Here is a 56747-nt window from a genome sequence, read left to right as displayed (position 1 = left end):
TCAGCCAGCCCCCCGCGCCGCTCTGGCACCGCCGCGCGGTGCTCACCGCCATGGCCGCGCTGTCGGCGGCGCCGGCCGTTGCGGTCGATCGCGGCGCGCGGACGCTGGCCGACCCGTTTGCGCTGGGCGTCGCCAGCGGCGACCCTGGCCTGGACGGCTTCGTGCTATGGACCCGGTTGGTCGGACCCGGCGCCGCGCCGCTGTTGGCCGGTGCGATCGTCGTGCGCTGCGAGATCGCGGCGGACGCGGGCTTTCGGCGCATCGTCCGGTCGCTGCGCGGCCTCGCCCGGCCCGAGGCCGCCCACGCCGTCCATATCGAAGTCGCCGGGCTGCAGCCGGGGCGGCCGTATTGGTATCGTTTCCACGCCATGAACGCGACGAGTCCGGCGGGGCGTGCCGCGACCGTGCCGCAGCGTGCCGACCGGCTGCGGCTGGCGGTGACCTCGTGCCAGCACTGGGAGCAGGCGCAGTTCGGCGTCTACCGCGACATCGTCGCCGCCGATCCCGACCTGATCATCCAGCTCGGCGATTATATCTACGAACAATCCTATGCCGGACAGGCCAAGGTACGGCACTTCGGAGCAGCGGACCCGGTCGATCTCGCCGGCTATCGCCAACGCCGCGCCCTGTACAAGACCGATCCCGAGTTGCAGGCCGCCCATCGCGCCGCGCCGTGGCTGGTCACCTGGGACGATCACGAAGTCCTCAACGATTACGCCAATCTCGCCAATCGCGAAGGGTTGGCGCCGGCCCTGTTCGCCCCGCGCCGGACCGCCGCCTACCAGGCCTATTTCGAGCACATGCCGATCCGGCCGAGCTTGTGGCGCAACCCCGGGTCGCCGCAACTGTACCGCGCTATCGATTGGGGAGATCTTGCCTCGCTTTCGGTGCTCGATACCCGGCAGTATCGCAGCGAGCCCCCGTGCGCAGCGCCCATGGTGGCCCGCAACACCCGGCTCGAGCATTGTGCCGAAGCGGCGGCGCCCGGCCGTTCGATCCTGGGTGCCGCCCAGGAAAACTGGCTCGCGGCACGGCTCGCGGCCGAGACGCGGCCGTGGACGCTGGTGGCGCAGCAGGTGTGCCTCGCGCCGCTATACCTCGATGGCAGGCACCGGGCGGTTTTCAGCGACCAATGGGACGGTTACGCCGCCAATCGAGCGCGGCTGCTCGCGCAACTGGGTGCGGTGCGCAATGCGGTCGTGCTCAGCGGCGATGTCCATTCATTCTGGCAGAACGACCTCAACGACGCGGCCGGCAAGCGCATCGGCACCGAGATCGTCACCTCCGCCCTCGGCGCGGCCTCACCGCCGGCAGGGCGTTTCGGCGATGTCGCCGCCAACAACCCGCACATCCGCTACAGCAACGTCGTCGACGCGGGCTATGTCCTGCTCGACATCGGCAAAACGCGGGCAGAGGTCGATTTTCGCGCGATCGCCGACCGGACCCTCGTTGCCAGTCTGGTCGCGTCGATCCGCAGGTCCGTCATCGAGGCAAGGCCCGCGCCGCTGCGGGGTTGAGGCCGGTCAGAAATCCTTGCGCGCCGTGACGAACCATTGCCGCGGCGCCGCGGCCAGCAGCGTCTGGTTGTCGCCGGCAAAGCCATAGCCGTTCGACCCGATGGTGGCGACGTAGCGCTTGTCGGTCACGTTGGTGACCGAGCCTTCGATGGCCAGCCCGTTCAGAAAGCCGTCGGTGCTGGTAAAACGGTAACCGACCTTGGCGTCGAAGATCGCCCGGCTGGGCACCGACTTGTCGTTCGAATAGGTGAAAAAGCGCTCCGACATGAAATTGCCATTGGCGCGCGCATAAAAGCCGTCGCTGTCGAGGGCGAGTTCGACATTGCCGATATGCTTGGGCGAATCGACGACGGTCTTGCCTTTGATGGCCTGGGTGATGACCCCGGCCGCATTGACGACATTGTCGCGATAGGTAGAATCGTTATAGGCATAGCTCGCTGTCAGCGTCAGCGGCTCGATGATCTTCCACGTCAGCCCCGCTTCGACGCCGACCGAGCGCACCGAGCCGACATTGGCGAGGATGACCGGGTTGCCGACGATGCCGGCGCCGGCCTGGGTGCCGAGGATGCGGTTCGAGAAATCGACGTAATAGCCGGCGACGACGCCGCGCACCGGCCCGAAGCCGAAGCGATAGCCGGCCTCGACGGTCTTCGATTTCTCGGGCTCGAGATTGGGGCGCAGTGCGGCGAACCCGGCCTGCGTGGTGGCGAACGGACCGGTCGTCGCCGAAGCACTGAAGGCCCGCTGGTTCTCGTTGTAGTTGGCGAAAATCTCGCCCGCGCTGCCGCCCAGCTTGTAGAGCACGCCGGCCTGCGGCAGGAAAAAATCCTCCGAGGTGATGTTGCCGAGTGCCAGCGCGCCGGTGACGATGTTCTCCCGAGCGCGCAGCTTGACGCTCTGGCCCTTGAAGGCCGCCGAGATCGAAAAACTGTCCGTCAGCTCGATCTGGTCCTGCACGGCATACTGGAATGTCTCGGTGTTGTAGGCATTGTCCCATTGCGACGCGAACGGCTTCGACTGGTAGGTCAGCGCCGTCGTGCTCGGCGTCGCCGTGCCCGACACGTCGTAGAACCGCCGCGCCTGGTTGAAATCATTGTTTTCCCACCACAGGCTGATCTTGACGGCATGGGCGCCGAGATCGGCGCTGACATTGCCGAGGAAGCCGATGCGCTCGATGCCGTATTCGGTGGTGCGAAATGAAATGTCGTTGCCCGACGGGCTGGCGACATAGGGGGTAAACCACGACCCCTGGCCCTTGTTGTTGTGGTAATAGCCCTGCACCGTCGCATCGAGCCGGTCGGTCAGCGGCACTTCGAGCTTCAACCCGCCGAGCCAGTCGCGGCGCAGGCCACCGGCGTCGTAATAGGCATCGTCGACGCTGGTGATCGGGCCGGGATAGACTTTGCCGGCAGTGTTGGGCCGCCGCGGCACGGCGCCGCCGACATCACCGCGATTGGCGGCAACCTGCGCGATCCGCAAGGCCAGCGGCCAGTCGCCCGAAACATTGTCCCAGTCATAACCGAGCCGGCCGATCTGTTCGAGCGACAGGTCCTGGTAATCGTTTTCGCGGCGATCGGTGTAGTTGACGAAACCGGTCATCTTGCCGCCGCCGCCGAAGTCATACGTCGCCTTGGCATTGACCTGGTGCGAATATTGCGTGCCGACGCCCTTCCACTTCCTGGCGTCGAGATAGGCATACGAAATATAGCTTCGAAAGCCGCCGATGTCGCCGCTGTCGATCGCGGCGAAGGCGCGGATGGTTTCGTTCGATCCATAGGTGAAATTGCCGGCGACCCCCAGGTCCGCCGACGGTTCGCGCGAGGTAAACTCGATGGTGCCGCCCAGGTTCGACGTGCTGGCCGTGCCGACTGCGCCTGCGCCCTGGCTGACCCGGACGCTGCCGACATTGTCCGAGATGATGGCGCGGCTGATGTGGAGGCCGTTGACGTTGCCATAGCTCATGTCGCCCAACGGCACGCCGTCGAAGGTGAAGCCGAGCTGGTTCTGGTTGAAGCCGCGAAGGCTGATCCGCGTCGACCATTCATAGACGCCGAACGGGTCGGCCGACTGGAAATTGACGCCCGGCAATTTTTCGATCGCCTTGAACGGGCTCGACCCGGCGACGGTCCGGCGCATGTCGAGCTGGGTGACCTCGGTGACCTGGCGGACTTCGCCGCGCCCGAAGACGATGATCTCGGCATCTTCGGTCCCGATTTCGGTGGCCGCGACCTGGGTGACGACGGGCGAGGTCTGGGCAGCGGCGTTAGCGGCGAAGGCCAGGCTGGCACCGGCGAGGATCAAGGCGCGGCAGGACATGTTCGTCATGTGGGTCACCAATCATCAAGGACAGGCGGCCGTTTCGCACCGGTATGTGACACTGTTGTTCAAGAATCATTGCAGATCGGCATTGTCGGGGGAGTGTTGCAACGCAGCAACAACCCCCGAAATGCTGCTGTTATGCCGTGTCTACGGCGTCATCAGGCTGTAACCTGAGCTGGCTAGTGGGGTCCCGCGGCGGCGATGTAATCCTTTCACCGCTTGTTTCGACTGCGTTGATCCTGCCCCAAAATCGCGCAAGGACTGGCCGGCTCGACCTTTATCGGTCGGCCGGCCACTTTCCCGCAGCGGCGCTAGCGCTTGATACGCGGAATTCCCATGAAATCGCGCTTGCCCAGCTTCACGCCCTGCGCGCGAAGGATCGCATACGCCGTTGTCGCGTGAAAATAGAAGTTCGGCTGCGAGAACGAGAGCAGGAAATTCGCCCCGGTAAACGGCATCACGGTCGCGCCGAAAGTGAACTGTGTATCGCTTTCCGCCAGCGCGTCGAAGGCGTCGCGATCGATCGCCTTCAGGCTTGCCATGGCCGTCTGCAAGACATCGTGCAGGCCGGCGAAATCGGTCGGCCACGGCGCCATGTCGGGCGAGAAGCTGCCGGCGCGCACGCCCTCGATGCCGCCCACCGAATGCGCCGCGCAGGATTTTACCTGATAGCCGAACGGCAGCATGTCGGGTGCGAGGCGCGTGTCGATCAGGTCGGCCGCCGCCTTGCCGTGCTCGGCGCAAAACGCCTCGGCTTTGCCGAGCAGTGCGTCGACGGCCCCCAGGATCTGCAGGTTCGACGGCACCACGGCATCGTAAAGGGAAATCGGCATGAATTTGCTTTCGTTGTTTCGCCAGCGTTATGCGGCCGGAATACGCCCCGGTCCACGCCGCACTTTGCCGGTAAAAACCGGCGTTCGATACTATGCAAATACTATGCCGATGCTGCCGGGTCGCGATTGAGCCGCAACGGCCGGGCGCCCCATATCGGCCGGAGGTGCCGGCCAGCCTGCGCCGTCGTCCCAAAGGATCGAGCGTCGCCATGAGCCACCGTGTTCGCCCCCATATCGGTCCGGCCGGATGTCCGCACCGGGCCGGCATGTTCCTGTTCCTCGCGGCAACCCTGGGTCCCGTCGCGGTCTTCGCCGCCATCATGGCATTCCTCGGCGCCTGACCCGAACCGGCCGCCCGGGCCGGCAAACATAGGCAAATACTATGTCGCGGGCGATTCTTCGCCCTCGTTCGCCAATGCCGCAGCCTTGTAACTGCGCACCATCGTTTCTCGTCGCATCGCAACATCTGAACACGGAAAAACCAAGATGACTTCATCGAATGTCTACATCGCCGCAATTCTTGCCGGCATCGCCGTTCCCGCCGCCGCGCAGGACATGGCCGCGACCACCCCCGCCGCGCAGGAGGAGGCTGTGTCCGCTGCCGCCGCGCAAGTGGCGGCTGGGCCGGCCCTCACCGTCACCGGATCGACGGCACTCGTCACCGACTATCGCTTCCGCGGCGTCTCGCAGTCGGACAAGGGCTTTGCCGTCCAGGGCGGCCTGACCGTCAACCGTGAAACAGGGCTTTATGCCGGGTTCTGGGCGTCGAACCTGGCGGGTTGGGGCACTTTCGGCGGGCCGAATCTCGAACTCGACCTGTTCGGCGGCTACAAGCTGCCCGTCGCCGGCGGCACCCTCGATGTCGGCCTGACCTGGTACATGTATCCAGGCGGCGCCAAGATCACCGATTTCGCCGAGCCCTATATCAAGCTGTCGGGCACGACCGGCCAATTGTCGTTGCTTGCGGGCGTCGCTTACGCCCCGTCGCAGGAGGCGCTCGGCAACTGGTCGAACACCCCGACCAGCGTCGCCGGCGAGAAGGAGGACAATCTCTATGTCTGGGGCGACGCTGCCTATGGCATCAAGAACACACCGGTGACCCTGAAGGCGCATATCGGTTATTCCGACGGCAACCCCGGCCTTGGCCCGAACGGCACCAGCGTCGCGCCGACGGGCAGATACGTCGACTGGTTGCTTGGTATGGACGTGCTTGTCGGCCCGGTGACGCTGGGTGTCGCCTATGTCGATACCGACATCGACACCAGCAGCCCCGAATATCTGCAGCTGCAGCCGAACTTCTCGTCGACAAAGGACGGTTCTTCCATTGCCGGCAGCAAAGTGTTCTTCTCGATCAGCGCCGCTTTCTAGTCGAGCCGAAGAACGGGGATATTGACCATGCAAGACATTCTCTGGATCGCCATCCTGTTCGGACTGATGGCGGCGACGCTCGCCTATATCCGCCTGTGCGACAAAGCCTGAACCGATGACCATCGATCTTTGGCTCGCCGCGATCACCGCGGTGGCACTTCTCCTTTATCTCCTGGCCGTGCTGGTCAGGCCCGAACGTTTCTAGGGAAGCTGCAATGACCATTCAGGGCTGGACCCTTATCGCGCTCTTCATCGGCATCTTGCTGGTGCTGACCAAACCCATGGGCATGTGGCTGCACGCCCTTTTCGAAGGCCGGCGCACACCGCTTCATGTCGTGCTCGGCCCCGTTGAAAGCGGCTTCTACCGGCTCGCCGGCATCGATCCGACCGTCGACCAGGGCTGGCGGCGCTACGCCGTCCATATGCTCGTCTTCAACTTCGTCCTGCTGCTGTTTACCTATGCGGTGCTGCGCCTGCAGGGCGTGCTGCCGCTCAACGGCCTCGGCTATGGCGCTGCCAGCGAGCATCTGTCGTTCAATACCGCGATAAGTTTTGCCACCAACACCAACTGGCAGAGCTATGGCGGCGAATCGACCCTGTCGAACCTCTCGCAGATGCTCGGCCTGACCATCCATAACTTCCTGTCGGCAGCGACCGGCATCGCGCTGGCATTCGCACTGTTCCGCGGTTTCGCGCGGCGCAGTGCTGCCGGCATCGGCAATTTCTGGGCCGACATGACGCGGGTGACGCTGTACCTGCTGCTGCCGCTGTGCATGATCTCGGCGCTGTTCCACATTGCCAATGGCGTGCCGCAGACGCTCGCCGCCTCGGTCGAAGTCACGACCGTCGAAGGCGCAACACAGACGCTCGCACTCGGGCCGGTGGCGAGCCAGGAAGCGATCAAGATGCTCGGCACCAATGGTGGCGGCTTCTTCAACGCCAACTCGGCGCATCCGTTCGAAAACCCCAACGCCATCACCAACCTGGTCCAGATGCTGTCGATCTTCGTCATCGCCTTCGGCATGACCTGGGTGTTCGGCAAGGCGGTGGGCAACCAGCGCCAGGGCTGGGCGATCCTCACCGCGATGCTCGTGCTGTTCGTCGTCGGCGTCGGCATCACCTACTGGCAGGAAGCCATCGGCAACCCCGTCCTCCACGGCCTCGGCGTCGCCGGCGGCAACATGGAGGGCAAGGAAGTCCGCTTCGGCATCGTCGCCTCGTCGCTGTTCGCGGTCGTCACCACGGCGGCATCCTGCGGCGCCGTCAACGCGATGCACGACAGCTTCACGGCATTGGGCGGCATGATCCCGCTGTTCAACATGCAGCTTGGCGAAGTCGTCATCGGCGGCGTCGGCGCGGGTATCTACGGCTTCCTGATGTTCGCCATCCTCGCGGTGTTCGTCGCCGGGCTGATGGTCGGCCGGACCCCGGAATATGTCGGCAAAAAGATCGAATCGCGCGAGGTCAAGCTGGCCGTCCTGGCGATCGCCGTGCTGCCGCTCGCCATCCTCGGGATGACATCGCTCGCATCGGTGATGGATGCCGGGCTGGCGGGTCCGCTCAACAAGGGGCCGCACGGCTTCTCGGAGATCCTCTATGCGTTCACGAGTGCCACCGCCAACAACGGCTCGGCCTTTGTCGGCCTGACCGCCAACACGCCATTCTACAACGGCCTGCTCGGGGTCGCCATGTGGCTGGGGCGCTTCTTCGTGATCGTGCCGATGCTGGCCATCGCCGGCAGCCTCGCGGCCAAGCGGTACACGCCGACCAGCGCGGGCTCGCTGCCGACAACCGGGCCTTTGTGGGTCGGCTTGCTCGTCGGCATCATCCTGATCCTCGGCGGCCTCACCTTCCTGCCCAGCCTCGCGCTCGGCCCCATCGTCGACCATCTCGCGATGATCGACGGCAAACTGTCCTGATCGGAAAAGCGCTGTCATGGCTCGCACCTCCACCCCCTCGTTGTTCACCGCCGACCTGATCGTTCCGGCGATCGGCGACGCCTTCCGCAAGCTCGATCCGCGCCAGCTGGTGCGCAACCCGGTGATGTTCGTCACCGCCGTTGTCGCCGTGCTGGTGACGGTGCTGCTGTTCATCGGCAGCGACGGCCTGGCCTTCGGCTTCAAGCTGCAACTCGTCATCTGGCTGTGGTTGACGGTGTTGTTCGGCACCTTCGCCGAGGCGATCGCCGAAGGCCGCGGCAAGGCCCAGGCCGCCAGCCTGCGCGCCACCAAGGCCGAGCTGACCGCGCGGCGGGTCAAGGGCGACGACATCGAGAACGTCGCTGCCAGCGCGCTCAGGGTCGGCGACATCGTCGTCGTCACCATGGGCGAACTGATCCCCTCGGACGGTGAAGTCGTCGCCGGCGTTGCCTCCGTCAACGAGGCCGCCATCACCGGCGAGAGCGCACCCGTCATCCGCGAGGCCGGCGGCGACCGGTCGGCCGTCACCGCCGGTACCCGCGTCGTTTCCGACGAGATCCGCGTACGCGTCAGCGTCAACCCCGGCGAAGGCTTTCTCGATCGCATGATCGCGCTGGTCGAAGGCGCCGAACGCCAGAAGACCCCCAACGAGATCGCACTGACGATCCTGCTCGTCGGCCTGACGATCATCTTCCTGATCGCCGTCGCGACCATCCCTGGCTTCGCCAGCTATGCCGGCGGCAGCATCCCGGTCACCATCCTCGCCGCGCTGCTGATCACCCTCATCCCGACGACGATCGCCGCCCTGCTGTCGGCGATCGGTATCGCCGGCATGGACCGGCTGGTGCGCTTCAACGTGCTCGCCAAATCCGGCCGGGCCGTCGAGGCGGCCGGCGATATCGACGTGTTGCTGCTCGACAAGACGGGTACCATCACCATCGGCGACCGCCAGGCAAGCGAGTTTCGCACCGTCGGCGGCACGCGGCCCGAGGAGCTGGCCGAAGCGGCGCTGCTCGCCAGCCTCGCCGACGAAACCCCCGAAGGCCGCTCGATCGTCGTGCTGGCCCGCGAGAAGTTCAACATCGCGATGACGGCACTGCCCGCCGGCGCCGAAGTCATCGCGTTCACCGCGCAAACCCGCATCTCGGGCGTCCGCACCGGCGGCTCGCTGATCCAGAAGGGCGCGGTCGACTCCGTCCTCGCCGCTACCCCCGAAGCGTCGGGCTCCGCCGCCTCGACCGAACTGCGCCGCATCACCGACGAGATCGGCCGCGCCGGCGGCACGCCCTTGGCGGTCGTCAAGGATGGCCGCCTGCTCGGGGCGATCTTCCTCAAGGATATTGTCAAGGCCGGCATCCGCGAGCGCTTCGGCGAGCTCCGCGCCATGGGCATCCGCACGGTGATGATCACCGGCGACAACCCGCTCACCGCTGCCGCCATCGCCGCCGAAGCCGGCGTCGATGATTTCCTCGCCCAGGCAACCCCCGAGGACAAACTGGCACTGATCCGCAAGGAGCAAGAAGGCGGGCGTCTGGTGGCGATGTGCGGCGACGGCACCAACGATGCACCGGCATTGGCGCAGGCCGATGTCGGGGTGGCGATGAACACCGGCACCCAGGCCGCACGCGAGGCCGGCAACATGGTCGATCTCGACAGCGATCCGACCAAGCTGATCGAGATCGTCGGCCTCGGCAAACAGCTGCTGATGACCCGCGGCGCGCTGACCACTTTCTCGGTCGCCAACGATGTCGCCAAATATTTCGCCATCATCCCGGCGATGTTCATCGTGCTCTACCCCGGGCTCGGCGTGCTCAACGTCATGGGGCTGGCGACACCCGAGAGCGCCATATTGTCGGCGATCATCTTCAACGCACTGATCATTCCGCTGCTGGTGCCGCTTGCCCTGAAGGGCGTCACCTATCGCCCGATGGGCGCCGGTGCCCTGTTGTCACGCAACCTTGCGGTCTATGGTCTCGGTGGCCTGGTCGCGCCGTTCATCGGGATCAAGCTCATCGACCTTGCCGTCAATGGCCTTGGCCTCGTCTAGAATAAACGCTCATGAACAAAGAAATCTTCAGCGCCGTCCGACCGGCCATCGTCCTGACGATCCTGTTCGCTTTGCTGCTCGGGCTGGTCTATCCACTCGCCATGACCGGCATCGGACAATTGCTTTTCCCGAACGCCGCCAACGGCAGCCTGGTCACCGAAAACGGCAAGGTTATCGGGTCGGCAGTCGTCGGCCAGGCCTTTGTCTCGGATCGCTATTTCCAGACTCGGCCATCGGCAGCCGGCAAGGGCTATGACGGCATGTCGTCGTCGGGCAGCAATCTCGGGCCGACGTCGCAGGCACTCGCCGACCGGGTCAAGGCCGATGTCGACAAACGCCAGGCCGAAGGTGTCGCCATCGTCCCGAACGACCTTGTCACCGCATCGGGCTCGGGCCTCGATCCCGACCTGTCGCCCGCCGCCGCGCTCGTCCAGGTGCCGCGTATCGCCAAGGTCCGCGGCCTGCCTCAGGCCGAGGTCAAGGCGCTCGTCGACGCAGCGATCGTGCTGCCGCTGGCCGGCTTCCTCGGCGAACCCCGCGTCAACGTGCTGGCGCTCAACCGCAGCCTCGACCGGTTGAAGGTTGCTGCCATCGCTCCGGCACCTGCCGGGGCCATCGCCATCGTCCCGGCACCTGCCCTTTGACAGAACGCGACCGACCGCCTCCCGAGGCCTTTCTCCGCGCCGCCGCGCAGGAAGGCCTCGGACGCCTGAAGATCTTCCTCGGCGCCGCGCCCGGCGTCGGCAAGACCTACGAGATGCTGTCCGAAGGCGCCGCCCAGCGTCGCGACGGCACCGATGTCGTCATCGGCGTCGTCGAAACCCATGGCCGCGCCGAAACCGAGGCGCTGACCAAGGGCCAGGAGATCGTGCCGCGCCGCGAGATCGCCTACGAGGGCCGCACCCTGTACGAGATGGACATCGACGCCATCCTCGCGCGCCGGCCCAAGCTCGTCCTCGTCGACGAACTCGCCCATACCAATGCGCCGGGCAGCCGCCACGCCAAGCGCTACCAGGACGTCGAGGAACTGCTGGCGGCGGGCATCCATGTCTATTCGACGATCAACATCCAGCACGTCGAAAGCCTTAACGACGTCATCGCGTCGTTCACCCGCGTCCGCGTCCGCGAAACCGTCCCCGACAGCATCCTCGAAGCTGCCGAGATCGAAGTCGTCGACATTCCCCCCGACGAGCTCATCCAGCGCCTCAAGGACGGCAAGGTCTATCTGCCGCAGGAGGCCACCCGCGCGCTGGCGCACTTCTTTTCCAAGTCGAACCTGTCGGCCCTCCGCGAACTCGCGCTGCGGCGCGCCGCCCAGGCGGTCGATGCCCAGATGCTCGATCATGTCCGCGCCAATGCGCTGGGCGGCACCTGGGCCGGCAGCGAGCGCATCATCGTCGCCATTTCCGAACAGCCGGGCGCCGATGGGCTGGTCCGCGCCACAAAACGCATCGCCGACGCCCTGCACGCACCTTGGACCGTCGTCCATGTCGAAACCCCGCGCGGGCAACAGCTCGGCAAGGACGATCACCGCCGCATCGCCGCGACTCTCAACCTGGCGACCCAGCTCGGCGCCGCCGTCGCCACCGTCCCCGAAACCAGCGTCGTCGAGGGCCTGAAGCGCTACGCCGTCGACGCGCGCGCCACGCTGATCGTCGTCGGCAAATCGGCGCGATCCCGCTGGTTCGAACTTCGCCATGGCTCGGTCGTCGATCGCCTCGTGCGCGAAACCCCCGGCATCGCCGTCCATGTCCTGCCGACCGAGACCGCGGCCGCGGCCTCGGTCCGTATCCGCCAGCCCGGCACCTGGGGCGCCCGCTCCGGCTATGCGTGGATGCTGCTGATGGTCGCCGTCGTCACCGCGGCCGCGTCGGCGCTGCTCAGCATCCTCGAGCTCGGGAACGTCGCGCTGCTCTACCTGCTGCCCGTGATGGCGTCCGCCAGCCTGTTCGGCCTGCGTACCGGTATTGCTGCCGGCCTCGTCTCGTCGCTTGCCTATAATTTCTTCTTCCTGCCGCCGGTCGGCACGCTGTCGGTCGACAATCCCGAAAATGTCGTCTCGCTGATCGTGCTGCTCGGCGTCGCCGCGGCGACGAGCCAGTTGACGGCGCGGGTCCGGGTCCAGGCCGACCTCGCTGCTGCCGGCGCGCGCGCCAACGCCACGCTGGCGGGCTTCCTGCGCCGGCTGACCTCGCTCGGCGACCGCACCGAGGTACAGCGCACCATCTGCGCCGAAATCGGCCGGCTGTTCGACCTGCGCACCGCCTTGCTCGAACCGACGACGACTGGCCTCGTTGTCCAGGCCTCGACATCCCCCGACACCCGCCTCGAAGCGATGGAAATGGCGGCCGCGCAATGGGTCCAGGATACCGGCAAGCCAGCAGGCCGCGGCTCGGGCACCCTCGCCGCGTCCGAATGGCTGTTCATGCCGCTCACCGCCGGCGGGCACACGCTGGCCGTCATCGGCCTCGCCCGCGAGGACGGCGGCGACCCGCTGAGATCCGACCAGCTGCCGTTGCTGACCAACCTGCTCGACCAGGCGGCGCTGGCGCTCGAACGCCTGCGCCTCGAAGCCGAGATGCGCGACCTCGAGACGGTGCGCGAACGCGATCGCCTGCGCTCGGCGCTGCTGTCGTCCGTCAGCCACGACCTGCGCACGCCGCTGACCTCGGTGCTCGCGGCGGCGCGGCAATTGCGCGGCGGCTATACCCCCGAGCTCGTCGAAACCATCGAAAGCGAGGCGCTCCGCCTTAATCGCTTCGTCTCCAACCTGCTCGACATGGCGCGCGTCGAGGCCGGCGCCCTCAAGCTGCGCACCGAACCCACCGACCTGACCGACGCCGTCGCTGCCGCCGTCCACGACATGCGCACCACGCTCGCCGGTCATCACATCAATCTCGAGGTGCCGCCAAGCCTGCCGCTGGTGCTGGTCGACCCGCAGCTTTTCCACCATTGCCTGCTCAACCTGCTCGACAATGCCGGCCGCTATGGCGACCCCGGCACGCCGATCACCATTCGCGGCGAGCGCCGGGTCGGCGAGCTTGTCCTTCACGTCGTCGATACCGGTCCGGGCCTGCCGCCGGGCACCGAGACCGAGGTTTTCGAACGCTTCCGCCGCCTCGAAGGCTCTGACCGCAGCCCTTCCGGGACCGGGCTGGGGCTGGCCATCGTCAGGGGATTCGCCGAAGCCATGGGCATCACCGCCCGCGCCGGCAATCGCGCCGATTCCGGCGGGGCAGACTTCAGCCTGATCTTCCCCGAGGCGCTGCTGGTCCGCGAACACGAAGCGAGCGAGGACGAATGATCCGCCAGCGTGTCCTTATCGTCGATGACGACCTGCATATCCGCCGGTTGCTGGGCACCACCCTCGCCCGCGCCGGCTATGACGTCATCGAGGCCGCCAATGCGCGCGATGCCCTCGACCTGGCGCGCGCCGAAACCCCCGACGTGATCCTGCTCGACCTCGGCCTGCCCGACCGCAACGGCCTCGAAATCCTGCCTTTGCTCAAGAAAAGCGGCAAGGCGCCGGTGCTGGTGGTGTCGGCGCGCGAGGCCACCGACGACAAGGTCGCGGCACTCGATCTCGGCGCCGACGACTATGTCACCAAGCCGTTCGACACCGAGGAACTTCTGGCCCGCGTCCGGGCCGCCCTGCGCCATGCCATCAATGCCCAGGGTGCCGACGAGATCATCGTCGCCGGCAGCCTGCGCATCGATCTCGGCACGCGCCGCATCCACGCTGGTGACCAGGAAGTCCACCTGACGCGCAAGGAATACGACGTGCTGGCGCAGCTGGCGATGGCGCCCGGCCGCGTCGTCACCCACCAGACCATCCTCAAGGCGGCCTGGCCCGCCGGCTATGAACAGCATATCGAATATCTGCGCATCGTTGTCCGCAATCTGCGCCAGAAGATCGAACCCGATCCATCGCGGCCGACGCTGATCGTCAACGAACTCGGCGTCGGCTATCGCCTGACCGTCTAGCGAGCCGGTCCCCCGGGGCCAAAGGTTCAAGGGCTATGCAATGCGCGTGTTGACCGTAATCGCAGCGCGCCCGATGCTGCGCCGGTACACCCGGAGAGACTGTAAATGGCTGAATTCACGTCCGACGATCGCGGCGCTCTTCGCGAGGCGTTGCGGCGGCTGTTGCAGGACCATGGCAGCGAGGCGGATGTCCGCCGCACGATGATCACCGACAGCGGCCATGACCCGGCCTTGTGGCGCCGGCTTACCGACATGGGCATCACCGGGCTGCTGGTGGGCGAGGCCCATGGCGGCGGCGGCGGCGGCCCGATCGAGATCGAGATGGTGATGGAGGAAGCAGGCGCAGCGCTGCTCTGCTCGCCATTGCTGTCGACCGGAATCCTCGCTGTCGGCCTGCTGCAGGGGCTGGGCAATGCCGAGGCCGCGGCGCGCCTGCTGCCCGCCATTGCCGACGGCTCGCGCATCGCCACCGTCGCCATCACCGGCACCACCGGCACCTGGACCGAGGCCGGCGTCGGCGTTACCGCCACCCGCTCCGGCGAGGACTGGACGCTCGATGGCACCGCCTCCTATGTCACCCACGGCCAGCTCGCTGACGTCCTGCTAGTCGTCGCCGACACCCCTGACGGCACCGCCATCTTCGAAGTCGAACCCTCGACAGCCGGCGTCGCCGTTGCCGCCCTGCCGACCTTCGACCACACGCTGCGCCTCGCCCGCATCAACTTTTCTGGGGTGCCGGCGCGCGTCCTCGCCAGCAACCGCCCGGCGTGGGAGGCTGTCCAGGAAGCCATGGACCTTGCCCTGGTGGCGCTGGCCGGCGAACAGGCCGGCGGCGCCCGCGCGGTCCTCGACATGACCGTCGCCTATGCCAAGTCGCGCGTCCAGTTCGGCCGCGCCATCGGCAGCTTCCAGGCCATCAAGCACATGGCCACCGACCTGCTGCTCGAGACCGAATCCGCAACCTCCGCCGCCCGCCACGCCGCGCGTTGCCTCGCCGAAAACACCCCGGACGCCGCCGCCGCGATCAGCCTCGCAGCCTTCGCCTGCGCCGATGCATTCGTGACCACCACCGCCACCAGCATCCAGATGCACGGCGGCATCGCCTTCACCTGGGATCACCCGGCGCATCTCTACCTCCGCCGCGCCCGTGCCGATGCGCAACTTTTCGGCAACTCGAACTACCACCGCGAACGCTATGTCCAGCACCTGGAGCGCCAGTCATGAGCATCAACCCCACCGACGCCGAACTCGTCGCCGAAGTCCGCGAATGGCTGGCGGTCAATTGGGATCAGGGGCGCAAGCACGACCCCGAATGGCTCGGCAAAGTCGTCGAGGCGCGCTGGGCCGTGCCGCGCTGGCCCACCGAATGGTTCGGCCGCGGCCTCGGCGACGCCCAGGCCCGGCTGGTCGAACGCGAGTTCAAGGCCGTCGGCGCGCATGGCACCGGGCAGGATCGCAGCAACCTCTGGGCCAACACCGCGCTCGCCTACGCAACGCCCGAATTTAAAGCCAAGATCGTGCCGGCGCTGCTCCGCGACGAGGTCAAGATGTGCCTGTTGTACAGCGAGCCCGGAGCAGGGTCCGACCTCGCCGGCATCCGCACCCGCGCCGACAGCCACGGTGACCATTTCGTCGTCAACGGCCAGAAAGTCTGGACCTCGAGCGCCGCCGACGCCGACTACGGCATGCTCATCGCCCGCACCGATTGGGACGTGCCCAAGCACAAGGGCATTGGCTTTTTCTTCCTGCCGATGAAGCAGCCCGGTATCGACGTGCGCCCGCTGCGCCAGATCACCGACGAGGCCCATTTCAACGAGGTCTTCATCACCGACGCCACTGTCCCCGCCGCCAACCTCCTCGGCACGCCGACGCAGGGCTGGGAAGTGCTGCAGACCGCACTGGCCTATGAACGCTCGCTGATGGGCGACCGCGCCCGTGGTCCGCGCAGCGGGGCAGGGGGCAGCACCGGCGACATGATCGGGCTGGCCCGCGAAGCCGGCACCCTCGGCGACCCGCTGATCCGCCAGGACATCGCCCGCGTCACGGCATTGCGCACGCTCAACGGCCTCAACAATGCCCGTGCCAAGGCCGACCTGGCACAGGGCAGCTCGTCGGCGATCATGTCGCTCGGCAAGCTGGCGATGTCGCGCATCCTCCACGAGGAAGCCCGGCTACGCACCTCGATCCTCGGCGCCGCCAGCCTGCTCGAAGGCCCGCAATTCCCGCGCGCCGAGGACGCCAACTTCCTGACCCTTAACGCCTATTTCACCTCGATCGGCGGCGGCACCGACCAAATCCAGCGCAACATTATCGGCGAACGCGTCCTCGGCCTGCCCAAGGAACCCGAAGTCGACCGCGACATGCCCTTCCGCCAGGTCCGCAGCGGCTAAGGATCACGCCAGCCTGTCATCCCGGGCTCGACCCGGGACCCAGTTTCTTCTCCGCCAATCAAGCAGCAGCGTTGAAGGGCAAATCCTTGTCAGGCCGCATGTCGCCGGGCAGCCCCAGCACCCGCTCGGCGATGATGTTGCGCAGGATCTCGTCGGTACCGCCGGCAATCCGCAGCCCAGCCGCACCGAGATAGCTGCCCTGCAACTTGGCCAATTCCGGATCATTCCCCTCCGTAACGAACCCGTCGCCGCCGGCCAAATCGAGGGCGAACGCTGCCATTTCCTGCATCGTCTTGGCAACGACGACCTTTGAAATCGACTGTTCCGGCCCGGGCATCTGCCCCTTCGACAAAGCCGACAGCGCGCGCATCTGCGTCAGCTTGATGCCCTCGTCGTTGATATAGCTCGCGGCGATGCGCTGGCGCACGTCACCGGCCTCGATCGCCGGGCCGCCATTCGGCGATTCCACACCGCGGGCGAGCTTGATCAGCGTCGCATAGCCCGGCGCATGGCGCGGCTTGCCGCCGACCGCCAGCCGCTCGTGCATCAGCGTCGTCAACGCGACCTTCCAGCCCTCGCCCTCGGCGCCCAGCCGCCATGCATCGGGAACGCGCACGCCGGTGAAGAACACCTCGTTAAAGTCCGATCCGCCCGACATCTGCTTGATGCCGCGGACCTCGACGCCCGGCGACTTCATGTCGACGATGAACATCGTCAGGCCCTTGTGCTTGGGCTTCGACGGGTCGGTCCGGCAAACAACGATGCCATAGTCGCTGGCATGGGCAAAGCTCGTCCACACCTTCTGGCCGTCGATGACCCATTCGTCGCCGTCCTTGACCGCCTTGGTGCGGATGCCCGCCAGATCGGAACCGGCGGCCGGCTCGGAAAACAGCTGGCACCAGACTTCCTCGCCGACCAAAGCCTTGGGCACATAACGCGCCGCGACTTCGGGATAGCCATGGGTAAACACCGTCGGAATGCACATGCCCAGCCCGATCGAATACAGCCCCGACGGCGCATGGAAACGGCTTTCCTCCTGCCCATAGATGATCGACTGCATCGGCCCCAGGCCCTGCCCACCGACCGCCTTCGGCCAGGTGATCCCGGTATAACCCGCAGCGAACTTCTTCGCCTGCCAGGCCTTGGAATGCCGGATAAACTCGTCCAGCTTCCACGGCACCGTGGGCGGATCACGATATTCGGCGGCATTCTCCTCCAGCCAGGCGCGCGTGGTGGCGCGATATTCGGCTTCGGCGGCGGTATCGTTGAAATCCATGGTTCAATCCTCTGATCTGGCGGGGAGCTTGCCCCGAATATTCGCGATTTACGCTGCGGCGCGGTTACGCAGCTCGAGCGCGCGGACAAGCCGGTCGGCCCACCAAACCCGTCCCGAAAGCGACGCCGAAATGGCCCGCGCCCGGCGATAATAGAACTGGCAATCGCTCTCCCAGGTAAAGCCGATGCCGCCGTGCAACTGCACAGCTTCCTCGCCGCAGTAAGTCGCCGCATCGATGCTGGCGACCCGCGCCGCCGCCGCCGCCTGCCGCAATTCCGGCCCATCCGAACCGATCATCGCAACACCGTGGAGCGCATGCGCGCGCGCCAGCTCGATCTTGATGAACATGTCGGCGCACTTGTGCTTGACGCCCTGGTAGCGCCCGATGGTCTGGCCGAAGGCCACGCGGGTCTTGGCATATTCGACCGTCATGTTCATAGCCGACGACGCCGTGCCGATGGCTTCCCAAGCGAGGATGACGGCGGCACGGTCGAGCCATTGCTGGTAATGGGAGGCGTCGCCAAGCGGTTCGGCGGCAGTATTCGACAGCGTCAACCGCCCATGGCGGCGCACCAGATCGAGCGTCTCGACAGTCTCGACATTGGCCCCGGCCAAGTCGACCAGCCACAGCGACGGACCATCCGGCCCAGCCGCCGCAACGATCGCCAGATGCGCACCCGGCAGGTCCGGCACCGGCGACTTCACGCCCGAAAGCGCGTTCCCCGAAGCCGAAACCGCCAGCACACCAGGATTAACCGCGCCCGGCTCATTCCATGCCGGAACCGCGATAACGCTGCCATCGGCAATGCCCGGCAACCACTTCGCCTGCTGCGCCTCGGTGCCGGCCAGCAGCAAAGCCTCCGTCGCCAGCAGCACCGAAACGAGCGGCACAACGGCCAGGTGCGCGCCCGCGGCTTCGGCCAGCATGCACGATTCCTCGGCGGTCAGCCCAAGGCCGCCATGCGCCTCGGGCACCCGCGCTGCGGTCCAGCCGAGGTTGGCGACTTCGGCCCACAACGCCGCGTCGAATGCCGGCGCGCCTGGCGCCATAGCGGCGCGCGCAGCCGTCGTCCCCGCCTTGTCGGCGAACAGCTTGCGCGCCTGTTCGCCCAGCGCCTTGGCGTCGTCGGAAAAATCGAAGTTCACGGATTCACTCCCCAGAATCTTGCGGGGCCGACTTTACGCAAACGTCAACCGCGAGCAACCTCGCGTTTGTGGCCGGGGATCACCAAGGAATGCTGGCGCCGCTATAGTCGAGATAGAGATGCCCCGGCGCGGTGTTGGCCTCGATGACCTCGACCAGTCCGGCGACGCTTTCCTCGACCGACAATGATGCCGTCGGCCCGCCCATTGCAGTACGAACCCAGCCGGGATGCAGCGTCAGCACGCTGATCGGCTTGTCCTTGAGCACCGTCGCCACAAAACCGCGCGTCAGCGTGTTGAGCGCCGCCTTGCTCGCCCGATACAGGTCATAGCCGCCCCCGGTATTGCCGCCGACCGAGCCCAGGATCGACGACATGAAGGCGAGCGTGCCGCCATCGGCGATCCGCCCGCGCAACCGGTTGGCGACGCGGATCGGCGCGACGGCATTGGTGTGCAGCAGCGCCCCCATTTCGGCCGGCGTCACTTGCGCCACGGAGCCGTGCGCCGGTCCCATGACCCCGGCGTTGACGAAGACCAGGTCGAACCGCGCGCTGCCGAGCGCGCCATCGAGCGCCGCGATGCTGTCGTCACTATCGATATCGACCGTCGCCGGCGTAATGCTGCCACCACTCGCGGCAATCGCGGCGGCAAGGTCGGGCGCCTCGCCGCGTGAAGTGGCGGTGACCTGCCAGCCGCGGCTGCTCAACGCCTTCGCCAAGCCGAGTCCGAGGCCGCGCGAGGCGCCGATGATGATCGCTGTCTTTGCCATGGTTCAGGTCCTTTTTTGGCGGATATCGGTGTGTAGGCCCCGATCGACAGGGAGGGAACACGGCATTGGTTGGGCGGCGGACAGGAAAACTTCAGCCAGCCCGGAGACGATGGCCGGCAAGATAGTCGTAATGCGGCCGGCACGCATCGCGAACCTTTTCAGCGGCGGCATCGAGCACCGGCGCCGGCCCCTCGCCGGCTTCAAATCCGGTCGATTCGAGTACACGCCCATACCAGTGGCTGGCCCAGACCCCGTCACTCTGGCGCGGCCCCGGCGCCCAATGCAGCATCGCCGGATCGAAGCCGATGCCCAGCGCCGCACAAAGCGCCGCCAGCACGGCCCGGGGATCGCCGAGCACATCGGCCGAATCGACGACCGCCGGGGCCTGGCCGAGCCGCTCGGCCTCGCGGTCGAACCAGTCGCGCTGGCGGGCATAACCCAGATCGGCCGCCGTCACCGTCACCCGCTTGGCGGCATAGCTGGCGATGACACGTTCCGGCGCGCGGATGAGAAAGGCATGGCGGAAGCCCGACAAATCGGCGAAATCCACCGGCCCCACCATGTGGTGCGCCATGTGCTTCTGGTACCAGATCGGCGCCGGCGCAGGCCCCGACAGTGCTTGGGCGACGTTGTGCCAGTCGCAGTCCATCGACGCGATGACAGCTTCCTTCATCGGCTGGTCCTCGCCGGTGTGCTTCAGATAGGCCCCATAGAACGGTTCGTCGCTGACAACCGTATCGGCGCGCGCCCCGAAGCTGCGCATCATCGCCGTCGACAAGTTACGCGGCCCCGACCACATTGCGATACGAAGCGGGGCGATGGGAAATGTCACGGCCGGGAACGCGCCGCCGTGTCGGCCAGGATATGCGCCCGATAAAGCCCCTGCAGCCGCTCCACCATCGGCCCGCGACCCTTGGTCAGCATCCGGCCATCGATCGTCCGCACCGGCACCACGCCGGCAAATGTCCCGGTGACGAACGCCTCGTCGGCGCCATAGACATCGGTCAGCGAAAAATTCCGCTCGAACACCGGTATGCCATTGGCCTTGCACAAATTCACCACATTCCGCCGGGTGATCCCATCGAGGCAATAATCCCCCGACGACGTCCACACCTCGCCCTTGCGGACGATGAAGAAGTGCGTCGAATTGCACGTCGCGACAAAACCATGCGGATCGAGCATGAGCCCCTCGTCCGCCCCCGCCTGTGTCGCCTGGATGCACGCGGTGATGCAATTCAGCTTCGAATGCGAGTTGAGCTTGGGGTCCTGCACATCGGGATAACCCCGCCGGACATGGACGGTAAACAGCGTAATGCCGCGCTCGGTCGTCACCGGCAACGGGTCCTTGTGCTCGGCGATGATGACGATCGTCGCCGGCGACACGACGACGCGCGGGTCCTGGTACGGCGTCGACCGCAGGCCCCGCGTCACCATCAACCTGATATGGCAGGCGTCCATTCGGTTGGCGTCGATGACATCGTACAACCGCTGCTCTAGCTCGCCCCGCTTCACCCCCAGGTCCATGAAGATCGCCTTGGCACCCTCCCACAGCCGGTCGAGATGCTGGTCGAGAAACGCAATCCGTCCCGCATGGACGCGCAAGCCCTCCCACACCCCATCGCCCAGCATGAAGCCCGAATCGAACACCGACACCATCGCCTCGGCGCGCGGCTTGAGCACGCCGTTGACGCTGATCAGGATCGTCTCGTTGCGCGGGTCGGCGGCGTGACTATGGGTGCCGAGGGCTGCGTCCTGGGTCATGAAAAACTCTATTTTCTGAACAGATTATCGGCTGCGGCGCGAAAGCTGGCCGCCCCCTGCCGCTTCTCGCGGGTGCGCTTGAGTTCGGCCTCGAGCGCGTCGATGCGGCCATCGAGCTCCCCGATCGACAGCTTGTCGAGGTCCTCGGCCTCCAGCTCGGCGAGGCGGTCGGATTTGCGGCGCGGCGGTTCTGGTTCGTCGAACATGGCAGAAATCGTTGACCCGGCGCGCGCCCGAGTCAATATCCCCGCATGTCCATTCCCAGCACCATGACGGCGATCGACCCTGCAGCGCCGGGAGGCCCGGAAGTGCTGGTGACCGCCCAGCGACCGGTGCCGCAGCCCGGCGCCGGCGAAGTCCTCGTCAAGGTCGCTGCCGCCGGGGTCAACCGCCCCGACGTACTGCAACGCCTCGGCCTCTACCCGATGCCGCCCGGCGTGCCGACGATTCCCGGCCTCGAGATCGCCGGCACGATCGTCGCGGTTGCGGGCGACGTCACCCGCTGGCAAATCGGCGATGCAGTCTGTGCGCTCGTCGCCGGCGGCGGCTATGCCGAATATTGCACCGCCCCGGCCGGGCAATGCCTCGCCGTTCCCAAAGGCATGGCGATGACCGACGCCGCCGGCCTTCCCGAAACCTGGTTCACCGTCTGGTCGAACGTCGTCGATCGCGGCGGTGCCGTGCGCGGCGAAACGATGCTCGTTCACGGTGGCACCAGCGGCATCGGCGTCACCGCGATCCAACTCGGCATCGCACTCGGTCTGACGGTTATCGTCACGGCCGGCAGCGCGGCGAAATGCGCGGCGGCACTGGCGCTCGGGGCCGCGCACGCGATCGACTACAACGCCCAGGATTTCGCCGCCGAAGTCGCCGCGATCACCAACGGTCGCGGCGTCGATATCGTCCTCGACATGGTCGGCGGCGACTATATCCCGCGCAATCTCAAATGCCTCGCCGACGACGGCCGCCACGTCTCGATCGCTTTCCAGCGCGGCGCCAAGGCCGATCTCGACCTGACCGCGATCATGCGCAAGCGGCTGGTGATGACCGGCTCGATGCTCCGCCCGCGCTCGATCGCCTTCAAGACCGCCATCGCCGAAGTCCTCGAACGCGCCATCTGGCCCGAATTCGAATCCGGCCGCCTCACCCCGGTAACCGACAAGGTGTTCGCGCTTGCCGACGCTGCCGACGCCCATCGGCGGATGGAGGCCGGCACCCATGTCGGCAAGATCGTGCTGCGCATCGGGGCCTGACGACAGCAAGCGCATTTACCCAGACTGTCATCCCGGGCTTGACCCGGGACGCAGTTGCTTCTCCGAGGGGCCTGACGCTTCCGAGGGGAAGGCGCGCGCCGCGAGCCCGTGTAGGTCGTCAGCATCATCGATCCTGAAAGGCCTGTTCCCATGCGCGCCATCCAACTGAAAAAGCCCGGCGGGATCGATAATCTTTACGTCGGCACCTCCGAACTGGCGCCGATGGGTCCCGGCGACATTCACGTCCGCCTCCACGCCAGCTCGCTCAATTACCATGATTATATCGTCGTCCTTGGCGGCATCCCGACCCCTGACGGCCGCATCCCGATGTCGGACGGCGCCGGCATCGTCGTCGCGGTCGGCGAGAACGTTACCGAATTCGCTGCCGGCGACCATGTCGTCAGCACCTTCTTCCCGCTCTGGCTGGCCGGCCAGCCGACGATCGCCGGCATGCAGCGGGTGCCGGGCGACCGCAACGACGGCTATGCCCGCGAGGAAGTCGTCGCGCCCGCAACCTCGTTCACTAAGGCGCCTGCCGGCTACACCCACGCCGAGGCAGCGACCCTCACCTGCGCCGCGCTGACGGCATGGCGCGGACTGTTCGTCGAAGCCAGCCTGCAACCCGGCGAGACCGTGCTGGTCCAGGGCAGCGGCGGCGTCTCGGTCTTCGCCCTGCAGTTCGCCAAGGCCGCCGGCGCCAACGTCATCGCCACCTCGTCATCCGACGCCAAGCTGGAAAAGCTGCGCGCGCTGGGGGCCGACCACCTCATCAACTACAAGCAGGACGAAGCCTGGGGCATGACGGCGCGCAAGCTGACCGGCGGCCGCGGCGTCGATCATGTCGTCGAGATCGGCGGTGCCGGCACCTTAACCCAGTCGATTGCGGCAACGCGCCTCAACGGCAACATCGCCATGATCGGCGTGCTGGCGGGGCTCGCAGGCAATGTCGCCACGGCGGCGATCATGTCGGGCAATATCAAGGTCAACGGGATCACCGTCGGCAGCCGCGAACACCAGACCGCGATGATCCGCGCCATCGACGCCAACGGCATCAAGCCGGTGATCGATTCGAGCTTCGCGCTCGAAAAGATCGGCGATGCTTTCCGGCTACAGGCGTCCGCCGCCCACTTCGGCAAGATCGTTCTCGAATGGTAGGGGGGCCGCCGCCGCAGACCCCCATCGCAACTAGTTGAGGCGAACCTGCGTCGTCACGCCCGGCGTGCCGGGGAATTCGCGGAACAGCGCGTTGGCAAGCTGTGGCACGGCGCCGGTTGCGGTGGCGCCGGGTTCGCCGACGCGGGCTTCCTTGACGGCGCGGCCTTCCCAGATGATCGCCTGGTCGGCATTGCGGCGGATCTGCACCGCCAGCGTCGTCGATCGCATGTTCGGGTTGCGGCGGCTGCCCCTGCCGACAGGCACCGAGACATTGGCGCCAAGGCCGGAATTACTGCCGATCGGCAGCCCGATGCCGGCGCCGACGGTCACCCCGGGGCGGGTGACATTGCCCATCGCATCGGCCTGGCTGATGTCGATGGTGGCGACATATTGCGTCTGGCTGGCCGGCAGCCCGGTGGTGTAGCCGATCCGGCGCATCTCGATAGCGACAGTCTCGGCATGAGTACGGAATTCGAGGCTCTGCTGGACCAACGGATCGGACGCGACGACAGCCAGCGTGCCGCGCGAAATCGGCGCACTGTTGTGAAAGCGCACGACATCGGCATAATTATTGTTCGAACACGCCGCCAGCCCGAGCAAGGCCATGGCAAGCGGCACGGCGATCATCGGTCCCTTTATCCGGGCAGCCAGTCGGCCGGACCCGAAACAATCGTCTAGCAGACGATATACCACGGGGAAATGTCGCAATGATTATTTTCTGCGCGATGCTAGCGGTCGCTGCGACCTAGTCCTCGCCGAACTTGTCGAGCACCAGCCCCTGCAACCGGGTCACTGCCGCCTCGGCATCCGGCCCGGTGGCGCTGATCTCGATACTGTCGCCGATCCCCGCCGCCAGCATCATCAGACCCATGATCGAGGTGCCCGTCACGCTGCCGCCGTCATGGCTCACCGTCACATCGGCGTCGAAACCGCTGGCAATGGTGACGAACTTCGCACTCGCCCGCGCATGCAGCCCGCGCTTGTTGGTAATCGGCACGGTAACCGGCCCGACCGTCTGCATCAGGCCGCTTCGCCCAGCATCTTCGACGCCACCGCGATATATTTGCGCCCGGCCTGCTGCGCCGCCTCGACCGCCGCCGCCAGCGGCAGCGTCTTGCGCACGCTCGCCAGCTTGATCAGCATCGGCAAATTCACCCCGGCGATGACTTCAACGCTCGGCCCCATCAGCGAGATCGCCAGGTTCGACGGCGTGCCGCCGAACATGTCGGTCAGCATGATGACGCCCTGGCCGACATCGGTGCGCCCGATCGCGGCGGCGATATCGGCGCGCCGCACCTCCATGTCGTCGTCGGCGGCGATGCAAATCACTTCGCATCTTTCCTGCGGCCCGACGACATGTTCGGTCGCGGCGCGGAATTCGGCGGCCAGGCGGCCATGGGTAACGAGGACGAGACCAATCATGCGGCGCCCTGCTCACCCGTTCCGGGCACCGCTGTCAATATGGCAGCATCATTACCATGGCTGGCGACATCGCGGTGCACCAATGCCGGCGCGTGCCCCGCTGCCTCCAATCGCGCCTGCAACGCCCGCGAAACCGCCACGCTGCGGTGCCGCCCGCCGGTACAGCCGATGGCGATGGTCAGATACGCTTTCCCTTCGCGGCCATAGCCGGGCAGCAATGTCAGCAACAAATCCTCGATCCGGTCGAGCGCCGGGCCATAGGCCGGGTCGGCGGCGACGAATTCGGCAACCCTCTCGTCCTCGCCGGTCAACGGCCGCAGCGCCACGTCCCAGTGCGGATTGGCGAGAAACCGCATGTCGAATACCAGGTCGGCATTGCGCGGCAGGCCATGCGCGAACCCGAACGACTGGATCGTCACCGTCAGCGGATGCTGGCCGCCACTGCCAAGTCGCTCGGCGATCCGCCGGCGCAGGTCGCTCACCGAAAGGTCGGTCGTGTCGATGACCAGGTCGGCCCAGCGCTTCAGCGGCGCCGTCAATTCGCGCTCGCGCGCCACGCCATCGGCTGCCGGGCGATCCGCCGCCAGCGGATGCCGCCGCCGCGTCTCCGAAAACCGCCGCACCAGCTCGTCGTCGGCGCAATCGAGATACATCAGGTGGATGTCGGTCCCCTCGGCGCGCAGGCTCCGCAGCCGCGTCACCAGCGCCTCGGCGTCGAACGCCCGCGTCCGCGTATCGATGCCGAACGCCAGCGGCCGCGGCGGCGCGCTGTCTTCCGCCGAATTCAGCAGCGTCTCGACCAGCCCCAGCGGCAGATTGTCGACCGCTTCATAATCCAGGTCTTCCAATGCCTTGAGTGCCGTCGACTTGCCGGCCCCCGACATGCCGGTGACAATCAGCAGCGGCGGCGCCGCAATCGCTGGAGCAAGGGAAGGGGCTGAGTCGGGCGGCACAGCGGCAGGTCTAGCTTGGAGTCCGAGATGGCGCAAAGCCAGTTCGACCTTCTGCACTGCCGATACCCCGAAAGGATCCAGCCCGATCAACGGGATCGCCAGCCCAAGATAGTCGGTGGTGGCCGGCTCCGGCAGCCGCTCCGGCTGGGCGTCAAGGTCGATCGCCAGCGCGACCACCGCCGGCGCCGTCGCCAGCGGCACCACTCCGATCCCGCGCACTTCGATCATGTCGGCGATCGTCTCCGGTACCGCCGCCAACAGCTCGTCCCCCGTCCGCGTCAGAATCACCCGGTCGTCCGCCACCAGCCGCCAGCCGCGATCGACCAGCCGCAGCGCCAGGTCGGACTTGCCGCTCCCCGGCGGCCCGAGCAGCAGCACCGCGCGCCCGCCCAGCGCCACCGCGGTCGCATGGATGGTCGGCGGCAACATCAGTCCGCCGGCAGGTCGACAGTGAAGCAGGCGCCGTGCGGCAGCCGGTCATCGACCCGGATGCTGCCGCCATGCGCCTCGACGATGGCCCCGGCGATCGACAGCCCCAGCCCCGAATGCCGCCCGTAATCCTCCCCGTCGGGCCGCTGCGAGTAAAACCGCTTGAACACGTCGGCGCGGTTCTCCGGCGGCACCCCCGGCCCCTCGTCCTCGACCCGCAGCCGCACCCGCCCCGGCGCCGTCTCGGCACTGACCACCACCAGGCCGGGGTTCGGCGAAAACGAGATTGCGTTGTCGATCAGGTTGCGCAGCACCTGCGCCAGCCGCGCCGGATCGCCCTGCACCTTCGCTGCCCCGGCGCTCGGCGGCAGATACTCGATCGACAGCCCCGCCGGCAGCCCCGCCACCCGGTACGCCGCGACCAACCCGGCCGCCAGCGCCCCCGCGTCGACTCGCCCGAATCGCGTCCGCGAAAGCTCGGCATCGAGCCGGCTGGCGTCGGAAATATCGGTTATCAGCCGATCGAGCCGCCCGACGTCGTCGCGGATCACCGCCAGCAGGCGCGCACGCAAATCGGGCTGCTCGACCGCATCGAGCGTATCGACAGCGGACCGCAGCGACGCCAGCGGGTTCTTCAACTCATGCGCCACGTCCGCCGCAAAGGCTTCCGTCGCGTCGATCCGGTCGCGCAGCGCGATCGACATGTCCGACACGGCGCGGGCCAGCGCCCCGATCTCGTCGCGCCGGTCGGGCAACCGCGGCACGATCACCTCGCGCGACCGCCCCAGCCGGACCCGGTGCGCCGCAATCGCCAGCATCCGCAGCGGCCGCACGATCGTCCGCGCCAGGTACGACGACAGCAGCAGCGTCAGCCCGGTCACCGCCAGCAGCAGCCAGAACGAGGTCAGCCGCTCGGCGCGCAGCAACCGCGTCAGGTCGGCGGCGCTGTCGGTCAGGTGGATGACGCCGCCGCCAACCACCGGGGCCGCTGCCGAAATCACGAAATTGCCGTCGTCGGCCCGCCGCAATCGCGTCTGGGGCGACTGCATCAGGCCCGCTGCCCGCGTCTCCTCCCATTGCGCCGCGGTGTCACGCGCTGCCTCGACATACACCGGGATCGGCTTGAACGAGCTGACATCCTCGAGGGCGCGATCAATGAAGCGCGCCGACCGCCGCCGCCACGTCTGCGTCTCCGGCCCGTCGAGCTTGAACCGGTGCTTGGCCCGCCGCCAATTGTCGGCAATCACGCCGCCGTCATCCGCATAAAGCCGCAACCGCGTGCCGCGCGGAAAGTCCCGACGCTCGATGATTCCCGCCCGGCTCGCAGCGGGCAAGTCGCCGACGAACCCGGCAATGGTGATTGCCTGGATCGCCAGCTCGGTGCTGCGATCCTCGATCAGCCGGGCGCGCACCGTGTCGATATACAGCAGCAACAGCGCCAGCACGATGACGGCAAAGATATTGACGGCAAAGATCCGCGCCCGCAGCGAGCCAAAGCCCAGCCCCCGGCGCCAGTCCTCGACCTCGGCGGCTTGCCGCCGCCGGTGGTTATCATTCCTCGTTAAAGCGATATCCGACACCGTAAAGGGTCTCTATCCCCTTGAAATCATGATCGACCGCGCGAAATTTCTTGCGCAGCCGCTTGATATGCGAATCGATCGTCCGGTCGTCGACATAGACGTCGTCCTGATACGCCGCATCCATCAACTGGTCGCGCGATTTGACGAACCCCGGCCGGCTCGCCAGCGTCTCCAGGATCATGAACTCGGTCACCGTCAACGCGACATCGCCGCGCCGCCCCTCGCCGGCATCCCAGGTCACCCGGTGCCGCGCCGGGTCCATCACCAGCCGGCCGCGGATGATCGGCTCGGCCGCCGGCTCATCCCCGGGCGGCGCATCGGCCGGCGCGTTGCGGTTTGCCGCCCGGCGCAGCACGGCGCGAATCCGCTCGATCAACAGCCGCTGGCTGAACGGCTTGCCGATATAGTCATCGGCGCCCATCGCCAGCCCCAGCGCCTCGTCGATCTCGGTATCCTTCGACGTCAGGAAGATCACCGGCACCTGCGACTTTTCGCGCAGCCGGCGCAGCACTTCCATGCCGTCCATGCGCGGCATCTTGATATCGAGCACCGCGAGGTCGGGCGGGTTTTCGGTCAACGCCTTCAACGCCGTATCGCCATCCGAATACATCCGCACCGTAAAGCCCTCGGCCTGCAGCGCGATCGACACCGACGTCAGGATATTGCGGTCGTCGTCGACAAGCGCGATTACAGGAGCTGGGTTGCCGGTCGACATCGGCGGTCTTGTCGCCGCATCGGCAGGGCTTGGCAAGGTTACTGCTCATTGGGAGTAGCCCCCCCGCTGTGCCCTCCCATTTTTACCTGGTGTTGACACAAGGCCTTTTGACGAACTGCCACGCCTCGGTTATGCGCCCTTCAAGTGGGAGATCGCAGGCCGCAACGTCGGCCATTGTCATTACCGGTGGTTTCGGCCGCCGGCTGTTAAAGAAGGATTGGCTCGTGCCATCATCGATTGCTTCCCGGATGGCTTCGGCGCACGGCCTCGCCGACTTCGGCTATCCGACCGCCGCCACCCAATACTGGAACCTCGGCACCGCGCCGCTCGTCGAACTCGCCGTCAAGCGCGGCGAAGGCCTGTTGTCGAAGGACGGCGCGCTTGTCGTCGAAACCGGCCAGCACACCGGCCGCAGCGCCAATGACAAGTTCATCGTTCGCGACGCCGTCACCGAGGACGCGATCTGGTGGGGCAAGACCAACAAGGCGATTTCCCCCGCCCAATTCGCCGTCATCAAGGCCGATTTCCAGGCAGCCCTTGCCGAAAAGGAGGATGTCTTCGTCCAGGACCTGTTCGGCGGCTCGCAGCCCGAGCATCGCGTCAAAGTCCGCGTCATCACCGAGCGCGCCTGGCACAGCCTGTTCATCCGCACGCTGCTGGTGCGTCCGGAAGCCGCAGTGCTTGCCGACTTCCTGCCCGAATACACGATCATCGACCTGCCCAGCTTCAAGGCCGACCCGGCGCGCCACGGCTGCCGCAGCGAAACCATCGTCGCCGTCGATTTCGAAGGCAAGACCATCCTTATCGGCGGCACCTCCTATGCCGGCGAGATGAAGAAAAGCGTCTTCTCGATCCTCAACTACCTGCTGCCGCTGTCGGGCGTCATGCCGATGCATTGCTCGGCCAACATGGGGCCAAAGGGCGACACCGCGGTGTTCTTCGGCCTTTCGGGCACCGGCAAGACGACACTGTCGGCCGACGCCTCGCGCACTCTCATCGGCGATGACGAGCATGGCTGGTCCGACACGGCGGTCTTCAACTTCGAAGGCGGCTGCTACGCCAAGGTCATCCGCCTGTCGGCCGAAGCCGAGCCCGAAATCTACGCAACGACGCAGCGCTTCGGCACCGTGCTCGAGAACGTCGTCATCGATCCGGTCACCCGCGTCATCGATCTCGACGACAACAGCCTGGCTGAAAACAGCCGCGCCTCGTACCCGATCGACTTCATCCCCAACGCCAGCGCCGACAACCTCGGCCCGGTGCCGGACAACGTCATCATGCTGACCGCCGATGCCTTCGGCATCTTGCCTCCGATCAGCAAGCTGACGCCGGAACAGGCAATGTACCACTTCCTGTCGGGCTACACCGCGCGCGTCGCCGGCACCGAAATCGGCGTCACCGAACCCGACGCGACGTTCAGCACCTGCTTCGGCGCTCCCTTCATGCCGCGCCACCCATCGGTCTACGGCAACCTCCTGAAGGAACGCATCGCCAAGGGCGGCGTCGACGTCTGGCTCGTCAACACCGGCTGGACCGGCGGCGGCGCCGGCACCGGCGGGCCTGAAGAACTTCGGGGCACCCGCATGCCGATCAAGGCCACCCGCGCCCTCCTCAACGCCGCGCTCGACGGCACCCTCAAGACCGGCGAATTCCGCACCGATCCCAACTTCGGCTTCCAGGTCCCCGTCGCCGTGCCGGGTGTGGACGCCAAGATCCTCAACCCCCGCGAAACCTGGTCCGACAAAGCCGCCTACGACGAAAAGGCCAAGGGCCTAGTCAACATGTTCATCGCCAACTTCGAACAATTCGCCGATCACGTGGACGCCGGCGTCATGGAAAGCGCCCCCAAAGCAGCCTGATCCCCCCTCTCCCGCCCGCGGGAGAGGCGAGACGTGCCCCAGCGCGCCGGGTGAGGGTGCACGAAATCTCGCCAAATGAGGCTTCACCTCCCCCCGCTGGGGGGAGGTCGAGAGCCGCGTCTTCGCGGCCCGGGAGAGGGGATCTTTCTTCACCCGCCGCACCACAACACCCATAATGGCGCGACTTCTGCCAAAACCCCCTTGCCGCGCCCGCCCACACCTGGCACGCCCAGCAAATGCAGCGCGCTTATTACCAAGCCAGCGGCGCGACCTTCGCCACCGCTGACCCCATGGCCATCCTCGGCGCCCTCACCAACGCACTCCCCTTCGCTGCCGAAATCGCCCAGCGCGGCGCCTGGAAAGTCGAAATCGACCACCTCCAGCTCATCGGCGCCCAACTCCCGACCGCTGAAATCTTCCTCGAATTCGCGATCCCCCGCATGGGCCGCCGCGCCGACGCCATTATCGTCGCCGGCGGGCTCGTCTTCGTCCTCGAATACAAGGTCGGCGAGCGCAGCTTCCCCCGCCACGCAATCGAGCAAGTCCATGGCTACGCGCTGGACCTCAAGAATTTCCACGTCACCAGCCACGACAAGGCCATCGTGCCGCTGCTGATCTCGACCGAGGCGCCGCCCCAGCAACTCGGCCTCGGCTTCTGGGCCGACGACCGTGTCCACGAACCCATCCGCCTGGGCGTCGGCGACGTGCTCCCCACCATCCAGCGCATGATCGCCGTCGGCGGCGCAGCACCCTTCGATGCCGCCGAATGGGCCAGCGGCGGCTACCGCCCAACCCCCAACATCATCGAAGCCGCCGAGGCCCTCTACCGCGGCCACGCCGTCACCGAAATCTCGCGCTCCGAAGCCGGCGCCGAAAACCTGACCCGCACCGCCGCCGCCATCGAGGCCGTCGTCGATCGCATGAAAGCCAACGGCGGCAAGGCGATCTGCTTCGTCACCGGCGTTCCCGGCGCCGGCAAGACCCTCGCCGGCCTCAACATCGCCTGCGGCCGCATGGCCAAGGATGTTGGCGAAGACGCCACCTTCCTCTCAGGCAACGGCCCGCTCGTCGATGTCCTCCGCGAAGCCCTCAAACGCGACGTCCGCGCTCGCAAGGGCCGCCCCGTCGCCGGCGATGGCGACGCCCGCCACCTCGCCGAACGTTCCCCAGACAAGTTCGTCCAGAACGTCCATCATTTCCGCGACGAATATCTGCTCGGTGCCATCCCGTCGGAACACGTCGTCGTCTTCGACGAAGCCCAGCGCGCCTGGGACCGCAAGCAGACCGCCGAATTCATGCGCAAGAAACGCGGCCAGGCCGGCTTCGACATGTCCGAACCCGCTTTCCTGCTCTCGGTCATGGATCGCCACCCCGACTGGTGCGTCGTCGTCTGCCTCATCGGCGAGGGCCAGGAAATCAATCGCGGCGAGGCCGGCGTCTCCGAATGGGTCCGCGCCCTGCAAGGCGACCTGCGCCACTGGGAAGTCCATCTCCCGCCGCACCTCCTCGAAGAAGGATCGCTCGATGCCGGCTTGCGCTGGCACCTGTCACAGCGCGTGCCCAACCCCGAACCCGAGCTCCACCTCGCCGTCTCGATCCGCTCGTTCCGCGCCGAAACCGTCTCCGCCTATGTCGCGGCCGTCCTTGGCGAAAACAGCAGCGCTGCACTCGCCACCCTGCCGCGCCCCAGCGACTTCCCGGTCCTCCGCACCCGCAACCTTGCCACCGCCCGCGCCCGGCTCCGCGCCAAACGCCGCGCCGGCGAACGCGCCGGGTTATTGGCCTCCTCGAACGCCCTCCGCCTCAAACCCGAGGGCCTCTACGTCAAGGCCGAAGTCGACGTCTGCAACTGGTTCCTCAACCCCGTCGAGGACGTCCGCTCCTCCGACGCCCTCGAAGACGCCGCCACCGAATTCGACGTCCAGGGTCTCGAACTCGACTGGACCTGCGTCGCCTGGGATCTCAACCTCCGCCGTATCGACAAATGGGAAGCTCGCGCCTTCCGCGGCACCCGCTGGACCGCGATACACGGCGACAGTGACGAACTCGGCCGCGCGGACTATGTCCGCAACGCCTATCGGGTCCTCCTGACCCGCGCCCGCCAAGGCATGATCATTTTCGTGCCGCCAGGCGACGCCGAAGACGCCACCCGCCCGCCGGCCGAATACGACGCAATCTACAATTGGCTAGGCGACTGCGGCGCGACAGAACTCACCTGACCAAAACTGTCATGCCAGCGAAGGCTGGCATCCAGAACAGGCACCGCCTCCGCAGAAAAAAGGGCCATCCCCCAAACATTGCCGCCAACAGTCCGGCAAAACCCCATCCCGAGGCGCAAACCACCCGTCAACAACCCGGCCTCTTTCCCAGGACACGCCGCCCAAACGCCGCAAATCCCCTCAAAACGCCGGATCGTGGATCCCGCATTCAGTCTTGTCCCAACCCCGCCACCGCCCAGACCGCGGATCCTCGCCCGGCTGAACCTGCGACGTGCATGGCACGCACCCAACGCTGGGATAACCCTGCGCCTCCAACGGATGCCGCGGCAAACCCGCCGCCCCAAACCGCGCATCGATCGCCTCGCGCGTCCAATCCGCCAATGGGTTGACCTTCAACCGGCCCTCATCGATCTCGAAGCGCGGCAGCGCCCCACGCCCGGCCTGGAATCCCTTGCGCCCCGAAATCCACGCGTCGAACGGCGCCAAGGCCCGTCGCAGCGGCTCCACCTTGCGCAGATCGCAGCAACCATCCGGATCGAAGCTCCAACGCAGGCTGGTTGCGTCCTTGGCGGCGAGCAAACGCGGGTCTGGCCGGAATACCCGCAAATCGGTAAAGCCAAGCTTTTCAGCCAGTTCATCGCGATACGCCAGCGTCTCGCCAAAGATCTTCTGCGTGTTGATGAAGATCACCGGCACGTCCTTGTCGGCATCGGCGACCATCGCCAGCAACACCGCCGACTCGCTGCCGAACGACGAAACCGACGCCACCCGGCCCTTCAACTCGCCGTGGAGCAAGTCGGCCAGCATCGCCTCGGTCGACACGCCCTCATATTTGGCCGTCAGCCGCACGACGTCGTCGGCGCCGAACGGCGGCGTCGTTTCAATCGTGTCGAGCTGACGCGCCAGATCAGCCATGCCGCAGCGCCCAAACGGGCGTCTTGCCGTCGGCGGACTTCATGTAAACATAGGGATAGCGGTCGAGCGTCGCCTGGACAACGCCCGGATCGAGCGGCGCATCGGGTGCAAAGCTGTCGAATCCGACCCGGCGCATGAAGCCGATCTGATCGACCAGCACATCGCCCACCGCCCGGATTTCGCCGGTAAAACCAGCCTCGCGCAAGATGTTGGCCGATGAATAACCTCGCCCGTCGCGAAACTTCGGAAACGCCACCTCGATCAGCTTTAACCGCCCCAGATGCGGGATCAGGTCGCGCGCATTCTCGCCCGGATCGACCCGCACGGCGGCAAAATTGCCGCCACCGAGAAAATCCGCCAGGGGTGCAATCGGGCTCTCGAACGGTGCATCGTCGCGAAAGCGCAGCAGCGCCGGCGTATCGTCGAGCGCCGGCGACGGTGCTCCAGCAACCGCACTTTGATCCTGGTTATCCATAGACGGCTTCCTTGAAAGGTGCCGGCCCGAGGCGGCGATAGGTGTCGAGAAACCGCTCTTCGGGCGCCGAGCGCGCGGTGCGGTAGAAGGCGATCAGCTTGTCGACAGCAGCGACAATGCCGTTTTCGTCGAGGCCCGGCCCGAGGATCTTGGCGAGCGACGCGTCTTCGGCACCCGATCCGCCGAGCAGCAGCTGATAGGCTTCCTCGCCCTTTTTATCGACGCCGAGGATGCCGATATGGCCGGCGTGGTGGTGCCCGCAACCATTGATGCAGCCCGACACCTTGATCTTCAGTTCGCCGATATCGCGTTGTTCGGCAACGTTATTCTCGAACTTGGCAGCAATGTTCTGGGCGATCGGGATCGAACGGGCGTTGGCCAAAGTGCAATAATCCATGCCCGGGCAGACGATGATATCGGTCACCAGGTCGAGGTTCGGCGTCGCCAAGTCAGCCGCATCAAGCGCCTGCCACAACGCATACAAATCCGCCTTGCGGACATGCGCCAGCACGAGGTTCTGACTGTGCGTCACGCGGATTTCGTCGTGCGCATATTTCTCGGCCAGATCGGCGATCACGTCGATCTGCGCTGACGAGGCATCACCCGGAATTCCGCGCTTGGGCTTCAGGCTGATCGTCGCAATCGCATAGCCCGGCTGCTTGTGGGCATGGACGTTCTGCGCCACCCACATCGCAAAATCCGGATCCGACAGGTCGAGCGTATCAGTCGCCGTCAGGTCATATTCGGGGTCGCTGAACTGCGCGATAATGCGGTCGTATTCAGCCTGCGGTGCATCCAGCCCGAGCGGCTCAAGCTGCGCCCATTCGGCTTCGACCTGGCGGGTGAATTCCTCGATGCCGAGTTCGGTAACGAGGATCTTGATGCGCGCCTTGTAGATGTTGTCGCGGCGACCATAGCGGTTATAAACCCGCAGGATTCCTTCGGAATAGCTCAGAAACTGGCCGACCGGGATGAAGTCGCGGACGATCTTGCCGATGATCGGGGTGCGGCCCATGCCGCCGCCGACATAGACGCGGAAACCCAGGTCGCCAGCGTCGTTCTTGCGCAGTTGCAGCCCGATATCATGAAGCTGGATGGCAGCGCGGTCGGTGTCGCTGGCGATGACGGCGATCTTGAACTTGCGCGGCAAAAAGCTGAATTCGGGGTGGAGCGTCGACCATTGGCGCAGCAATTCGGCGTAGGGTCGCGGATCGGCGAGCTCATCGGCGGCGGCGCCGGCGAACTGGTCCGAGCTGATGTTGCGGATGCAATTGCCGCTGGTCTGGAAGGCATGCATTTCGACCTTGGACAAATCGTCGAGCAGGTCAGAGAATTGCTCGAGCTTGATCCAGTTGTACTGAATATTCTGCCGTGTGGTGAAGTGCCCGTAATCGCGATCATATTTGCGCGCGATGTGCGCCAGCATCCGCATCTGCGTGCCCGAAAGCGTGCCATAGGGGATCGCGACGCGAAGCATATAGGCGTGGAGCTGCAGGTACAGCCCGTTCATCAGCCGCAGCGGCTTGAACTGGTCCTCGGTGATCTCGTTGCGCAGGCGGCGGCCCACCTGCTCCTTGAATTCGGCAACCCGGGCATCGACGATGGCCTGGTCATATTGGTCGTAGCGATACATCAGATGACTTCCGTCGAAAGGCTGCCGCGCGCGAGGTCGGCGCGGACGCTGGGCCCCGAGGCGCGGACGCGCTCACGGGTGGTGGTCGGGACATAGGCGCCGGGCTCGCCGGTCACGTCGACGAGCACGGGATCGTTGATCCGCTCCTCGGCGACCAGCCGCGCAACAAGGGCATCGCCTTCTTCGCCAAGGGCGACGGCGTCCTTGATCTGGGTGCTCCAATCGGAGCCGTTCCACCACAGGACATCGCCGGTTTCAAGGCGGTTACCGGTCAGGATACGGGGCATGGTACGGCCTTTGTGATGCTGGTCAGGGCGTCTGCGCCAAGCGTGGCGACATCGCCGACAATGATGAGGGCAGGGGATTTGACAAGTTCGCGCAGCACGGCGCCGCCAAGATCGGCAAGCACCGAGCGCAGCACGCGCATGTCGGGTTGGGTGGCGCGCTCGAGGATGGCGATCGGCGTATCGGGCGACAGGCCGTCGGCGATGAGTTTTTCGGCGATCCGGTCGGCGCCGGTGACGCCCATGTAGATCACCAGGGTACGGCCCTTGCCCGCCAGCCCGGTCCAGTCCTGATTGGCGAGCCCGCGGCATTCGCCGGCGACGAAGCTGACGATCGAGGCATGGTCGCGGTGCGTCAGCGGCATGAACGCCGCCGCGGCACCCCCCAGCGCCGAGGAAATGCCGGGGATCACCTCGACGGGAACACCGCCCGCGACACAGGCGCTGACTTCCTCGCCGCCGCGGCCGAAAATGAACGGGTCGCCGCCCTTCAACCGCACCACGACATTGCCGGCGCGCGCCTCGGCGACGAGCAGGTCGCCGATCGCGTCCTGCTGCATGGTGTGGCGATCGCGGCGCTTGGCAACCGATACGAGCCGTATGCCGGCAGGGACCAGCGCCATGACATCGCCGCCGACAAGCCCGTCATGGACGACGACATCGGCCAGGGCGAGGGCGCGCGCGGCGCGAATGGTCAACAGGTCGGCAGCGCCGGGGCCGGCGCCGACGAGGATGACCCGGCCAGGATTTACGTGCGAATTCATGACGGGGACTTAGTCCCTTGAATGGCGTCAGCGCCAGATGCGGCGCTGCAACGCTTTCTTGACCATGGCGAAGGTTGGTTTCCCCATGACGAGGCTGGGCTTTTTTGACAGCCAGTCTCCGGCGGCAGCGATTTCCCGCCGCCGGAGATCAGGCGTTATCCGAACGTACGCTGCCACCAGCCCTTTTTGCCGCCGCCCTGCGGCGCACTTGCGCCGGCTTCCGGAGCGCCAGCGCCGGCATCCGAAGCAGCGGCATCGGCATTCGGCACGGCCGCTTCGGCAACCGGCGCAGCGGCAACGGCCACCTTTGCGGGCTTGCGCGCCGGCACCTTGGGTTTGGCAGCGGCGACCTTGACAGCGGCGCCCTTGACAGCGGCCTGCTTTGCAGGCGTTGCCGCCTTGGCCGGCACCGTCACCCTGGTTTCATCAGCCGGAGCGGCTTCGGCCTTGGGCTTGCGCCCGGCACGGCGCGGCTTGGCAGCAGGTTCGGCCGGGTCGCTCGCCTCGACCGGCGCCTCAACGACGGGTGCCTTAACGACAGGCTCTTCACCAACCGGCGCTGCCTGTTCCGCAGCCTTGGCAGCAGGTGCCGCGACCGGCACAGGCCGCGCCGTCTTGCTCGGGCGCTTGCGCGGCCCCTTGCTGACCGGCACCGCTTCGGGCTCGGGCTCGGGCGCAGCGACCTCGGTCACCACCTCGGTCGCCGCCTCGGCCGTCAGGTCGGGCACCGCCTCGATATCGGCTTTGCGGCGACGACTGCGCCGCGGCTTGGCGTCGGCTTCGTCCGGCTCCGCAGCGATCGCCAGCGGCGCTTCCACCGGCGCATCGACGCCTTCGGTCTCGCCCGCATCGCGCGGTGCACCGTCACGGCGACCCCGGCGACCACGACGACGCCGCTTGCGATCGCCGCCCTCGCGCTCACCCCGGGCCTCGGTTTCGGCCGGCGTCTCACCGGGCTCGGCAACGATCTCGGCGCGATTCCCGTCTTCGGAAACCGGCAGTTCCTCGCCGCCTTCGCCGACAGGCGCGTCATCGCGGCCATCACGCCCGCCACGCCGGCGGCGCTTGTTGCGGCCGCCGCGCTCGTTGCGATCACCATTCCGCTCGCCGCCGCTACGCTCGCTGCGCTCGGCGCGATCGTCCTCGTCGCCCTCGTCCTCGGGCACATAATCGTCGGGATCGTCCTCGATCCGCACCGGCGCCGGCAGGGCCTGCATCTCGACCTTCTTCGTCGGCGGCGGACCACCGGCATCGATAGCAAAATTCGGCCCGATCAGCGCTTCGTCGGGCACGGTGACAATGGTGACGCCGTACAATTCCTCGAGTTCGGCAAGCTCGATACGCTTGCGGTTGAGGATATACACCGCCACTTCGTCGCCGGCGCGCAGGGTGAATTCGCAGGCGCGGCCACGCAGCGCCTCGGCTTCGAGGGCACGCAATGCCGCAAGCGCCGCCGATGCGACCGAGCGCACCATGCCGGTGCCCTCGCACATCGGGCAGATGTGGGTGCTGGCTTCGAGGATGCCGGTGCGCAGGCGCTGCCGGCTCATTTCCATCAGCCCGAATGCCGAGATGCGGCCGATCTGGATGCGCGCGCGGTCATGGCGCATCGCGTCCTTCATCGCCTTTTCGACGCGGCGGTTGTTGGCGCCAACTTCCATGTCGATGAAATCGATGACCACCAGCCCGGCCATGTCGCGCAACCGCAACTGGCGGCCAATCTCCTCGGCCGCCTCGAGATTGGTCTTGGTGGCGGTTTCCTCGATGCCGTATTCGCGCGTCGAGCGGCCGGAGTTGATGTCGATCGACACCAGCGCCTCGGTTGGGTTGATGACGATATAGCCGCCCGACTTCAACTGGACGACCGGCTGGTACATGCCCTCGAGCTGCTGTTCGACGCCGAAACGCTGGAACAACGGCACATTGTCCGAATATTCGACGACCTTGGGCGTGTGGCCGGGCATCAGCATCGACATGAAGCGCGACGCGTCGGCAAAGCCTTCGGGGCCTTCGACCAGCACCTGTTCGATGTCGCGGTGATAGATGTCGCGGATGGCGCGCTTGATCAGGTCCGAATCCTGATGGATCAGCGCCGGCGCCGACGAGGTCAGCGTCTTTTCCCGAATTTCGTCCCACAGCCGCGTCAGATAATCGAAATCGCGGCGAATATCTTCCGAACTGCGCTTCAACCCGGCGGTCCGCACGATGGCGCCCATGCCGGTCGGCAGCTTCAGTTCCGACATGATCGACTTCAACCGCTTGCGATCGGCCAGGTTGGAAATCTTCCGGCTGATGCCGCCGCCGTGCGCGGTGTTGGGCATCAGAACGCAATAACGGCCGGCCAGCGACAGATAGGTGGTCAGCGCCGCACCCTTCGATCCGCGCTCTTCCTTGACGACCTGGATCAGCAGCACCTGGCGGCGGCGGATGACTTCCTGGATCTTGTAGCGGCGGCGCAGCGATTGCCGCTTGCGGCGTAGCGCGTCGGTCGGTTCGTCGTGCTGGCCACCGGTTTCGGCGAGCTCCTCGCCTTCGCTGCCTTCGTCGTCATGGGGATGGTCGCCGTCTTGGTCGGCGGCGTATTCGGCCTCCTCGCGGAGCAACGCCTCGCGATCCTCGCGGGGAATCTGGTAATAGTCGGGATGGATTTCGCTGAAGGCGAGGAAACCGTGGCGGTTGCCGCCGTATTCGACGAACGCGGCCTGCAACGACGGTTCGACGCGGGTGACCTTGGCGAGGTAGATATTGCCCTTGAGCTGCTTGCGATCGGCAGCTTCGAAGTCAAATTCCTCGATCCGTTGCCCGTTGACGACGGCGACCCGGGTTTCCTCCTGGTGGCGGGCGTCGATCAGCATGCGAAGTGACATGATATGGCTCCATGGCGCGGCGGCTGAGTCCCGTCGGGGACATGCGGCGGCGCGTATTTGTGATGCCGGCACGGCGCGAAGCGGCCGGCTGGACTATGATGATCTGGCAGAAAAGCTCGGCCTGATCATGGGGAGCCGCCGACCATGCTGGCGCCGCTGCAAGAGCGTTTCCAACTGGCATGTACGGCGTCTCGATCATCAGGCCCCTAAATGACGTCGCCCGGTCTCGATCTCGACCGGGTAGCTATGACCGGGTGGCTTCGACAAACATCGTCTTTGCAGACAACAGGACGAAGGCCCGAAAAACAGTGGCCAAGCCGCTGTAGGTCAATTTGTAGCAGTGTGCGCAAGATGCGGCAAGAGGCGGACATTTCCGGTCTCGGTCACGACTGGCAATGAAGCAGGCCTAAACGAGAAACGCCGCCCCGGATGAACCGGCGCGGCGTTTCTTGTCATGGCAGGCCAGAAGGCCGGCCAGATTTAGCGCGAATAGAATTCGACGACCAGGTTCGGTTCCATCTTCACCGGGTAGGGTACTTCATCCAGCGACGGCACGCGAACATAGGTCGCCTTGGGGCCTTCGACGGCCACATATTCCGGCACTTCACGCTCGGTGAGGCCTTGGGCTTCCATGACCAGCGCCATTTCCTTGGCCTTGGTGCCCAGTTCGACGGTGTCGCCGGGCTTGATCTTGGCCGATGCGATGTTGCAGCGACGACCGTTAACCAAAATATGACCATGGTTGACGATCTGGCGTGCCGAAAAGATCGTCGGCGCGAACTTGGCGCGATAGACGACCATGTCGAGACGCTGCTCGAGCAGGCCGATCAGGTTCTGCGAGGTGTCGCCCTTCATCTGCACGGCGGCAGCATAGGTGGCGCGGAACTGCTTTTCGGTCACGTCGCCGTAGTAACCCTTGAGCTTCTGCTTGGCCTTCAGCTGGATGCCGAAGTCCGAAACCTTGCTCTTGCGGCGCTGGCCGTGCTGGCCGGGGCCGTATTCACGCTTGTTGACGGGGCTCTTGGGACGGCCCCAGATGTTCTCGCCCATGCGGCGATCGAGCTTGTACTTGCTGTTATGACGCTTCGACATTGAATAGCTTTCGATTTGCTGATGCGGACCCTGATGGATCCGAACCCCGGCCTCGCACCGCCAACCCTGAAAGACTGGCGCGGCCGCTGCTTCACCGGGGGTGCAGGGCCAATTGCGAAGCGGCGGCGGTTAGACGAAGCGCCTCGCGGGGTCAAGTGCAGCTTGACTTTTTGGCGTCGTCCCGTCAAAGCCCGCCCTTCATAAAACCCGAAAGATTTGCCCATGGCGCGCGTTACCGTCGAGGATTGCGTCGACAAGATCCCCAACCGTTTCGACCTGGTGCTGCTCGCCGCGACTCGTGCGCGGGCCATTTCGAGCGGTGCCGAGATCACCGTCGACCGCGACCGCGATAAAAACCCTGTCGTCGCGCTGCGCGAGATCGCCGAGGAAAAGGTCAAGCCGAACGACCTCAAGGAAGCGCTCATCGTCTCGATGCGCCGCGTCGTCGAAAACGAAGACGACACGCCGGATGCGATCGGCTCGCTGTCGGCATCGGCCGAGGCTTTGCGGATTACGGCTGCCCAGCCGCCGCGGAATCAGAATCTGGGGCCTGATTACGAGTAAGCGCGGCCGAGACTAAGCCTTCGCTTAGTCTCGGACACGCGCTTGCTCCGGACGGCGGGGCGGCAGGGCCTTCACCTGCCGAACCCGTCCGACGGCGCGGGCTTTGCCCACGCACTTCCCCTTACTCTCTAGTCTACCTACCAGAACGCTCTTTTACACGGTTGCACCCAACTCCCTCGCGCACCACTATCCGATAATGCTGCGCCAATATGAACTCGTCGAACGCGTCAAGGCCTATGATCCCGATGCGGACGAGGACCTGCTGAACCGCGCCTATGTCTTCTCGATGAAAGCCCATGGCAGCCAGCTCCGCGCCTCCGGCGACCCTTATTTCAGCCATCCGATCGAAGTCGCCGGCATCCTGACCGATCTCAAGCTCGACGGCGAGACCATCGCCACCGGCATCCTCCACGACACCATCGAGGACACCGTCGCCACCCAGGAGGAAATCGACCGGCTATTCGGCAAGAGCGTCGGGCGTCTCGTCGACGGCGTCACCAAGCTCAGCCGCATCGAGGCGCAGACGGACTCCGAGCGCCAGGCCGAGAACCTCCGCAAGTTCCTGCTCGCCATGTCGAACGACATTCGCGTGCTGCTGGTCAAGCTCGCCGACCGCCTCCACAACATGCGGACGCTGCATTTCATCAAGTCCGAGGACAAGCGCCGGCGCATTGCGCGCGAGACGATGGACATCTATGCGCCGCTGGCTGAGCGCATTGGCATGTACGGCTTCATGGACGAGCTGCAGGAACTGGCTTTCCGGCAACTCGAGCCCGACGCCCATGAAACCATCACCGCCCGGCTGGCCAAGCTGCGCGAAGGCGGCGGCGACATGGTGGCGCGCATCGCCTCGGGCATAAAGCTGGTGTTGGCCCAGAAGGGCGTCGAGGCCGACGTCACCGGCCGTGAAAAACGCCCCTATTCGATCTGGAAGAAGATGCAGGGCCGCGGCATGAACTTCGAGGCACTGTCCGACGTCATGGCCTTTCGTGTCATCGTCGACGAGGAAAGCGAGTGCTACCGCGCGCTCGGCATCGTCCATGGCCGCTGGCCGATGGTGCCGGGCCGCTTCAAGGACTTCATCTCCACCCCCAAGCGTAACGGCTATAAATCGATCCACACCACCGTGCTGCATTCGGAAAATGCGCGGATCGAAGTGCAGATCCGCACCCGCCGCATGCACGAGGAATCCGAAAACGGCCTCGCCGCGCATTGGGCTTACAAACAAGGCGGGGAGGGGGCCCAGGCGCGCGAGGCCTATCCGTGGCTCGAGGACCTTCTCGAAGTTCTCCACGACGCCGCCACCCCCGAGGAACTCCTCGAAAACGCCCGGCTGGCAATGTTCCAGGACCAGGTCTTCGTGTTCACCCCGAAAGGCGCCCTCCACCAGCTGCCGCGCGATTCAACCCCCGTCGATTTCGCCTATGCCGTCCATTCCGATCTCGGCGACAGCTGTGTCGGCGCCAAGGTCAACGGCCGCGTCGTGCCGCTGCGCACCCGCCTCGTCAACGGCGACCAGGTCGAGATCCTGCGCTCCAAGATCAAGGCGCCCGACCCGGCCTGGGAAGGCTTTGTCGTGTCGGCCAAGGCGCGCGCCGCCATCCGCCGGCACGTCCGCCACAAGAACAACCTCGAAAGCCAGTCGATGGGGCACAAGCTGCTCGAATCGCTGGCGCTGCGCCTCAAGACCGGGCTTGGCGACGAGCTCGTCGGCCCCGCCCTCGGGCGCCTCAGGCTCGCCGATCGCGGCGCTCTCGAACTCGCCATGGCGCGCAACCAGCTGACCGATGCGCAGGTTTCGGAGGCGCTGGTGCCCGGCTCGACCGCCGGCCAGAAACCCCGCCGCACCCGCGGCAAGCCCGGCCCTGCCGCGGTCTCGATCCACGGCCTCACGGCGGGCGTCAGCTTCGAACTGGGCGCCTGCCGGCCGATACCCGGCGATCGTATCGTCGGCATTCGCCATCCCGACCAGCCGATCGTCATCCACACCATCGATTGCGTCAGCCTCGCCGACGAAACCGGCGAATGGCTAGAAGTTTCCTGGGGCCAGGAAACCGATGGCGCGGTGGCGCGCCTCGCCGTCGTTGTCCACAATCAACCCGGCTCGCTGGCCTCGCTGGCGACGACCTTGGCGGCGCACAACGCCAACATCGTCAACCTCGCGCTCAAGCACCGCGACCGCGAATTCCACACCGACGTCATCGACATCGAAGTCGAGGATTTGAAGCACCTGACGACGATCATCGCCGCACTACGCCAGGTAAAGGCGGTAGTGTCGGTCGAACGGATGCGTGGTTAGACAAATCGACCCTCATGGATTCGTCATGCTGAACTTGTTTCAGCATCCATCGCGCCACCGGCGAACGCCTGCCCGGCTGCACTATGGATGCTGAAACAAGCGGCATGACGACGCTTTACGACCCTACCGCGCGATGGCAATGGCGACCTCGCTGACCCACCCCTTGGCGCCCATCTCGTCCTCGACTTCCCAGAACCCGCCCTGCTTGTTGCCGGTCGGATACAGCATCGACCCGGCATCGAGCGGCTTGAGGACCTTGTTCTTCGGCCCCGGCCCGGCAAACAACCGCCCGGCGTTCTTCATTGCCACGGCGCGCTCGGCCTGTGGCCCGGCGATCGCCTCGCTCATGCCGCCCAGGTCGTTGACCAGCTTGGTATAGGCATCGAGATAGGCAAGCGCGATGACCTGCCCTATCTCGGTATTGTCATACCCGCTGGCGCCGCCCGCGCCGAGGAAACCGCCCGAGAACAACCCGCCGCCGCCGCCCCAGCCAAGGTCGGACTTCTTCGACTGGCCTTCGGAAACGAATTCCTCCGACGACTTGTTGTTGACGACATTGAGGATGACGTTGGCCGACTTCTTCTTGATGTTGATGCCGCTGGCCAGCGCGCCGAAGCCGCCAGGGATGAAGCCGCCGATCAGCCCGCCGATGTTCAGCCCGCCCTTGTTGTTGTTGCTCGTCACGATATCGGGAGTCATGGTGAAATCGGCCTCGACCATCTGGCCCTTGCCGACCGTGCCGCCGCGCCGGGTCTCGCCCGCCGCCGCCAGGTCGCGCTCGGTCGTCATCGCCGCCATGCCGCGATTGCTGCGGTTGACCAGCCGGAAGCATTTGGATTTCTGCACATAGACCCGGATCAACGCCTCCGGCGAACTCAGCCCGAGGTCGCTCCACCAGCGGTTCTGGTTCTCGGGTTCGGCGAGCGCCACCGTGCCCAGCGGCTTGGCGCACACCGGCAGCTCGGCCTGCTTGGCGGCCCGGCTATTCTCGGCTTCCTGCCCGGCCTTGGACTTGATCTGCGCCGCGACCGGCACGCCGCCCGCGACCATCGCAGCAACCGCCGCAACCGCCGCAACCGCTGAAATCCGGATCATCCCGCTCATCGTCAATTTCCCCCAAGATCGCCCCGGCGCAATTCCCGAAACATCTACGCATTCGTAACGGTGCCGACCACCTGTCATCGGACGTAGCCCGAAATAACAGGCGCATGTTACGCCCTTGCCGCTTGCTTCGTTCGCGCGCGTCATCACGGCCTTTGACGCGCGCGACCGCGATGCTAAGCCCGGTGCATGACCGATGACCAGATTCTCGCCGAGTTCCGTGCTGCCGAGGCACTGCTCGAAGGCCATTTCATCCTGTCCTCGGGCCTGCGCTCGCCGCGCTACCTGCAATGCGCCCGCGTCCTCATGGACCCCGCCCGCGCCGCCCGCCTCGCCCAGGCCCTCGCCGAAAAAATCCCTGCCGACATCAAGGCCCAGGTCGACGTCGTCATCGCCCCAGCGATGGGTGGGCTGATCTGCGGCCACGAACTCGCCCGCGCCCTCGGCGTCCTGTCGATGTTCGTCGAGCGCCCCACCGGCACTTTCGAGCTCCGCCGCGGCTTCCGCCTCGAACCCGGCCAGAACGTCCTGCTGATGGAGGACGTCGTCACCACCGGCCTCAGCAGCCGCGAAGCCATCGCTGCGATAACCGCCGCCGGCGGCAACGTCATCCACGCCGTTAGCCTCGTCGATCGCTCGAACGGCAAGGCCGACCTCGGCGTGCCCTTCACCCCGCTCATCCGCCTCGACGTGCCCAGCTACGCCGCCGACGCACTGCCCCCCGAACTCGCTGCCATCCCGGCGATCAAGCCCGGCTCGCGGGCGACAGCCTCGTGACAACAAAAACGTCGGGCCGCATGACCCGCCACCTCCGCCTCGGCGTCAACATCGATCACGTAGCGACCATCCGCAACGCCCGCGGTGGCCTCCACCCCGATCCGCTACGCGCCGCGCTCATGGCCGCCGAGGCCGGTGCCGACGGTATCACCGCCCACCTGCGCGAAGACCGCCGCCACATCACCGACGACGACCTCGACAAGCTCGTCGCCAGCATCAGCCTACCGCTCAACCTCGAAATGGCCGCCACCGACGAAATGCTCGCCATCGCCCTCAAGCATCGCCCCCATGCCGCCTGCATCGTTCCCGAACGCCGCGCCGAACGCACCACCGAAGGCGGCCTCGACGCCGCCGGGCAGCACAACACGCTCGCCCCTATCATCGGCCGGCTGAAAGACGCCGGCATCCGCGTCAGCCTGTTCATCGCGCCCGAACTTCGCCAGCTCGACGCCGCCGCGAAACTCGGCGCCCCCGTCGTCGAACTCCACACCGGTCCCTACAGCCACGCCCTTACCGATGAAGAAATCGCCTTCGAACTCGCCCGGCTCCACGCCGCCGCTGTGCACGGCGCCGCCCTCGGGCTGGAGCTCCACGCCGGCCACGGCCTGACCTTCGATAATGTCGGGCCAATCGCTGCCATGCCCGATCTCCACGAGCTCAACATCGGCCATTTCATCATCGGCGAAGCGGTGTTCACCGGCCTCGGCCCCGCCATCACCCGCATGCGCGCGGCGATGGATGCAGCGCGCCAATGAACATCCCCGCCGGCATCTTCGTCCTCGGCCTCGGCTCGGACCTCTGCAACATCGATCGCATCGAAAACAGCGTCACCCGGTTCGGCGATCGCTTCATCAACCGCATCTACACGCCCCATGAACGCGCCCGCGCCGAACGCCGCCCCATCACCCGCTTCGGCACCTACGCCAAGCGCTTCGCCGCCAAGGAAGCCTGTTCCAAAGCGCTCGGCACCGGTTTCCGCCGCGGCGTGTTCTGGCGCGACATGGGCGTCGTCAACCTGCCCTCGGGCGCCCCGACGCTGGCCCTCACCGGCGGCGCCGCCGCCCGGCTGGCCGAAATCACCCCCGCCGGCCACATTGCCGAAATCCACCTCACCATGACCGACGACCGGCCCTGGGCGCAGGCCATCGTGCTCATCACAGCGCGTCCACTTTGACAGCGCAAGTCCGTCTGGCGCATCGGTCCCCGACCGGGCATAAGGCAGCCGATCCCGACGCCGCCCGCAACGCGAGTTTTCCATGACCGACGCCACCACCAACGCGTCCCGTGCGGACGGCAAGACGCCTCCGACGGCAGGAAAGAAACCCACCAACTGGGCCAGCGAGATCTGGCAGCTGTTCCTGCTCGTCCTCGCCGTGCTCGCGGTCCATTCCTTCGTCGCCAAGCCCTTTTACATCCCCTCGGGGTCGATGCTGCCGACGCTGCTGATCGGCGACCGGCTGATCGTCTCGAAATTCCCCTATGGCTTCTCCTACCTGTCGCCCTCGATCAACATCCTGCCCGAGATCCCCGGCCGCGTGCTCGGCAGCCTGCCCGATCGCGGCGACATCGCCGTCATCAAGTCGCCGCGCGACAAATCCGATTACATCAAGCGCGTCATCGGCCTGCCCGGCGACACGGTGCAGATGAAAAACGGCCAACTATGGCTCAACGGCGTCGCCGTTCCCAAGGTCGCCGTCGCGCCGGTCGAGGTCCTCGTCAGCGCCAACAGCGACTGCCTCGGGATCGATGCCCAGGCGCGCACCACCGGCGACGCCGGCAAGGCGATCTGCCGCTACCCGACCTTCCGCGAAACGCTTCCCGGCGGACGCAGCTACCTGACCATCGACCTCGCGGAAACGCCGCAGGACAACACCGAGCCGCTGATCGTCCCCGAAGGCCATCTTTTCCTGATGGGCGACAACCGCGACAACTCGGAAGACAGCCGCTTCGATCCGGCCCTCGGCGGACTCGGCATGCTACCCATCGAAAACCTTGTCGGCCGTGCCGAATTCATCACCTTCTCGCTCGATGGCTCGACGACGCTTAACCCGCTGTCCTGGTTCGCCGCCGTGCGTCCGAGCCGCCATTTCATCAACCTCAACACCCAGTCGGAATAGCCCGTGTCGGAAGCTGGGCAAAATCCGGTCGAAACGCCGAGCCCGATCGAACCCCGCAGCGCCCGGGCCCGCGGCACGACCGAGACCGCCTTCATCTGGCTCGGCATTGCCTCGCTGTTCTGGATCGCCTGGCAATTGTCGCACGCGCTGCTGCTGATCTTCGCCGGGCTGGTCTTTGCCGCCGGGCTCCAGGCCGGCGCCAGCGTCCTCGGCAAGGTCTGGAAGGCCTCGCACGGCGTCCGCCTGTCGTTCGTCGTCCTCGCCTTCGCCGCGCTGGTCCTTGCCTTCATCGCCTTCGCCGGCCTGTCGCTCGCCGAACAGGCGCAGGAGCTCGGCACCACCCTGCAGAACCAGTTCGGCCGATTGGCCACGACCGCGCGGGAATACGGCATCCACGTACCGAAGGGCGATCTCATCGCCGCGGCCAAGGCCCAGCTCGGCAACCAGCTCGGGCTCATCACCGAATATGTCGGCGCAGCCATCGGCGGCCTCGGCTCGCTGCTGCTCATCGTCACGCTCGGCATTTATTTTGCCGCCGACCCAAAGCTTTACGAAAGCGGTGTCGAATGGCTGACCCCGCAGGCGTCGCGTGAAAAAGTCGGCGCCACCATCGACGAAATGGCGCATGTCCTGCGCCGCTGGCTCGCCGGCCGCCTGCTCACCATGGTCATCGAGGGCAGCTTCATCTTCGTCGGCCTCGCCATCATCGGCGTGCCGCTCGCCGGCCTGCTCGGGCTGGTTGCGGGCCTGCTGGCCTTCATCCCGACGCTCGGCGCCATAATTTCGGGCGCGCTCATCATCCTCGTCGGCTTTTCCGCCGGCACCACCGAGGGCCTATGGGCCGTCGGGCTTTACCTCACCGTCCAGCTCCTCGAAGGCAACGTCCTCACCCCGCTTATCGAAAAACGCGCCGTCGACCTCGCCCCGGCGGTCGTCCTCGCGGCGCAGCTATTGTTCGGCGTGCTGTTCGGCCTGATCGGCGTGGCCTTGGCCGACCCCATAATCGCGCTAGCGAAAGTCGCGCTGGAAAAACGATCCCCCAAAAACGCGGAATAGAACGACCATGTCATCCCGGGCTTGACCCGGGATCCAGCTAACTTCGCACGCATCACTTTTCCGCATGTCATGCCAGCGAAGGCTGGCATCCAGCCCGTCCGCGCGGTAAATCCCGCCGGACAGAGCCTCAAACGGCCGGGCCCCAACCCGATCTGACCAAGTTGTCATCGAAATGAGGTCTGGGGCCAAGGCCCCAGCCGCCAGAGGCCCTGACGTCAGCAGCCCCGATCAGCTCGGCCGGATCGCCAGCAATTCCACATCGAACTCGAGCACGGCGCCCGGCGGAATAACCCCGCCGGCGCCCTTGGAGCCATAGCCCAGCGCTGGCGGCACCAGGAAGCGGAACTTGGAGCCCGTCGGCATCAGCTGCACGCCTTCGGTCCAGCCCGGAATGACGCTATCGAGCGGGAAGGCGGCCGGCTGTCCGCGCTGGTACGACGAATCGAACACCGTGCCGTCGATAAGCCGGCCTTCATAATGGACCAGCACCGTATCGGTCGCGGCGGGCTTGGGGCCGGCACCGGCGCGCAGTACCTCGTACTGCAGCCCGCTGGCGGTGGTCGTGACGCCGGGCTTGCCGGCATTGGTGGCGAGAAACGCCATGTCGGCGGTCCGGACCGCGGCGACCTGGGTGCGGGTTCCGGCCCACACCGTGATCGCGACAATAGCAAGGATGATCGCCGCGGCGAACAGCCATTTCAACACGCCGCCGAACGATTTCGCGGCGCCTGGAGTGGCTGTCGCCATGACTAAACCTTAGTAATTCTAGTGGAAAAGCTTACTTCACACCGTCGCGTTCGGCGCGCTTGCGCTCGAGCTTGCGGGCGCGGCGGACAGCAGCAGCCTTTTCACGGGCACGCTTTTCGCTCGGCTTTTCGTAATGACGGCGCAGCTTCATCTCGCGGTAGACGCCTTCGCGCTGCAGCTTCTTCTTGAGCGCGCGCAGCGCTTGATCGACATTGTTGTCGCGAACCACGATTTGCATGCAGCCGTTCTCTCCATTCACGTCGCCGGGGCTGGCACAGCCCGGGCGCTTGTCTATATTGAAGTGATTCCGACAGATCAGCCTGTCGGAGCGAAGGGGGCGCATAGCAGAGCCGCCATCCCGAAACAAGCGCAACCCGGCGAAACGATTCAGAATCATCCCGAATACTGTGTCATTGCAGCCGCTGGAGATCCCCCCGCGAACTCGCTATGCTCGCCCCATGACCCAAGATGTTCCCCTCGCCGACCTGCGCCCGCGACTCGTCGCAGCGATGCTGCCCAACGTGCCCTTCGACGGCTGGACCGCCGCCGCCCGCGATCTCGCTGCCGACGCGGAGGCCATCGACCGCGACATCGCCGCGATGGCGCTGCCCGATTCAGTCGCCATGACCGACGCCTATACCCTACGCGCCGATGCGCTGATGACCGCCGCCATGCTCGCCGCCGGCGCCGACACGATGAAGATCCGCGAACGCATCCGCTTCGCCCTTCGCACCCGCCTCGAACAGGCCGCGGGCGACCGCGAGGCTGTCCGCCGCGCGCTGGCGATCATGACCCTTCCGCAAAATGCCGCGCTTGGCGTCCGTACCCTGTGGCGCACCGCCGACGCGATGTGGCGCGCCGCCGGCGACACCGCGACAGATTTCAATCACTATTCCAAGCGCATCATCCTCGGCGGCGTGTATTCGGCCAGCCTGCTCTACTGGCTCGACGACGACAGCGAAGGCCATGCCGCGACCTGGGCCTTCATCGATCGCCGCATCGACGGCGTCATGGCGTTCGAAAAATCCAAGGCCAAGGCCGTCAACGCCCTGTCGTGGCTGCCCAACCCTGCGCGCTTCGTCGGCCGGCTGCGCTACCCCGCCGTATAGGTCTCTGGCGCTCCCGCAGCCGCCGTGATAATCGTTCGCAACAATAGCTGCGAATGGCCTTTCCCGAATGTCCCATCCCCGCCTGATCGAGCGCCTGTCGCCGGGGCAAGTCGCGGTCATCACCGCCATCGATCGCGGCGGGCTCGACCCATCGACGGCCCAGCGCCTCCACGAGCTCGGCTTCGACGAAGGCGTCGACGTCGAACTCCTCCACCGTGCACCCTTCGGCGGCGACCCGATGGCAGTCCGCGTCGGCAACATGGTCGTCGCGCTGCGCTGCTCGATGGCGCGGCTGATCGAAGTCGAGCTTATTGCCTCGGCTGCGGCAGCCGAATGCCAGGCTGCGGCAGCCGAATGAACGTCCCCATGACGACACCGGTGGTTGCCCTCGTCGGCAACCCCAACGCCGGCAAGACCAGCCTTTTCAACGCGCTCACCGGCTCGCGCCAGAAGGTTGGCAATTATCCGGGTGTCACCGTCGAGCGCAAGGCCGGCAAGCTGGCGCTTCCCGATGGCCGCATCGCCAACCTCATCGACCTGCCCGGCACCTACAGCCTGACCCCGCGCTCGCCCGACGAAGCGGTCACCCGCGACGCCGTGCTCGGCCATCTCAAGGGCGAAAAAAGCCTCGACGCCATCGTCGCCGTCATCGACGCCACTAATTTGCGCAACCATTTGCGCTTCGTCCTCGAACTCCGCCGTCTCGGCCTGCCGATGCTCGTCGCGCTCAACATGATCGACCTGGCCGAACGCGACGGCACCAGTATCGATATCGACCGCCTGTCGTCGATCCTCGGGGTCCCCGTCGTCGCCACCGTCGCTGTCCGCCGCCGCGGCCTCGACGCCCTCGGCGTCGGCCTCGCCGGCGTGCTGCGCGGCGAAACCCCCGAGATTGCAGCCTCCCCCGAAGCCGATGTCCGCCTGCTGCAACGCGAAGCCCGCGTCATTGCGGACACCGTCACCCTCGCCGTCGGCGGCCACCGCAAATGGTCGCAGCGGCTCGACGGCATCGCGCTCCACCCGGTTTTCGGCCCCGTCCTGCTGGCGATGCTGCTCTTCCTGATGTTCCAGGCGGTCTTCGCCTGGGCCGAAGCCCCGATGGAATGGCTTGCCGCCCTCGTCAGCAGCGCGCAGGGCCTGCTTAACGGCTCGATGAGCGAAGGTCCGCTACGCTCAATGCTCGTCGACGGCGTGCTCGGCGGCGTCGGCGCCGTCATAGTCTTCTTGCCGCAGATCATCATCCTGTTCTTCTTCATCCTCTGCCTCGAGCAATCGGGCTACATGGTTCGCGCTGCCTTCCTGATGGACCGGCTGATGGCGCGCGTCGGCCTCAACGGCCGCGCCTTCATCCCGCTGATCTCGTCGTTTGCCTGCGCCATCCCCGGAATCATGGCGACCCGCAGCATCGATTCGCCCAAGGATCGCCTGACCACCATCCTCATTGCCCCGCTGATGACCTGTTCAGCGCGGCTGCCGGTCTATGCCGTCATCATCGGCGCGTTCATTCCGACAACCCTGGTCGGCGGCATCTTCAACCTCCAGGGCCTCGTCTTGTTCGGCCTCTACATCGCCGGCGTCGTCGGCGCGCTCGTCGCCGCCTGGGCCCTGCGCCACACCGTCACCAAGGGCGAGAGCCCGACCTTCCTGATGGAAATGCCCAAATATCAATGGCCGGCGCCGCGCGACATCGGCATCGGCCTTTACCAGCGCGCCATGGCTTTCCTGCAACGCGCCGGCGGCATCATCCTTGTCTCGACCATCGTGCTCTGGGCGCTCGCCACCTGGCCCAAGCCGCCCGCCGACTGGAATCGCCCGGCACTCGAATACAGCGCCGCCGGCCGTATCGGTGCCGCGCTCGAGCCGATCTTCCGGCCGATCGGCTTCAACAAGGAAATCGCCCTCGCCCTCGTCCCCGGCATGGCCGCGCGCGAAGTCGCGGTCAGCGCGCTCGGCACCGTCTATTCACTGCAGGGGTCGGAAGAAGACCAGGCCAAGGGCCTTGTCGAACGCCTGCGCGGCACCTGGTCGCTGCCCACTGCGCTGGCCTTTCTCGCGTGGTTCGTCTTCGCCCCGCAGTGCATCAGCACGCTCGCCGTCACGCGCCGCGAAACCGGCGGCTGGGCCTGGCCCGCCTTCATGTTTACCTATCTGTTCGTTGCCGCATATGCCGCCGCAGGTATTACATATTGGACGGCCAAGATTTTGCTGTGATGCGGGAAGTCGCTGAATAATCGATGAATAAGAACTGTGTGCGCTTTGCCACACTCGCTTGGCATCGGAACTTCGCCGGTGCTTTTTCCCCTTGTAACCCCATTGTCACAACACTAGGTCAACGCCCCGGCACATTGCCGTGTGTAGTGATTGTGGAGTTTTACATGTTCAAGTCCGTTCTCGCGGTAACCGCGTTTCTGGTTGCCGCCCCCGTTCTCGCCCAGGATGCCCCCGCCGCTTTCAACGGCCCTTTCGTTGGTATCCAGGGCGGCTGGCAGCAGGATCGCCAGACCCTCAAGACCCTTGATGGTGCCTTCACCGGCAGCGCGACCAACAAGAACGACGGCTTCGCCTATGGCGGCCAGATCGGTTATGACTTCGGCCTGTCGCCAACGACGGTCTTCGGTGTCGAAGTCGCGCTGACCGGCCGCACCGGCAACGGCGATCTCGAAAACGGCGCCGACAGCGTCGAACTGTCCCAGGGCCGCACGATCTCGGCAACCGGGCGCCTCGGCTACCTCGTCGATCCGCTCAGCCTCCTGTACGTCCGCGGCGGTTATTCGAACGCCCAGTACCGCATCGACGATGGCTTCACTCAGGTTTCGGAAAACCGCGACGGCTACACCGTCGGCGCCGGCTACGAGCGCATGTTCACGCCCAACGTCTCGGGCCGCGTCGAGTACAACTACTCCGATTTCGGTTCGGACGACCTGCCGTTCGTCGCCGCCAGCCTCGGCGTCACCGATGCCGAACTGAAGTATCGCCGTCACGCCGTCACCGCCGGCCTCAACTTCCGCTTCTAACCAATCCGGCAATCCGCTCTTTCCTCCCCCTCAAGGGGGGAGGCGAGAGACGCGCCGTTGACGCGAAGGCGTCGCCTACGGCTGCGCGGCCCGGGTGGGGGTGGTCCCCCGTCGACACAAAACATCACTTCGACAGTCGCGCGTGATCCTTCGATCGGAGCTACGCGTCCCCTAAGCCTCAAACGCCCCTTCCGTCTTCCCCCGCAACTCCTCCAAACTCACCCCCGGCGCCAGCTCCACCAACCGAAACGCCTCGCCCTTGGCCGGCCGCGCCAGCACGCACAAGTCCGAAATCACCATGTCGACGACGTTCTTGCCGGTCAGCGGCAAGGTGCACGTCGTCTTGAACTTGGCTTCGCCCGCCTTGGAATTATGCTCCATCAGCACGATGATGCGCTTGACGCCGGCGACGAGATCCATCGCCCCGCCCATGCCCTTGACCATCTTGCCGGGGATCATCCAGTTCGCCAGGTCGCCGTTCTCGGCAACTTCCATGGCGCCCAGGATGCTCAGGTCGATATGCCCGCCGCGAATCATCGCAAAGCTCTCGGCGCTTGAAAAATAGCTCGACCGCCGCAACTCGGTGATCGTCTGCTTGCCGGCGTTGATCAGGTCGGCGTCGATCTCGTCCTCATACGGAAACGGCCCCATGCCGAGCATGCCGTTCTCGCTCTGCAGGGTGATGTCGATCCCCGGTGCGATATGGTTGGCCACCAAAGTCGGCATGCCGATGCCCAAATTGACGTAAAACCCGTCCTGCAACTCGCGCGCTGCCCGCGCCGCCTGCTCGTCGCGATTCCACGCCATTATTTCGCCTCCGCCTTGCGCCCGAGCCCGCACGTGATCGTGCCGTCGGCGATCGCCTGTTTCAGTTCGGCGCGCCGCGCGACACCGTCGATTTTCTTGGGATCGATCTTCGTCGACGCCTCGAAGGCCGGCGCGATCGTCGCCGCCAACGCATCGGTCAGCAACCGCTCGCTGTCGCGCTGCATCTGCGCGCCGATCTTGTCTCCGAACGGCGCAATCGTCGCCGCCGTCACCGCCGGCGCCTCGGTCACCGCGCGCGCCAGCACATCCTGGGGAACATTGTCGCGATAGGCACTGATCAGATTGACCTGCCAATCCGGCAAACCCTTCGCGATCGCCGCATCGAACGCCGGCCGCACCAGCTTGCAGGTCTGGGCGATGCCCAGCGCATACGCCGCCTGCGCCATGCCCTCGGTCGAAAACAGCGTCCGCAACACCAAATTCTCGAACTGCACCTCGGGCTTGGCGATCGCCGCAATCGCCGCGTCGCTCGCCGGCCCTTCGGCTGCGGCCTCCGTCCCGCAAGCGCCAACCAACAGCAACGCCAACAAGGCAGCGCGGAGCTTCATGCGGCGTCCCGCGTCCGCACCGTGCGCTGCTCGATGCGTTTTTCGTAATCCTTGCCGACAAACATCCGCTGCACATAAACGCCCGGCGTGTGGATCGCATCCGGATCGAGCGCCCCGGCTTCGACCAGTTCCTCGACTTCGGCAATCGTCACCTTGCCGGCGGTCGCCATCACCGGGTTGAAATTGCGCGCCGTCTTGCGAAACACGAGATTGCCATACGGGTCGGCCTTCCACGCCTTGACCAGCGCCACATCGGCAACCAGCCCGGTTTCGAGAATATAGCCCTCATCGCCGAACGATTTCACGTCCTTGCCCTCGGCCACCAGCGTGCCGACGCCGACCTTGGTGTAAAAGCCCGGAATGCCTGCCCCGCCGGCGCGAATACGCTCGGCCAACGTCCCCTGCGGATTGAATTCGAGCTGCAATTCACCCGCCAGATATTGCCGCTCGAACTCCTTGTTCTCGCCGACATAACTCGCGATCATTTTCGAAATCTGCCGCGTCTCGAGCAGCAGCCCCAATCCGAAGCCATCGACCCCGGCATTGTTCGAAATCGCCGTGATGTTCTTCGTCCCCGAAGCCTTCAACGCCGCGATCAGCTTTTCGGGTATCCCGCACAGTCCGAACCCGCCCGACATGATGGTCATGCCATCGAAAACCACGCCCTCGAGCGCAGCGGCGGCATCGGCATAAAGCTTGTTCGGCATCGGCAGGCTCCGGTTCAACTGCCGCGGGTTAGCGCAATTGAGCCGCCGGTGCCAGAGCCGGGAAGCGTCAGACCTTGCCGACGATACCCTTAATCCTTGCAACGAATCTGCTGCCGGAACCGGAAAGGCGATTTAGTACTCGCAAGCGCTGTCTCTCCAGACCCCGCCTCTATCCATACAACCGTCCTGAGCCATGAATGGCGCAACCCAGACAATGGCTACCACTGCGACCAAAGCTGCCACCATCGCAGCCAACGCCGATCGCTTCCAAATTGTCCGCATTGCTGCTTGCTATCCAATCCGAAAAGCAAATCACGAGCTACTATTTAGTCGACCTTGCCAGCAAAGCTGTCGCGCAGTTCGCGCTTCAGCACCTTGCCGATATGGCTGCGCGGCAATTCATCCACCAGCACGAGTGCCGCCAGCCGCTGGGTCTTGCCCAGCCCGGCATTCGACCGCGCCTTGAGATCCTCGGCATCGGCCCCCGGCGCCACCACGAACGCCACCGGCGTTTCCCCCCAGCGGTCGGACGGCATCGCCACCACCGCCGCTTCGCGAACCTCGGGCAGGGCCGTGATCACCGCCTCGATGTCGCTGGGATAAATGTTGAAACCGCCCGAGATGATCATGTCCTTGGCGCGGTCCATCAACGTCAGGAATCCCTCCTCGTCGAGCCTCCCGATGTCGCCGGTCCGCAACCAGCGCGATCCATCGGGCGCCGTCCAATACGCCTTGTCGGTCAGGTCGGGGCGGTTGCGATAGCCGTTCATCGTCGCCGGCGACTGGCCGACGATCTCACCCGGCGTGCCCGGCGCCACGTCGTTGCCGTCCTCGTCGATGATCCGCACCGCATGGCCCTCGCTGGCGCGGCCGACGGTGTGCAGCTTGTCAGGGAACAGATGCGCCGCCAGCAAAAAGCTCACCCCGCCCTCGGTCATC

Annotated in this window: 54 protein-coding genes (2 of these 54 running past the window's edge); 26 read left to right on the top strand and 28 right to left on the bottom strand. The window is 65.9% G+C overall.

Annotation, left to right across the window (positions count from 1 at the left end):
- A protein-coding gene (locus IEW98_RS11390; protein ID WP_188763071.1) for an alkaline phosphatase D family protein crosses the window boundary here: on the top strand, positions 1 to 1517 show its 3' portion. 4 nt of this gene lie to the left of the window's left edge; the window shows 1517 of its 1521 coding nt (coding positions 5–1521); its start codon lies off the left edge, out of view; its stop codon occupies positions 1515 to 1517.
- Positions 1518 to 1523: 6 nt separating this feature from the next.
- Here IEW98_RS11390 and IEW98_RS11385 read toward each other — a convergent pair whose 3' ends face one another.
- Entirely contained in the window at positions 1524 to 3842 is a 2319-nt protein-coding gene (locus IEW98_RS11385; protein WP_243450713.1) for a TonB-dependent receptor domain-containing protein, read from the bottom strand.
- A gap of 305 nt (positions 3843 to 4147) precedes the next feature.
- Positions 4148 to 4669 (bottom strand): DUF1993 domain-containing protein, encoded by a 522-nt coding sequence (locus IEW98_RS11380; protein ID WP_188763070.1) that lies wholly within the window; start codon positions 4667 to 4669, stop codon positions 4148 to 4150.
- Positions 4670 to 4878: 209 nt separating this feature from the next.
- On the opposite strand from IEW98_RS11380, the gene IEW98_RS16785 reads away from it, so the two are divergent.
- From IEW98_RS16785 to IEW98_RS11335, 10 genes are all read left to right on the top strand, one after another.
- On the top strand, positions 4879 to 5010 hold the full coding sequence (locus tag IEW98_RS16785) for a hypothetical protein (RefSeq protein WP_279380368.1): 132 nt from the start codon (positions 4879 to 4881) through the stop codon (positions 5008 to 5010).
- 145 nt (positions 5011 to 5155) lie between these two features.
- Positions 5156 to 6037 (top strand): TorF family putative porin, encoded by an 882-nt coding sequence (locus IEW98_RS11375; protein WP_243450712.1) that lies wholly within the window; start codon positions 5156 to 5158, stop codon positions 6035 to 6037.
- A 115-nt stretch (positions 6038 to 6152) separates the two neighbouring features.
- Complete coding sequence (kdpF, locus tag IEW98_RS11370) at positions 6153 to 6242, top strand: K(+)-transporting ATPase subunit F (RefSeq protein ID WP_188763069.1); 90 nt, start codon at positions 6153 to 6155, stop codon at positions 6240 to 6242.
- Between the two features lie 10 nt (positions 6243 to 6252).
- Positions 6253 to 7956 carry a potassium-transporting ATPase subunit KdpA gene (gene kdpA, locus IEW98_RS11365; protein ID WP_188763068.1) on the top strand — a complete coding sequence of 568 codons (1704 nt, stop codon included), beginning with the start codon at positions 6253 to 6255 and terminating at the stop codon, positions 7954 to 7956.
- Positions 7957 to 7972: 16 nt separating this feature from the next.
- Positions 7973 to 10003, top strand: a complete 2031-nt coding sequence (kdpB, locus tag IEW98_RS11360; RefSeq protein WP_188763067.1) for a potassium-transporting ATPase subunit KdpB — start codon at positions 7973 to 7975, stop codon at positions 10001 to 10003.
- A gap of 11 nt (positions 10004 to 10014) precedes the next feature.
- Positions 10015 to 10647: a potassium-transporting ATPase subunit KdpC gene (gene kdpC / locus IEW98_RS11355; protein WP_188763066.1), complete on the top strand. Its 633-nt coding sequence runs from the start codon at positions 10015 to 10017 to the stop codon at positions 10645 to 10647.
- The gene (locus IEW98_RS11350) at positions 10644 to 13307 is read left to right on the top strand and encodes a DUF4118 domain-containing protein (RefSeq protein ID WP_188763065.1); all 2664 of its coding nucleotides are present in this window, start codon (positions 10644 to 10646) and stop codon (positions 13305 to 13307) included. Before kdpC ends, IEW98_RS11350 begins: the two co-directional genes overlap by 4 nt.
- A complete protein-coding gene (locus IEW98_RS11345) occupies positions 13304 to 13987 on the top strand; it encodes a response regulator transcription factor (protein WP_188763064.1) in 684 nt (227 codons plus the stop codon). Before IEW98_RS11350 ends, IEW98_RS11345 begins: the two co-directional genes overlap by 4 nt.
- A 105-nt stretch (positions 13988 to 14092) precedes the next feature.
- On the top strand, positions 14093 to 15211 hold the full coding sequence (locus IEW98_RS11340) for an acyl-CoA dehydrogenase family protein (RefSeq protein WP_188763063.1): 1119 nt from the start codon (positions 14093 to 14095) through the stop codon (positions 15209 to 15211).
- Positions 15208 to 16377, top strand: a complete 1170-nt coding sequence (locus IEW98_RS11335; protein WP_188763062.1) for an acyl-CoA dehydrogenase family protein — start codon at positions 15208 to 15210, stop codon at positions 16375 to 16377. Before IEW98_RS11340 ends, IEW98_RS11335 begins: the two co-directional genes overlap by 4 nt.
- 58 nt (positions 16378 to 16435) lie before the next feature.
- Here IEW98_RS11335 and IEW98_RS11330 read toward each other — a convergent pair whose 3' ends face one another.
- The 6 genes from IEW98_RS11330 to IEW98_RS11305 all read right to left on the bottom strand — a co-directional run bounded on the left by IEW98_RS11330 (position 16436) and on the right by IEW98_RS11305 (position 21532).
- Complete coding sequence (locus IEW98_RS11330) at positions 16436 to 17653, bottom strand: acyl-CoA dehydrogenase family protein (protein ID WP_188763061.1); 1218 nt, start codon at positions 17651 to 17653, stop codon at positions 16436 to 16438.
- Between the two features lie 48 nt (positions 17654 to 17701).
- On the bottom strand, positions 17702 to 18799 hold the full coding sequence (locus tag IEW98_RS11325) for an acyl-CoA dehydrogenase family protein (RefSeq protein ID WP_188763060.1): 1098 nt from the start codon (positions 18797 to 18799) through the stop codon (positions 17702 to 17704).
- A 79-nt stretch (positions 18800 to 18878) separates the two neighbouring features.
- A complete protein-coding gene (locus IEW98_RS11320) occupies positions 18879 to 19565 on the bottom strand; it encodes an SDR family oxidoreductase (RefSeq protein WP_188763059.1) in 687 nt (228 codons plus the stop codon).
- 91 nt (positions 19566 to 19656) lie between these two features.
- A complete protein-coding gene (locus tag IEW98_RS11315; protein ID WP_243450711.1) occupies positions 19657 to 20397 on the bottom strand; it encodes a sulfotransferase-like domain-containing protein in 741 nt (246 codons plus the stop codon).
- Positions 20394 to 21326 (bottom strand): aminotransferase class IV, encoded by a 933-nt coding sequence (locus tag IEW98_RS11310; RefSeq protein WP_188763058.1) that lies wholly within the window; start codon positions 21324 to 21326, stop codon positions 20394 to 20396. The genes IEW98_RS11315 and IEW98_RS11310 overlap by 4 nt, the downstream gene beginning before the upstream one ends.
- Positions 21327 to 21334: 8 nt before the next feature.
- The gene (locus tag IEW98_RS11305) at positions 21335 to 21532 is read right to left on the bottom strand and encodes a DUF1192 family protein (RefSeq protein WP_188763057.1); all 198 of its coding nucleotides are present in this window, start codon (positions 21530 to 21532) and stop codon (positions 21335 to 21337) included.
- A 45-nt stretch (positions 21533 to 21577) separates the two neighbouring features.
- Between IEW98_RS11305 and IEW98_RS11300 the strand changes: the two genes are divergently transcribed.
- Both IEW98_RS11300 and IEW98_RS11295 read left to right on the top strand, forming a co-directional pair.
- A complete protein-coding gene (locus tag IEW98_RS11300) occupies positions 21578 to 22579 on the top strand; it encodes an NAD(P)H-quinone oxidoreductase (RefSeq protein WP_188763056.1) in 1002 nt (333 codons plus the stop codon).
- Positions 22580 to 22729: 150 nt separating this feature from the next.
- Positions 22730 to 23734, top strand: coding sequence for a zinc-dependent alcohol dehydrogenase family protein (locus IEW98_RS11295; protein WP_188763055.1), 1005 nt, complete (start codon positions 22730 to 22732; stop codon positions 23732 to 23734).
- Between the two features lie 30 nt (positions 23735 to 23764).
- Here IEW98_RS11295 and IEW98_RS11290 read toward each other — a convergent pair whose 3' ends face one another.
- From IEW98_RS11290 to IEW98_RS11265, 6 genes are all read right to left on the bottom strand, one after another.
- Positions 23765 to 24361, bottom strand: a complete 597-nt coding sequence (locus tag IEW98_RS11290) for a DUF4136 domain-containing protein (protein ID WP_188763054.1) — start codon at positions 24359 to 24361, stop codon at positions 23765 to 23767.
- Between the two features lie 118 nt (positions 24362 to 24479).
- Positions 24480 to 24755: an HPr family phosphocarrier protein gene (locus IEW98_RS11285; RefSeq protein WP_188763053.1), complete on the bottom strand. Its 276-nt coding sequence runs from the start codon at positions 24753 to 24755 to the stop codon at positions 24480 to 24482.
- Positions 24755 to 25156, bottom strand: a complete 402-nt coding sequence (locus IEW98_RS11280) for a PTS sugar transporter subunit IIA (protein WP_188763052.1) — start codon at positions 25154 to 25156, stop codon at positions 24755 to 24757. The genes IEW98_RS11285 and IEW98_RS11280 overlap by 1 nt, the downstream gene beginning before the upstream one ends.
- Entirely contained in the window at positions 25153 to 26538 is a 1386-nt protein-coding gene (gene rapZ / locus IEW98_RS11275; RefSeq protein WP_188763051.1) for an RNase adapter RapZ, read from the bottom strand. Before rapZ ends, IEW98_RS11280 begins: the two co-directional genes overlap by 4 nt.
- On the bottom strand, positions 26538 to 28118 hold the full coding sequence (locus tag IEW98_RS11270) for a sensor histidine kinase (RefSeq protein ID WP_243450710.1): 1581 nt from the start codon (positions 28116 to 28118) through the stop codon (positions 26538 to 26540). The genes rapZ and IEW98_RS11270 overlap by 1 nt, the downstream gene beginning before the upstream one ends.
- Positions 28090 to 28833 (bottom strand): response regulator transcription factor, encoded by a 744-nt coding sequence (locus IEW98_RS11265; protein WP_188763050.1) that lies wholly within the window; start codon positions 28831 to 28833, stop codon positions 28090 to 28092. The genes IEW98_RS11270 and IEW98_RS11265 overlap by 29 nt, the downstream gene beginning before the upstream one ends.
- Positions 28834 to 29081: 248 nt before the next feature.
- Here IEW98_RS11265 and IEW98_RS11260 point away from each other — a divergent pair, with 248 nt between their 5' ends.
- Together IEW98_RS11260 and IEW98_RS11255 are read left to right on the top strand one after the other, a co-directional pair.
- Complete coding sequence (locus IEW98_RS11260) at positions 29082 to 30692, top strand: phosphoenolpyruvate carboxykinase (RefSeq protein ID WP_188763096.1); 1611 nt, start codon at positions 29082 to 29084, stop codon at positions 30690 to 30692.
- 290 nt (positions 30693 to 30982) lie between these two features.
- Complete coding sequence (locus IEW98_RS11255; protein WP_243450709.1) at positions 30983 to 32911, top strand: DNA/RNA helicase domain-containing protein; 1929 nt, start codon at positions 30983 to 30985, stop codon at positions 32909 to 32911.
- A 180-nt stretch (positions 32912 to 33091) separates the two neighbouring features.
- Here IEW98_RS11255 and IEW98_RS11250 read toward each other — a convergent pair whose 3' ends face one another.
- The 7 genes from IEW98_RS11250 to rpsD form a co-directional block, all read right to left on the bottom strand.
- The gene (locus tag IEW98_RS11250; RefSeq protein WP_188763049.1) at positions 33092 to 33826 is read right to left on the bottom strand and encodes a phosphoadenylyl-sulfate reductase; all 735 of its coding nucleotides are present in this window, start codon (positions 33824 to 33826) and stop codon (positions 33092 to 33094) included.
- The gene (locus tag IEW98_RS11245; protein ID WP_188763048.1) at positions 33819 to 34301 is read right to left on the bottom strand and encodes a DUF934 domain-containing protein; all 483 of its coding nucleotides are present in this window, start codon (positions 34299 to 34301) and stop codon (positions 33819 to 33821) included. The genes IEW98_RS11250 and IEW98_RS11245 overlap by 8 nt, the downstream gene beginning before the upstream one ends.
- Positions 34294 to 35934 (bottom strand): nitrite/sulfite reductase, encoded by a 1641-nt coding sequence (locus IEW98_RS11240; RefSeq protein ID WP_188763047.1) that lies wholly within the window; start codon positions 35932 to 35934, stop codon positions 34294 to 34296. Before IEW98_RS11240 ends, IEW98_RS11245 begins: the two co-directional genes overlap by 8 nt.
- Entirely contained in the window at positions 35934 to 36221 is a 288-nt protein-coding gene (locus IEW98_RS11235) for a DUF2849 domain-containing protein (RefSeq protein ID WP_188763046.1), read from the bottom strand. The genes IEW98_RS11240 and IEW98_RS11235 overlap by 1 nt, the downstream gene beginning before the upstream one ends.
- Positions 36206 to 36982, bottom strand: coding sequence for a uroporphyrinogen-III C-methyltransferase (cobA, locus tag IEW98_RS11230; RefSeq protein ID WP_188763045.1), 777 nt, complete (start codon positions 36980 to 36982; stop codon positions 36206 to 36208). The genes IEW98_RS11235 and cobA overlap by 16 nt, the downstream gene beginning before the upstream one ends.
- A gap of 155 nt (positions 36983 to 37137) precedes the next feature.
- Positions 37138 to 39849 (bottom strand): Rne/Rng family ribonuclease, encoded by a 2712-nt coding sequence (locus tag IEW98_RS11225; protein WP_188763044.1) that lies wholly within the window; start codon positions 39847 to 39849, stop codon positions 37138 to 37140.
- Positions 39850 to 40329: 480 nt separating this feature from the next.
- Complete coding sequence (rpsD, locus tag IEW98_RS11220; RefSeq protein ID WP_188763043.1) at positions 40330 to 40941, bottom strand: 30S ribosomal protein S4; 612 nt, start codon at positions 40939 to 40941, stop codon at positions 40330 to 40332.
- Positions 40942 to 41163: 222 nt separating this feature from the next.
- Here rpsD and rpoZ point away from each other — a divergent pair, with 222 nt between their 5' ends.
- A complete protein-coding gene (rpoZ, locus tag IEW98_RS11215) occupies positions 41164 to 41505 on the top strand; it encodes a DNA-directed RNA polymerase subunit omega (protein ID WP_188763042.1) in 342 nt (113 codons plus the stop codon).
- Between the two features lie 196 nt (positions 41506 to 41701).
- A complete protein-coding gene (locus tag IEW98_RS11210) occupies positions 41702 to 43804 on the top strand; it encodes a RelA/SpoT family protein (protein ID WP_188763041.1) in 2103 nt (700 codons plus the stop codon).
- 123 nt (positions 43805 to 43927) lie between these two features.
- Here IEW98_RS11210 and IEW98_RS11205 read toward each other — a convergent pair whose 3' ends face one another.
- Positions 43928 to 44908, bottom strand: a complete 981-nt coding sequence (locus tag IEW98_RS11205; RefSeq protein WP_188763040.1) for a CsgG/HfaB family protein — start codon at positions 44906 to 44908, stop codon at positions 43928 to 43930.
- A gap of 186 nt (positions 44909 to 45094) precedes the next feature.
- On the opposite strand from IEW98_RS11205, the gene pyrE reads away from it, so the two are divergent.
- The 5 genes from pyrE to IEW98_RS11180 all read left to right on the top strand — a co-directional run bounded on the left by pyrE (position 45095) and on the right by IEW98_RS11180 (position 48855).
- A complete protein-coding gene (gene pyrE, locus IEW98_RS11200) occupies positions 45095 to 45682 on the top strand; it encodes an orotate phosphoribosyltransferase (RefSeq protein WP_188763039.1) in 588 nt (195 codons plus the stop codon).
- Between the two features lie 20 nt (positions 45683 to 45702).
- Positions 45703 to 46437: a pyridoxine 5'-phosphate synthase gene (locus tag IEW98_RS11195; RefSeq protein ID WP_188763038.1), complete on the top strand. Its 735-nt coding sequence runs from the start codon at positions 45703 to 45705 to the stop codon at positions 46435 to 46437.
- Positions 46434 to 46856, top strand: coding sequence for a holo-ACP synthase (gene acpS, locus IEW98_RS11190; protein ID WP_188763037.1), 423 nt, complete (start codon positions 46434 to 46436; stop codon positions 46854 to 46856). Before IEW98_RS11195 ends, acpS begins: the two co-directional genes overlap by 4 nt.
- An 82-nt stretch (positions 46857 to 46938) precedes the next feature.
- Positions 46939 to 47799 carry a signal peptidase I gene (lepB, locus tag IEW98_RS11185; protein WP_188763036.1) on the top strand — a complete coding sequence of 287 codons (861 nt, stop codon included), beginning with the start codon at positions 46939 to 46941 and terminating at the stop codon, positions 47797 to 47799.
- Between the two features lie 3 nt (positions 47800 to 47802).
- A complete protein-coding gene (locus IEW98_RS11180; RefSeq protein WP_188763035.1) occupies positions 47803 to 48855 on the top strand; it encodes an AI-2E family transporter in 1053 nt (350 codons plus the stop codon).
- Between the two features lie 228 nt (positions 48856 to 49083).
- Here IEW98_RS11180 and IEW98_RS11175 read toward each other — a convergent pair whose 3' ends face one another.
- Together IEW98_RS11175 and rpsU are read right to left on the bottom strand one after the other, a co-directional pair.
- Positions 49084 to 49602 carry an FKBP-type peptidyl-prolyl cis-trans isomerase gene (locus IEW98_RS11175; protein ID WP_188763034.1) on the bottom strand — a complete coding sequence of 173 codons (519 nt, stop codon included), beginning with the start codon at positions 49600 to 49602 and terminating at the stop codon, positions 49084 to 49086.
- Positions 49603 to 49633: 31 nt separating this feature from the next.
- A complete protein-coding gene (gene rpsU / locus IEW98_RS11170; protein WP_188763094.1) occupies positions 49634 to 49840 on the bottom strand; it encodes a 30S ribosomal protein S21 in 207 nt (68 codons plus the stop codon).
- 220 nt (positions 49841 to 50060) lie between these two features.
- Between rpsU and IEW98_RS11165 the strand changes: the two genes are divergently transcribed.
- The 4 genes from IEW98_RS11165 (at position 50061) to IEW98_RS11150 (ending at position 53725) form a co-directional block, all read left to right on the top strand.
- Positions 50061 to 50711, top strand: a complete 651-nt coding sequence (locus IEW98_RS11165) for a COQ9 family protein (RefSeq protein WP_188763033.1) — start codon at positions 50061 to 50063, stop codon at positions 50709 to 50711.
- A 67-nt stretch (positions 50712 to 50778) separates the two neighbouring features.
- Positions 50779 to 51069: a FeoA family protein gene (locus IEW98_RS11160; protein WP_188763032.1), complete on the top strand. Its 291-nt coding sequence runs from the start codon at positions 50779 to 50781 to the stop codon at positions 51067 to 51069.
- Complete coding sequence (gene feoB, locus IEW98_RS11155; protein WP_243450708.1) at positions 51066 to 52922, top strand: ferrous iron transporter B; 1857 nt, start codon at positions 51066 to 51068, stop codon at positions 52920 to 52922. The genes IEW98_RS11160 and feoB overlap by 4 nt, the downstream gene beginning before the upstream one ends.
- Before the next feature lie 164 nt (positions 52923 to 53086).
- On the top strand, positions 53087 to 53725 hold the full coding sequence (locus IEW98_RS11150) for an outer membrane protein (RefSeq protein WP_188763031.1): 639 nt from the start codon (positions 53087 to 53089) through the stop codon (positions 53723 to 53725).
- A gap of 171 nt (positions 53726 to 53896) precedes the next feature.
- On the opposite strand, the gene IEW98_RS11145 is transcribed toward IEW98_RS11150, so the two are convergent.
- From IEW98_RS11145 to IEW98_RS11130, 4 genes are all read right to left on the bottom strand, one after another.
- Complete coding sequence (locus IEW98_RS11145) at positions 53897 to 54532, bottom strand: 3-oxoacid CoA-transferase subunit B (protein WP_188763030.1); 636 nt, start codon at positions 54530 to 54532, stop codon at positions 53897 to 53899.
- Positions 54532 to 55101 carry a hypothetical protein gene (locus tag IEW98_RS11140; protein WP_188763029.1) on the bottom strand — a complete coding sequence of 190 codons (570 nt, stop codon included), beginning with the start codon at positions 55099 to 55101 and terminating at the stop codon, positions 54532 to 54534. Before IEW98_RS11140 ends, IEW98_RS11145 begins: the two co-directional genes overlap by 1 nt.
- On the bottom strand, positions 55098 to 55808 hold the full coding sequence (locus tag IEW98_RS11135) for a CoA transferase subunit A (protein WP_188763092.1): 711 nt from the start codon (positions 55806 to 55808) through the stop codon (positions 55098 to 55100). Before IEW98_RS11135 ends, IEW98_RS11140 begins: the two co-directional genes overlap by 4 nt.
- 326 nt (positions 55809 to 56134) lie before the next feature.
- Positions 56135 to 56747: the final stretch of a class I adenylate-forming enzyme family protein gene (locus IEW98_RS11130; RefSeq protein ID WP_188763028.1), read on the bottom strand. 881 nt of this gene lie beyond the right edge of the window; 613 of the gene's 1494 nt are visible here — the last part of the coding sequence; its start codon lies beyond the right edge, outside the window — the gene reads right to left on this strand; its stop codon occupies positions 56135 to 56137.

This window comes from Sandarakinorhabdus glacialis, assembly GCF_014643455.1.
Taxonomy (GTDB): Bacteria; Pseudomonadota; Alphaproteobacteria; order Sphingomonadales; family Sphingomonadaceae; genus Sandarakinorhabdus; species Sandarakinorhabdus glacialis.
Note: the sequence above shows the minus strand (reverse complement) of the source record. Positions and strands in the feature narration are given on the sequence as shown.

Excerpts from the sequence above, each read along its gene's own strand:
- IEW98_RS11385 (WP_243450713.1), bottom strand. The coding sequence starts at position 3,842 with ATGACGAACATGTCCTGCCGCGCCTTGATCCTCGCCGGTGCCAGCCTG.
- IEW98_RS11380 (WP_188763070.1), bottom strand. The coding sequence starts at position 4,669 with ATGCCGATTTCCCTTTACGATGCCGTGGTGCCGTCGAACCTGCAGATC.
- IEW98_RS16785 (WP_279380368.1), top strand. The coding sequence starts at position 4,879 with ATGAGCCACCGTGTTCGCCCCCATATCGGTCCGGCCGGATGTCCGCAC.
- IEW98_RS11375 (WP_243450712.1), top strand. The coding sequence starts at position 5,156 with ATGACTTCATCGAATGTCTACATCGCCGCAATTCTTGCCGGCATCGCC.
- kdpF (WP_188763069.1), top strand. The coding sequence starts at position 6,153 with ATGACCATCGATCTTTGGCTCGCCGCGATCACCGCGGTGGCACTTCTC.
- kdpA (WP_188763068.1), top strand. The coding sequence starts at position 6,253 with ATGACCATTCAGGGCTGGACCCTTATCGCGCTCTTCATCGGCATCTTG.
- kdpB (WP_188763067.1), top strand. The coding sequence starts at position 7,973 with ATGGCTCGCACCTCCACCCCCTCGTTGTTCACCGCCGACCTGATCGTT.
- kdpC (WP_188763066.1), top strand. The coding sequence starts at position 10,015 with ATGAACAAAGAAATCTTCAGCGCCGTCCGACCGGCCATCGTCCTGACG.
- IEW98_RS11345 (WP_188763064.1), top strand. The coding sequence starts at position 13,304 with ATGATCCGCCAGCGTGTCCTTATCGTCGATGACGACCTGCATATCCGC.
- IEW98_RS11340 (WP_188763063.1), top strand. The coding sequence starts at position 14,093 with ATGGCTGAATTCACGTCCGACGATCGCGGCGCTCTTCGCGAGGCGTTG.
- IEW98_RS11335 (WP_188763062.1), top strand. The coding sequence starts at position 15,208 with ATGAGCATCAACCCCACCGACGCCGAACTCGTCGCCGAAGTCCGCGAA.
- IEW98_RS11330 (WP_188763061.1), bottom strand. The coding sequence starts at position 17,653 with ATGGATTTCAACGATACCGCCGCCGAAGCCGAATATCGCGCCACCACG.
- IEW98_RS11320 (WP_188763059.1), bottom strand. The coding sequence starts at position 19,565 with ATGGCAAAGACAGCGATCATCATCGGCGCCTCGCGCGGCCTCGGACTC.
- IEW98_RS11310 (WP_188763058.1), bottom strand. The coding sequence starts at position 21,326 with ATGACCCAGGACGCAGCCCTCGGCACCCATAGTCACGCCGCCGACCCG.
- IEW98_RS11305 (WP_188763057.1), bottom strand. The coding sequence starts at position 21,532 with ATGTTCGACGAACCAGAACCGCCGCGCCGCAAATCCGACCGCCTCGCC.
- IEW98_RS11300 (WP_188763056.1), top strand. The coding sequence starts at position 21,578 with ATGTCCATTCCCAGCACCATGACGGCGATCGACCCTGCAGCGCCGGGA.
- IEW98_RS11295 (WP_188763055.1), top strand. The coding sequence starts at position 22,730 with ATGCGCGCCATCCAACTGAAAAAGCCCGGCGGGATCGATAATCTTTAC.
- IEW98_RS11290 (WP_188763054.1), bottom strand. The coding sequence starts at position 24,361 with ATGATCGCCGTGCCGCTTGCCATGGCCTTGCTCGGGCTGGCGGCGTGT.
- IEW98_RS11285 (WP_188763053.1), bottom strand. The coding sequence starts at position 24,755 with ATGCAGACGGTCGGGCCGGTTACCGTGCCGATTACCAACAAGCGCGGG.
- IEW98_RS11280 (WP_188763052.1), bottom strand. The coding sequence starts at position 25,156 with ATGATTGGTCTCGTCCTCGTTACCCATGGCCGCCTGGCCGCCGAATTC.
- rapZ (WP_188763051.1), bottom strand. The coding sequence starts at position 26,538 with ATGTTGCCGCCGACCATCCATGCGACCGCGGTGGCGCTGGGCGGGCGC.
- IEW98_RS11265 (WP_188763050.1), bottom strand. The coding sequence starts at position 28,833 with ATGTCGACCGGCAACCCAGCTCCTGTAATCGCGCTTGTCGACGACGAC.
- IEW98_RS11260 (WP_188763096.1), top strand. The coding sequence starts at position 29,082 with ATGGCTTCGGCGCACGGCCTCGCCGACTTCGGCTATCCGACCGCCGCC.
- IEW98_RS11255 (WP_243450709.1), top strand. The coding sequence starts at position 30,983 with ATGGCCATCCTCGGCGCCCTCACCAACGCACTCCCCTTCGCTGCCGAA.
- IEW98_RS11250 (WP_188763049.1), bottom strand. The coding sequence starts at position 33,826 with ATGGCTGATCTGGCGCGTCAGCTCGACACGATTGAAACGACGCCGCCG.
- IEW98_RS11245 (WP_188763048.1), bottom strand. The coding sequence starts at position 34,301 with ATGGATAACCAGGATCAAAGTGCGGTTGCTGGAGCACCGTCGCCGGCG.
- IEW98_RS11240 (WP_188763047.1), bottom strand. The coding sequence starts at position 35,934 with ATGTATCGCTACGACCAATATGACCAGGCCATCGTCGATGCCCGGGTT.
- IEW98_RS11235 (WP_188763046.1), bottom strand. The coding sequence starts at position 36,221 with ATGCCCCGTATCCTGACCGGTAACCGCCTTGAAACCGGCGATGTCCTG.
- cobA (WP_188763045.1), bottom strand. The coding sequence starts at position 36,982 with ATGAATTCGCACGTAAATCCTGGCCGGGTCATCCTCGTCGGCGCCGGC.
- IEW98_RS11225 (WP_188763044.1), bottom strand. The coding sequence starts at position 39,849 with ATGTCACTTCGCATGCTGATCGACGCCCGCCACCAGGAGGAAACCCGG.
- rpsD (WP_188763043.1), bottom strand. The coding sequence starts at position 40,941 with ATGTCGAAGCGTCATAACAGCAAGTACAAGCTCGATCGCCGCATGGGC.
- rpoZ (WP_188763042.1), top strand. The coding sequence starts at position 41,164 with ATGGCGCGCGTTACCGTCGAGGATTGCGTCGACAAGATCCCCAACCGT.
- IEW98_RS11210 (WP_188763041.1), top strand. The coding sequence starts at position 41,702 with ATGCTGCGCCAATATGAACTCGTCGAACGCGTCAAGGCCTATGATCCC.
- IEW98_RS11205 (WP_188763040.1), bottom strand. The coding sequence starts at position 44,908 with ATGAGCGGGATGATCCGGATTTCAGCGGTTGCGGCGGTTGCGGCGGTT.
- pyrE (WP_188763039.1), top strand. The coding sequence starts at position 45,095 with ATGACCGATGACCAGATTCTCGCCGAGTTCCGTGCTGCCGAGGCACTG.
- IEW98_RS11195 (WP_188763038.1), top strand. The coding sequence starts at position 45,703 with ATGACCCGCCACCTCCGCCTCGGCGTCAACATCGATCACGTAGCGACC.
- acpS (WP_188763037.1), top strand. The coding sequence starts at position 46,434 with ATGAACATCCCCGCCGGCATCTTCGTCCTCGGCCTCGGCTCGGACCTC.
- lepB (WP_188763036.1), top strand. The coding sequence starts at position 46,939 with ATGACCGACGCCACCACCAACGCGTCCCGTGCGGACGGCAAGACGCCT.
- IEW98_RS11175 (WP_188763034.1), bottom strand. The coding sequence starts at position 49,602 with ATGGCGACAGCCACTCCAGGCGCCGCGAAATCGTTCGGCGGCGTGTTG.
- rpsU (WP_188763094.1), bottom strand. The coding sequence starts at position 49,840 with ATGCAAATCGTGGTTCGCGACAACAATGTCGATCAAGCGCTGCGCGCG.
- IEW98_RS11165 (WP_188763033.1), top strand. The coding sequence starts at position 50,061 with ATGACCCAAGATGTTCCCCTCGCCGACCTGCGCCCGCGACTCGTCGCA.
- IEW98_RS11160 (WP_188763032.1), top strand. The coding sequence starts at position 50,779 with ATGTCCCATCCCCGCCTGATCGAGCGCCTGTCGCCGGGGCAAGTCGCG.
- feoB (WP_243450708.1), top strand. The coding sequence starts at position 51,066 with ATGAACGTCCCCATGACGACACCGGTGGTTGCCCTCGTCGGCAACCCC.
- IEW98_RS11150 (WP_188763031.1), top strand. The coding sequence starts at position 53,087 with ATGTTCAAGTCCGTTCTCGCGGTAACCGCGTTTCTGGTTGCCGCCCCC.
- IEW98_RS11145 (WP_188763030.1), bottom strand. The coding sequence starts at position 54,532 with ATGGCGTGGAATCGCGACGAGCAGGCGGCGCGGGCAGCGCGCGAGTTG.
- IEW98_RS11140 (WP_188763029.1), bottom strand. The coding sequence starts at position 55,101 with ATGAAGCTCCGCGCTGCCTTGTTGGCGTTGCTGTTGGTTGGCGCTTGC.
- IEW98_RS11135 (WP_188763092.1), bottom strand. The coding sequence starts at position 55,808 with ATGCCGAACAAGCTTTATGCCGATGCCGCCGCTGCGCTCGAGGGCGTG.